Raw genomic sequence first — 54,607 nt, 5'->3', positions numbered from 1 at the left:
ACTCTTATAAGACTTTTCCAGTACAAAGCGACTTCACTAAAACCCGCTGAAAAATGGAAAACTTTCTAGAACTCACCCCTGAAAACATTGCTTCTGAACACATCTGCTGTGCTATCTCCGACAAGAAATGTGCAGACAGCTATCAAGCAAAAAAAAATTGGCTTCAAGAGGAGTTGAATAATGGATATACCTTTAGGAGAATTGATGAAAGAGCCAAAGTTTTTATAGAATATGGGCCTGCAGAAAATGCTTGGGTTCCCATTACTGCCCATAATTACATCAACATCAATTGCTTTTGGGTTTCAGGAAAGTATAAAAAAAGTGGCTATGGAAAAGCACTTCTAAAAAGCGTAATTGATGAAGCAAAAACTCAAGGCAAAAATGGACTTGTGACGGTGGTAGGCACCAAAAAATTCCATTTTATGAGTGATACAAAATGGTTACTGAGACAAGGTTTTGTTGAAGTAGAAAAAACATCCAGCGGTTTTAGCCTCCTCGCATTGCAACTTAAGGAAAATGTGACTATTCCAACATTCAATGAATCGGTTAAAATTGGGGAGTGCCCTGATAACGAAGGCATTGTGGTATACTATTCTAATAGGTGCCCTTTTGCTGGATTTCACGCCAATACATCCCTACAGGAAACCGCTCAAAATAGAAATCTCCCATTGAAAGTCATCAAATTAAAAACCATGGAAGAAGCACAAAATGCACCAACCCCTGCCACTATTTTCAGCTTATTTTTAGATGGTAAATTTATGACCACTGATATCAGCGTTTGTATGGACAGTCGCTTTGACAAAATAATGGCAAAATTGCTCCCTCAAATAAAATAAGAGTAGGAAGATTTGATTTCAAAACTAAAAAAATAGAAAACCAAAAGGCCTCCACATTTATGATATTTAAGTTTTGTAATTGCAAAATATCGATATCCCTTAAAACAGTAAATAGTATACAACTATCTGTAAATTGTATTTAGTCTTTCCTCCCCTTCTACTTTAATTTTGTGATTGTAGAAGGGGGGCTCTTTCACAGCAGTTATACTTCACTCTTGAATTTGCAAAATGTTGTAAAGTAATCCTCAAAAAAACAACTATTTAATAGTTCAATAATAGAGTACCTTTATACAACAAGACATTTAACCATAAGACTATGAATATATTACAATCACTAGAAGCCTATACATCAGCACAAAAATGGGTCGGTATTAATTTTATTATTTTAGGTGCTATCTTATTAGTACTGGCAGGAATCATTAGTTTTTTTGTCACTAAAACGCCCTTGGCTTCTGGCATGAAATGGGGCTCATTAGTTACAGGAATTCTGATTATTATAGGTGGAATAAGTTATGGTAATTTCAACAATAAAATTCAAATAGAAGGTAAGGCTCTATATGAAAAAGATAGTACTGAATTTATACAAACTGAGCATGAAAGAATGGAGAAAGTAGACCAAGGTTTTTTGACGTATCAATTGGTCTTTGCCACTTTTGCTGTTGGAGCGTTTGCCGTCATTTTATTTTTCAATGCCCCTTTCATCAAAGGTATTGCTTTTGCTGTTGCAATATTATTCACTGGATTGCTCATCATTGAAGGTTTTTCTCACCCCTCTATACAAGCTTATACTGAAGATTTAAGATTGGAATCACAAAAGTAAAAGTGCCATGGATGAAATTATAAGAATTGAAAACATTTCAATGCTATATGATATGCTTGGAGAAGAAAAGTCAAAACACCCATTGGTTGGGACACTTGATTTTTCGAAGACCAATCATTCAAGTTATAGTGATGTAAAGTTGTCTATGGATTTCTATGTAATTTTCTTGAAAAACCTATGCCCTGGAGCATTACGTTATGGAAGAAATTACTATGATTTTCAAGAAGGTACTTTGACTTTTATGGCGCCCAATCAGATCATCACTTTAGAGAATCCCGATCATACAAAAGATATTTTTGGATGGGCCCTATTATTTCATCCTGATTTCATTCGAGGTACATCACTCAATGAAAAAATGAAAGGTTATAATTTCTTTTCTTATGCTCTTTTTGAAGCACTACATCTTTCTGAGGCTGAAACAAACAAACTCACAGGCATTGTTCAGGATATAAAACTAGAGCTTGATCATAACATTGACAGGCACAGTAAAACGGTTATTGTCTCTTCAATAGAACTATTGCTAAATTATTGTAACCGCTATTACGACCGTCAATTTATAACACGAACCGAAACCAACAAGGATGTAATAGGAAAGTTTGATGACCTACTCCACAAATACTTCAATGCTGATGATTTATCTGAAAAAGGTATCCCTTCTATCAGGTGCTTCGCTGAGCAATTACATTTCTCTCCCAACTATCTCAGTGATCTATTGAAAAAGGAAACTGGAAAAAATGGCACCGAGCATATTCAATATCATATTATTAAGGTGGCAAAAGATAAACTGTTGGGCTCAACAGTTTCGGTGAGTGAAGTAGCTTATAGTTTGGGGTTTGAGTATTCTCAGTATTTCAGTAAAATGTTTAAGAAAAGAACGGGTATGACACCTGCTCAATATCGAAAGATGAATTGATAAAATCCTGCAATTGATTGGATTTAAGAACAATAAAGTAAAATGATCCACAATACTTCTTTATCTTTAATCTACTATGACAAGAAAAGAATTTATCAAAATTTGTGGATTATTGGGCATTTCATTGCCATTTCAATCAGTTTTGGCATCATGTACAAATGATAATTCCGTGCCACCTACTGATTTTTCTGGGCCTGTGGTTATCATTGGCGCAGGTGCTGCTGGCATGTCCTCTGCCTATTTATTGGCACAAAAAGGAATTGATTTTAAAATATTAGAAGCCGCTCCTACTTATGGAGGAAGAATAAAACACAACACTACTTTTGCTGATTTTCCAATTCCCTTGGGTGCAGAATGGTTACATGTTGATACTTCAATTTTCTCAGAAATTGTCAATGATTCCTCCGTGAACATCACTACTTCAACTCAAGGTTATCAAAAAGACGATGTAGTAGGCTATTATGATGGAACATATACCACTTACACTCTATCAAGACTGTTTGGGAATTTTGAAGATAAAAAATTTATTAATAGCAGTTGGCTGGACTTTTTTGAGACCTATATTGTTCCTCATATCCAATCTCACTTTACATTCAATTCACAGATTACCAGAATCAATTATGAAGGTGGCCAAGTGATGGTCACCGATAATAACAATCAAATCTATCAAGCATCAAAAGTGATTGTAACAGTTCCTCTCAAAATTTTACAAGAAAACACCATCACTTTCACGCCACCTCTGCCTTCATCAAAACAAGATATCATTCAAGATGCTCCTGTTTGGGGAGGGATAAAAGTGTTTCTAGAATTTAAAGAAAACTTCTACCCAACTTATTTGACATTTCCTGATTCCGAAACAAAAACAGGTCAAAGGCTTTATTATGATGCTGCATATGCTCAAAGTTCATCCAAAAATATATTGGGTCTATTTGCTGTAGGTCGACAGGCAACACCTTATCAAAATTTGTCAGGAACCGCTCAGTTAGACTATATTTTAAATGAATTGGATCTTATTTTCAATGGTAAAGCCTCGCAAAACTATGTCAAGCACATTGTTCAAAACTGGAATGATGAACCATATATTAAAGCTGCTTACCTTGCCGATAATGCACCATTAAAAACTTCAAGAACACTTTCCTCATCAGTACAAAACAAACTCTATTTTGCTGGTGATGCATATACACAAGAAAATGATTGGGGTGCAGTGCATAATGCCATCCAAAGTGCCATAGATGCTGTCACAGAAATGGTCTAATAACACAACCATTATTTGTAATACAACTAAATTTGATGAAAACTATTTGAAGACAAATTAGTAGTTATTACTTTTAAATGCTTAAAGTTAAAATTGTGAATGAGTTACGAAAAAGAAATTGTTTTATTTAAGAAGAAGCAAAATTCTGTTTTTTCAGCTATTGACCTTATAAAAATTCTTGAAGATCATTCGTGGAAGCCTACCTTGCTCACTATTGATTGTGGTAGTGATTTTAATTGGGTCAATGCAGAAGATAAGGCTGATCTTGAAAGAATTTTGAAACATAAAACGGTCATGGATGAGTATATTGGTTTTACTCTCCAAAATTCCATTAATGAAAAATTTGTAACGGTAAACATCTCTAAAGATATAATTATTTATACACTTGATATTGAAAAGAACGAATGTGAAAACACACTGTTTTTATGGTTTCATACTCAACTGGTAGATAATATAGACATAATTAAAGGTCTTATAGAAAAGGTAGAGTGGAGGTCAAACTACAACAATATAGTCATAAGCTTAATTGAATATTGATACTTATAAGTTGAATTCAAAAAAATGAACTTCACTACAATTATATCAGGTATATTATTTTATTTTAAAGTTTTGAGATAAAGTAGTCTGACAAAATATCATTCACTATGACTGAAGACTAGTGATACAGACTCCACCAATACTAAAGTGTTGCCTTCCTTTTCAATCTTCAAGACTTCAATCTTTATGAGGTTGAACTACTATCTGCTCATAGTTTTAATTATTATTGCTTTCAAAATATGAAACTAGGTGAATCAGTATTAATCATTTTTGCTATTGTAATGGGAATTATTCTACTTCCATTCACCTTGGTGGCGACCCCTTTTCTTTGGTTACAGAACAAAACCTCGAAAAAAGATTATGAAGATTACTTAAAAGAAATAGATGGCAAAAATTTCTTTTGTTATAATAATAGGGAAAAAGGAAAGGATTTTATAACGAACGAAGTTTTACCTTTTTTACCAGATAATATTGAAATTCTTTTTCTGAATGGTAGAAAAGTAGAAAGTGGGGTTTATAATCGTTTATTTATCTCTGAAGCCTTCTACCAATTCAAAAATTATAATAGATTTCCACAATTACTAAAAATCAGAAATGGAAAAGCTATTGATATTTCATTAAATCATGAGTTGTTTGAATGTATCAATCAGAAAAAAGATAAACAATTGATTTTTAATAAGATTGATATTTTTTTTTAGTTAAACTATTATTCATCAAAAATTGAGAAGTCTAGCAAAAGACATATTATTTGGAGTGGCGGTTGGGGATGCACTTGGCGTTCCTTTTGAGTTCTCTTCGCGTGAGCAAATGAAAAAAAATCCAGCAAAGGATATGACAGGTTATGGAACACATCATCAACCCACAGGAACTTGGTCTGATGATGCTTCACTTACTTTTTGTTTGGCAGAGGCATTGTGTGAAGGTTACTCATTGCTGACAATTGCTAAGAAATTTATTCAATGGAAAAATAATGCTTATTGGACAGCAAGAGGGAATGTTTTTGATATTGGAATGACAACTTCCAAAGCTATTTCAAAACTTCAAACATTAATCGAAAAAGGGGCAATTGATGATCTTGAACTATTAAAATACGATGCCCTAGAATCCGATAATGGCAATGGTTCTTTGATGAGAATATTACCTTTGATTTTTGAAATCAAGGATAAAAGTATTGATGAACAATTTGATATAATTTGGAAGAACTCAGCATTAACGCATCCTCACATTAGAGCTGCAATGAGTTGTTTTATTTATTTAAAATTTGCTGAATACCTCACAAAAGGGCTAGAGAAGTTTGATGCTTACAGAAACATGCAAAATGATATTGCTGAATTTTGGCAAAAGATGAATTTCTCTATACAAGAACAACATGCATTTCAGAAGGTTATTCAAAATGATATCCATACAATTCATGAGAGCGAAATCTTATCTGGAGGTTATGTCATTGAGAGTCTAGAGGCTAGCTTATGGTGTTTCTTAACTACAGATAACTATGAGTCATCCGTTTTAAAAGCCATTAATTTTGGCCATGATACGGATACAACCGCAGCGATAACAGGAGGTTTGTCTGGCATTTATTATGGTTATGAAAAAATACCAATGTTTTGGATGGCATCATTAGCCCAAATGGAGAAGATAGATGAACTAGGGGAAGCCTTAGAGCGAAAATACTTTGACTAAGTGCATATTTGAAACATCCCTCAACCAACAAAATAAATTCTATTAATTGTAATACTAAAAGATTACATTTATAACATTAAAGCACGTTTATGACAAATACAGGTATCATGTATTTGGTAAATTGTATTCTATATATTAACAACAGACTAAAAATGAAAAGATTTATTCTTCTAACTGGATTGGTACTAATTGGAATCTCTGGTTTCTGTCAAACAAAATCTGAAAAACAAGAAGCCTACAATAAAGCAAAGCAAGCTGTTGAATTAATGGACAATGGAAATTACGACATGTCTATTCAACTCTTAGAAGAAGCTACTAAACTGGATCCAACTAACTTCATTTATCCCTACGAAATCGGGTATGCCTTGATTTTAAAAAAGAAATATAAAAAAGCCACAAAGTACTTCGAAAAGGTAGTCAAAATGGAGGGCTCAGATGATCAATCCTATCAGATGTTGGGAAATGCTTACTCTATGGGAGGAAACAAAGAAAAAGCAATTGATGCTTACAATAGAGGTTTAAAGAAATACCCAAATTCTGGAAGGCTATATTTGGAGATCGGCAATGTACATCAAGATGATTGGAACAAAGCTTTAGAATATTATGAAAAAGGGGTTCAGGTTGACCCTACTTATCCTTCCAATTACTATTGGCTTGCTAAGATTTTTTGTAATTCTACAGAAGAAATCTGGGGCATGTTTTATGGAGAAATGTTCATGAATATTGAGAGGAATTCTAAAAGAACAGAGGAGATAAGTCAACTGTTATTTGACACTTATAAAAGTGAAATCCAATTTACATCGGATACTACTAAGAGTGTAAGCTTTAGTCAGAATAATGTGATTGATATTACTGCTAAAAAGCCCACTCTCCCCTACTCTATGATCTATGAAACAGGATTGATGATTGCTGTTAGTGATGTCAACTCTATTACATTAAAAACTTTACATAAAATTCGTTCACAACACACTAATTTCTATTTTGATCAAAAATTCAATGATTCATATCCAAATGTTGTTTTTGATTGGCATAAAACATTAATCCAAAAAGAAATGTTTGAGTGTTACAATTATTGGTTGATGATGAAAGGTGCTCCTGATGAATTTGACGAATGGATTGGTACAAACCAAGAGAAATTTGAAAGCTTCATCAACTGGTTCTCTGAGAACCCAATGCCCATTGATAATGAAAAGTCTTTCCATCGTTTAAATTTCTAACGAACTTCAAAAAAGAGGAGTTCTATAAGGTTTGAGCATAGCGAGTTGAATATAAATCAGGCGAGAAAAATCGAATTTAGCTTTTGACTTCAAAGCCTTGAATTTTTTGCTTCGTTTTTGTATTAAGACTAAAATAAAGAAGAAGGAAGATTGAAAGTAGATCATAAAAAGCTTGTAGAAATGTTGGTTAAAAGTTGACGATAATTTAGTTTACGGTGCAATAAACCTATAAATAGTGAAGAATATTAGAACATTTTTGATGATCATTTCTATAACTTTCAACATCCTTTTCCTCTTACTTGGATGTTATGTCATTTACAAAAAAGGAGGAGTTCATTTTTTAAAAAGAATATTGAGTTCTCAGGAAGAATATTCCAATAATTACCTTACAAAAAAGAGCATTTTTGAAGTAATGCCTAATGGTGAAGGTGAAATAATATTTTTAGGCAACAGCATCACCGATTTTTGTGATTGGAATGAACTTCTTGGGAAATCAAATATTAAAAACCGCGGAATTTCTGGAGATACCATCAATGGTGTGATTGATAGAATTGATGAGGTGGTAGAATCAAAACCAAAAAAGATTTTCCTGATGATTGGCACTAATGATTTAGGAAATGGCAAGAGTGTCAAAAATGTACTTTCAAGATATAAAAACCTTGTAGAGCTAATTCTCCAAAAATCTCCTGAAACGAAATTATACCTTCAAAGCATTCTGCCAACATCAAATAATCTTCATCGAAAAAATAGCGATATCATAGCCATCAATAAAGGTATACAACAATTTGCATTGGAGTATTCTCTAACATATATCAACCTTTTCGATTTAATGAAAACGGATGACAATGCATTAAAGACCGAACTTTCATTCGATGGTCTTCACATTAATGGCCAAGGTTATTTGATTTGGAAAGAGGAACTCTTAAAGCATTTAGAATAAATAACATCACTTGTTTGACACCAAAAGAGTTAATAGTAATTTAGAATTTTTAAACTAGAACTGTAGTATTACCCTCAATCAAAAATGAGCAATGAAAGTAGACAATTTAAGTAAGGTTTCTTTTGGTGAAATAATTGACTGTTTCTTGAAAGCATTTGAGAATTATTATGTCAAAATGCCAACCGATCAAGAGTATTATAGACAGCGCTGGAAAGCGGCAAAAGTAGATTTCAACCTCTCTTATGGGATGTTTGATGATGAAAAATTGGTTGGTTTTATTATTCATGCCGTAGACAAAAGATTGGGTTTGCAAACCGCTTTTAATACAGCCACAGGTGTAATTCCAGCCTATAGAGGAAAGAGAATAGTGCAATCTATCTATGATTTTGCTCTTCGTGATCTTCGAAAGAATGGTATAGAAAAAAGCGTACTTGAGGTCATCACTGACAATGAAAGAGCTGTGAGGGCTTATCAAAAAGTAGGTTTTAAGATTTGTAAAGACTATAGATGCTATTCAGGAAAAATTAATTCCAACAGTGATTCAACAATTGAAATGCAGAAGATCACGATGGAGGAGTATCACTGGGATCAATTACCTAATCAACAATTCTATTCATGGGACTTTCAAAAAGAGACAATTCTTGAAGGTCATTATACGCTTTATGAAGTTATATGGGAGGGAAAGTCAGAATCTTATTTTGCTATTGATATCAAGAAAAAATATTTAGGACAGTTTGATGTCTTTAGCCAAGATCAAAAAGCATGGGAAAGGTTATTTAATGCTATCGGAAAAGTGGTTGATGAAGTTAAAATCATTAATGTAGATCATAGACTTGAAGATAAATTAAACTATATCTCCTTTTTGAAATTAAATAATATCGTCAATCAGTTTGAGATGGAATTAATGCTCATTGATTGATAAAAAAGCATAGCAGATTCTAACATGTAAAAAGGTTAGAATTTTCTCTACTTTTTTATAGGTCTTCACTGTATTTCCCTTCAAAATCATTAATGATTGCCCTTTCCTTCTCAGTTAGAGGCCTTTCGTTAAGATACCAATAAACGCGACGAGCAATTATAAAATGATCATTCCTCAAAAGTTTAAAAAGATGATTTTTTGTTGTAGAAGAAACCTGTTTTTGCTGTTCTAAGAGCTTCAAGTACAAATCTACTTCTTGATAAACAAAATCATCCAACTTTAAGGCGAGAATCAGCTGTTGTTCCTCAGTTAAAATTACATTCTTTTGGAGAAGAGATTGTAGACAAATTACTCTTTGAAAGACCGGTAACTGCTGATGTAATTGGAGCATGGCATAAGTATAAATAGAAGCAGGCCCCTTTTCAAAATACTCAATGACTTCATCTATCAGTTCTGGACTTTCAATCATCACTTCCATCATCGTATTTACCGTCAAAGCATCATACTCCTTTTTCCGAACAAGCTGTTCTAGAGCAAAAACCGAATGCTCCTCCTTTAAATAAGCCAATAATTGATCAATTGTCAGCCGTTCACCTGTTGTATTTTTGATATAGTCGACAGCCTCACCATTTACCCAATGCCATAATGTATAACAGGTCCAGACTGCCCCTTCCACATAAGCATTTTTATGAATAGAAACAGTTGCTCCAGAAGTTCCATCTACACCGTCTCCACCACTATCTTTCACAATTTCTGAAGGCAATAAATCTTCCAGAGGAGAGGGTTTCATCTTTAATATTCGATCAAGTTTTTGATAATCATGATCAGAAAACAAAACGCCTTCGTTCTTTTCCAAAGTCACCCCTTGAGGTAAAATTAATTGTTCAAAACGACCAAAGCAGTCCCATTGAATCGTAATAGTATCTATTTTACAATGCTGATCTCCACATGCTACAGATAGGACATTTATATAATAATGAAGAGGCACATGTTGATCATTTTGTACTTCCACCAAAAGTGCTTCAACTTTATCATCAACCGATATTCCCGGATGATTGACAGAGATAGGGTGTTTGATTTCAATAGGGTAACTATTCCCAAAAAGGAGATAAATGATTGAAAATAAGAACAGTTTATTGATCATCATATCATGATTAGTATAGAAGGTACTGTGGAGTTTATGGTGATCCGCAAGGACATTGTAATACAACATCCCTACGGGAAATACATTTTACAAAACATCGATTTTATGATGTGCAATCAAGCTGTTCATTAAGATGAGCTTCCATTAAGAATAAGCCCTTACTTCAAATAATTTTGCATGCTCAGCACCATACGTTTCTTTAAGATGAATACGGATTGCAGTAGCTTCAACGGTATCAAAACGCAGCTTTACTAATCGTGTTTTATTTTTGTCTATTTCAGCTACTTTTATCCATTTTCCTTTCACTCTCACTTCTGCATCCAAGGCCTTCATTAGCTCTTGTGGAATTTTGGTCGTATAGGTTTTATTCTCCAAACTATCCCTTCTCAACATTATGTTCTTTTTGACATTTGTATCACACTTAATTTCAATTTTTGAAAGAGATTGCTTTTTCTCCCATTCAATCTGAACCGTTGCGGGAAGGCCTTTCGATTGCCAATGATGGATTTTCCCTTTAAAATCTCTAGACATTCCATCCTTCAGTGATGATGCTGTTCCAGCGTTAGTACTTGAAGCAAATAAAGTGGACGATTGGAGTACAAGGTTCATTTCATCTTTGGCAGGACGGTTGGGGATAAAAGCATCATCACGAAGCAACTGTTCCTGAAGGTCATTAATATGTTCTTTGCCCAAAGTACGGGGCATTACTTCTTTCTTTGTGCAAAGTGCCGCTGCAGTGCCTACTGCTTGTCCTTCTAGTGCACAAGTTGCCATAATTCTTGAGGAAGATAAAGCAATATGGGTTTGACTGATGTTCCTACCTGCAAACATCAAATTAGGTACATTGACAGAATACAAACTTCTAAATGGAATCTGATAAACCTCTTTAAATTTCTCGTGGAAATAACTCGGAGGCTCTTCTAGGTTGAGCATTCCTCCTGGATTATGTTCATCCAACGACCATCCTCCATAAGCCACTGCATCCTCAAAATCTACATTATTGAGCAGATCGGGCTCACTCAATATATGATCTCCAATAAATCTTCTTGACTCTCTCTTCCCTGGCAATGACGAAACCCAATCCAGTGCATAGTTCTCCGTTTCGGGGAACTTTCCAGAGTTTTTCAAGTAATCCCATACACCGTAAGCATATCCCATCAGCGTGTGCTTATTGTCTTCAAACTCACCAATAATATCCTCATCGCTTCCCAGTTCCACCCACCAGAAACCTAATTCAAATGGCATCAATTTACGTCCCTTATGCGACTTATCAGCCTCATATTTTATGGTAAAATGCGGTGCTTCAAAAGGCATAGGTTTACCCATATCTTTAGAGCCTAAAAGAATCGTAGATCCCATCTGCCAGCCATCGGCTTCCTTTGGTGCATATTTCTCGTTAAACTCTGAAGATGCTTCCCTGCCTGTTCTATAAAAAGCACCCGCAGTTGCTCCTAAAAGTCCATCTCCAGAACAATCAATAAATTGTTTTCCTTTAAAAGTATATTCTGTTTCGGTGGTGAGTTGCCAGCAATAAACCGCCTCGATCACATCACCTTTCATTTCCGCTCTCAATGCAGACGTATTTAAATACAGGTCGATGTTTTCTTCCTTCGTGACAAAATCATATAACACATGATCCCAAACGGGGTAGGAATCTTGAGGGTTATGAAACCGGTTATGCAACAGCATCTCTTCAATGATGCCCGTTTCACGTTCTGGTTCTCCATTTTTTAAGTGATTGACCCCATTAAGATGCACACGTATTTCACTGGAAGAGTTTCCTCCCAACACTGGCCGGTCCTGTATTAAGGCCACCTTTACGCCATTTCTAGCCGCACTTACCGCCGCGCACATTCCTGCCGCACCACCCCCTACTACAACCACATCATATTCTATTGTTTTTCTTCGACCAGGCCTCGCTTTTTTGCCCGTTCCCATTTGGTGCCATTGCTCTTTGGGGTTAAACTTTTTCTTTAAGGTTGAAGCTTCTTTGTTAGAAGAGGAAGAGGAATCAACAGCATCAGAGTTTCCCAGTAGTGGAAGTATACTAGCCCCCAATGCACCTTTGACAGTACTCTTAAAAAATTTCCTTCTTTTCATAGGTAAGTAATAATTTGTTATTGAAGCATAGGATCAAAAGCGAGGTGAATCTTTATCCTATCACTTGTTTTAGTAATCTCATTTCAGAAATGAAGAAGTTTTAAAAAACAGGGAATAACAAGGGGGGAAATCACAAAATGAGTACCTGTTCAGTTTATTTATAGTGTTAATCTGTCTTGTTTTAAGGACTAAGTACTAGGACAGAAGAAAAGGGATAATTTCAGATTAATATTTTTTATTCTAATCGAGGCAGATTTGCAGAGCATAGCCTTAGTTACGCGGTAAAAATCTAACGAAGAGTAGGATAAATATTGATGGAAATGAGATTGTACTTCTGTACTGCCTGTACACTATACACCGTACAGTGGGTACGGTGTATAGTGTACAGGCAGTACGGTGAACAGCGTACATTGGATACGGTGGGTAGTGTACGGATAGGGTGAGCTGAATAAAATGACTTCAATCGTAATGTTCAATACTTTCTCCATTTATTTTTGCCCCTCTTTTAATAAAAATAAATCTTCATTAGAAGAGGGAGTAAAATGAAGTAAAACAATGAATATGGGTATAGAATAGAATTTCAAGAATTGTACTGCAAATTCGTTTTTGTCATTTATATTAAGACCTCAAATCGCTAAAAACACCTTCAATAAAAAGAGATTTACAATGGAAGATTTAAACAAAATCATTTCAGCCTACAAAGAACAATTGCACCAAGGAGATATTGTACTTGCATACAACACACTTATCAAATTGATGATGAAAGTTAGAACAAGTTGTATTAAAAATCTTTCTGAACAATACTCTTTTGCGGGTATTTTCCGTGACTATCTAGACTACACCTATTTTTATTATTCTAATGACTTTTTAAAGGGTAAGAGATTGAAATTAGGGTTGGTTTTGAACCATATGGAGATGCGTTTTGAGATTTGGTTTTTAGGAAATACAAAACCTATTCAAAAGGAATATTGGGAATTACTGAAAACCTCAAAATGGAATGCAGGGAAAACCGAAATGCCTCAATATGCTATTATTGAAACGGTTATTGTTCAAAATCCAGATTTCAACAATCTTCAAAAATTAGCCAAAGAAATAGAAACGCAAATGGTAAAAGTTTCTGAGGAGTTATTGAAGGACTTAAATGAGATAAATTGATATTGGACCTTAATACCACTTTTTAATATAAATCAGTAATGAAAATTGTACTAAAACTTCTCGCTACTATTGTTTTTGTTTTAACTGTAAGTTTCTTCTATTTTTTCTATAACTATCAGTTTTGGACACACTATAAAACAGATAATTTCAAAGTACTCATTGAATATGATGGAGAGAATATCCGAGGTTTGAGAGGAAGACAGGTATTAATTCATAAAGATTTCAAGAAATACATGATGCAGATTGACCAATATGCCAATACTCATAATATTGAATTGATAATCAATCAAAGTTTTCGATCTGATCATCAAATCATAAGCAGAGCTGTTGTAAAACCTGGAAGACTGTCAAATCATTTAGCTGGGTTTGCAATAGATTTTAATATCATAAGTAATGGAAAAAAGTATTTGTCCAATGAGTTGCGACAAGGTAACCTAAAAGACTTACCTTCAGACATTCAGAATTTCATCAATGATATTCGCAAAAATAAAAGCTTAAGATGGGGTGGTGATTTCCAAAAAGAAGATCCAATACATATTGATCATCCATTAAATTTTAGAAGCAAAGAAAACTGGAATAAATTCAGTAAAGACTGTGCTGCCGACTATGAAAAAAGAATCCCAAAGTGGAAAATATGGAAATCATAATTCTATTAAAACTCTTTAAAAAGAATGATTCCCCAAAAAGAAAGCCTACTTTTACAACTTGTATATGATGTTATTGACTACAATAAAAAAACATCCTCTACACCATTTATTATCGATCATCATCAATTAAAATCAAAGTGAATAGAAGTATATTAGGGAATATTTTACTAGCTGTAGTTATTGTATTATCCATCTCTGGATTATTGTTATATTTCACGCCACACCAAAAAAGCGTGGCCTCCATTCATACTGTATTTGGCCTTGTTTTTCTTTGCAGTATGGCTTTCCATATCATGAATAATAAAGTTCCCATCAAAAATTATTTAAAGGGAAAAGGGAAAGGAAAATCGAAATTCAGACCTTTTCATGCTCCTTTGATTTTTGTGGTCGCCATAAGTCTTTCTTTTGGAATTTTATATCAGGTACCTGCTTTTAATACTTTGTATGATTGGGGAAATGAGTTCAGAAATCAACAATTAGGAAAAGAAGAACAGACGTTTGATTATGAAATCATTGAACTAGACCAAACAGTTGGGAAACATCAAATTAGTGTAGAGTTAAAAAAAGGGAAAACATTCCGACATCCTCTAATTGCGATATGGATTGAAGATACTGTCGGCAATTATATTGAGACTTTGTACATCTCTCAATCGATCTCATCAAGTACATTTCAGATTGGGAAAAAAGTAGGTGATGGTTATGCACCTGCTACTGTAAGAAGACCTGAGGCACTTCCTTACTGGTCACACAAAAGAGGTATTCAAGCTTCCGATGGACTTTATATTCCTTTGGATGGTGCTCCCGATTTAGACGGTGTGACAGGTGCTACGCCATTGAATAATTTCATTATTTCCTCCAAAACGGATTTAAAACAGCAAGGTCCTTTTAAAGTATTCGTTGAATTTAATCAGTCTTTTGACTGGAATGAATATTATTCTAAAGACCGTTTTCCTGATGACAAAATTTATTCAGGTTCAGGTGCTGTGGGGCAACCTTCTATGATCTTTTCTACGGAAATTCAACCCGATGACCTGCATTCAAAAACATACAAAATCATGAATTTGATTGGTCATGGACATCACTCTGGACAAAATGGAGAACTCTATACAGATTTGTCAAATATCACAACAGCCAAAGAAATTGCTGATCGAATTATTTTAAGTATAGAGTAATTTAATCCTATCATTCATCCATCATCAACTGAAAACGTTTGTGATGGATGAATAAAATATACCCTACACCAAATTTCATTACTATTTCCATTTCCTTCTTCTTCATTTTTGCCTTTAATCAACATATTTCATTAACTTCCAACTGAAAAAATCTGTTAGGAAGTCTTCATTGCTATTGGAAACAAAAACAGAAGAAAACACCACTACTAGACTATTAAATAAAAATGACCGTTCAAGAAAAGCTATTAGCTCTCGGCTACCAACTCCCTAGTGCTTCAACACCTGGAGGGAGTTATAAATCCGTAAATATCAGAGGTAATGTTGCCTACATTGCAATACAATTCCCAATCTGGAATGAGGAATTTCAATATCAAGGCAGGTTGGGAAAAGAAATCTCTACAGCAGAAGGATACAATGCGATGGAAATGTGTGCTTTGAATGTATTAGCACAAATACATGAAAAAGTTGGTTTTGATAACATTGTAGGACTCAATCATATTGATGCTTACTTTCAATCTGATGAAAATTGGGACGACGCTCCAAAAGTAGTGAATGGTGCCTCGGATCTTTTTGTGAAAATACTGGATCAAAAAGGGGAGCATTCCAGAGCCATATTTGGAGTACATAAGCTTCCTCGAAACTTTAGTGTAGGTCTAACAGCCAGTTTTACTATTTCTCAACTCAATCAAAATTAAGAGCATGTTCCAAACATACTCTAAGAAAGTGTGAAATGGAAAATGGTTTGCATTTCTACTTTAAATAAATTACTCTTGAAATCAACATGAAAATGATTGAAAACCTACCGCTTTGGATAGAATCCCTTTTTGTAGTCACCTACTTTGCTACTATCATCCTTTTTCATTTTTCTAATGGAAAATCAAATCAACTGACATTTGTTATTATTCTCTGGTCTGTTGTACAATCTGTTTTGGCATTCAGCGGATTTTATCAAGATCCCAAATCAATTCCTCCCCGATTTGCCTTAGTACTTATTCCTGCAACCGCCTTTATCATTTATGGAATAATGCCAAAACCATTACAACGTGTAGCCGAGCATCGAAATAGAACAATAAGTACATTTTCTCACACTATTCGCTTTCCTATAGAAATAGTATTATTTGGATTATACTTAAACAAAATGATACCTGAATTAATGACTTTTGAAGGTCGTAATTTTGATATTATCATGGGGATTACGGCACCAATAATGGGTATTTTAATAATGAGAGGAAAAGTGAACAAGCCTGTATTGTTGGTTTGGAATATCATTGGTTTATTCCTTGTACTTTTCATTCTGACCAACGGTATTCTCTCTACAGAGCTTCCATTCCAACAGTTTGGTTTTGAGCAACCCAACCGAGCTATCAACTTTTTTCCCTATGTCCTTCTCCCTGCTACTATTGTTCCAATTGTGGTATGGACCCATTTAACCGATATTTTAATTTTAATCAAGAAATAATGTTTTTGGAGGTCATAAGAGGCGACAATTTGCTCACTCTACAATATTGAATTATATTTCAGTTTTAAATAGTTCGCTCAAATCAGGTACTTAATAATAAAATGTTCAGCTCGAAGCCTTATCTAGACATTAATAAACTTATTAAATGGAATATCGAATTTGACTTAGGATTAACCAACAAATCCGTCAAAAAAGGAGAACTCTTCTTGAAAGAAGGGCAGAAATGCAATCACCAGTATTATATCCTTAAGGGGTTTGTAAGAGTGTATTATCTTGATCTTGAAGGCAACCAAATTACGCATTGGTTTTGTGGTAATGATGCCATTATAACTTCCCCATTTAGCTATGTGAAAGGAGAACGAAATATACTTTACTTTGAAGCTATGGAAGACACCGAACTCGTGCTTATCAGCATGCAACAGCTGAATACTTTGATTACTCATATTCCTGAAATTGGGGAAGGTATGAGACAAATGAATGCCGAATTTGCTATGGTTTTAAGCAGGAGGATCATGAGTATTCATACTCAAACTGCTGAAGAACGTTATTTAAATCTTATGGAACAGCACCCTTTACTTTTCCAAAAAGCCAAGTTATCACAGATTGCCTCCTTTCTTGGTATTACCCAACAGAGTTTGAGCAGGATTAGAAAAAATCTTTAGCATAAAAAAGGAGATGCCCTGCATTACAGAGCATCTCATCTACTGATCTTTTTTTCTTGTATTCCTTAACATCTACAAACTTAGATCAGGTGAACGTATGAGAAGTACGTTCAAGTTTTTTTTCAAGTTATTTTATTTCCATCACAGAGATATAGTAATTATCATTTACCTCCAGCGACTTAATTTCTTCATCAGCTCTTAGGGTCTGCCAACCATTTTTGGATGTAATTCTCTGATGTTTTCCATTGATTTCAATATCCAATTCCATCTCAAACTTTGGATTACAGTTTGTAAAACGATAAAAAACATATTCGGCATTTGTTCTGAATTCAAAAGTCGGAATAATAGTGGACCTTAAATATTGATCAAAAATAGGAGAGAGATTTTTTCCTAACTTTTCAATCATATAACCCTCTATTTCTTTAGTATCCACAGTTTTATGATAAAAAGTCTTGTTCATACCCCTCAACATTTCCAACCATAAAGTATCATTATTTACAATCTGTCGGATCATATTCAACATATTAGAACCCTTGTAATACATATCTCCCGATCCTTCAGAATTCACATAATAAATACCAATCACAGGAATGTCATTTTGGATGTTAGAGCGCGTTCCTCTTACATATTCTTGTCCTGCCTCTTTTCCATAAAAATAATCTAAGAACAATGATTCAGAATAAGCCGTAAAGCTTTCATGAATCCACATATCTGCAATGTCTTTGTCAGTGATATTATTGGCAAACCACTCATGTCCTGCTTCATGCACAATGATAAAATCAAACTTCAATCCCCATCCTGTTTGACTTAAATCTCTACCTAAATAACCGTTTTGGAACTTGTTGCCATACGTCACAGAACTTTGATGCTCCATACCTAAATAAGGTACTTCTACCAATTTGAAACCATCTTCATAAAAAGGATAAGGTCCGAACCAATGCTCAAAAGCTTCTAGCATTTTCTTCGTCTGCTGAAACTGTACTTTTGCTTTTTCCACATTTGGTTTCAACACATAATAGTCTAAAGTGAGTTCCCCTTTCTCTCCATCATAACTATCATCAAAGTGAGCATAATCTCCAATATTCACATTCACTCCATAGTTGTTGATAGGGTTATCCACATACCAATGGAATGTCTTTGTTTTCTTTTTTCTGTTTTTTTCAACTTTAATCAAACGACCATTAGAAACATCCATCAAGTGCTGTGGTACTTCTACAGAAATTTTCATTGAATCCACTTCATCATACATATGATCTTTCAAAGGCCACCAGACACTTGCGCCTAAACCTTGACAAGAAGTTGCTATAAAATCATTTCCATTTTCATCTTTAGACCATGTAAATCCTCCATCCCAAGGAGCTTTCACAGCCTCTTTTGGGTGACCTTCATAAAATACTTTGATACTGTTATAGTCACCCACTTTTTGTTTTTTCTTTAGATCGATAAAAAATGCATTTCCATTTCTCTCAAACTTCAGTTCATCATTCTCTTGCGTCACCTTTGTAATCTTCAAAGGTTCTTGCAAATCCACTTGTATCACTTGATGCTCTTTTATAACTGTATACTCAATGGTGTTAGATCCCTTGATAAACTTTTCGTTCGGTACTACCTCAATATCTAAATGATAGTATTTTAAATCCCACCAAGCTCTCTCTGGTGTGATACTTCCTCTCAGCGTATCTTGCTCCGTAAAATGTTGATGATTATGATGTAATAACTGTGCATATCCGCTATTGAATGCAAAAAGAAGTAGTATAAAAAAAGGTGTTTTCAATGTGTTGTAAGTAAATACTTTTTGATCGATCATTGCTGTTTTTAATGTAATTGAATTGATTTTAAGGTCTAAAATTACAAATCAAATTCATTAAAATCGGTTTTTTGATTTTTTATAACGAAAAACCTGATGTTTCAAACAAGCTCTAAATGACTTATCTTCCAATTCACTTCTATTCAAAACAGAAAAACACAAGTCACACCAATGGCTTCAGACTTGTGCTTTTTTATGGGTAAAAAATTAAGGTAGCCTAACGAATAGTCTAGGCCTTTATCATCTATTGTTTAATTTCTTTTAAAGTAATGATCTCAGAATTGAGATTATCTGAAGCATTTCCAACGAAAATTTCGAACTTCCCTTTTTCTAATAATACATTGCCATTTTTATCATAGAAAGACAATTGATCATCTCCAATTTCAAAAGTAACGGACTTCTTCTCTCCTGGTTTTAGATATACCTTCTCAAAACCTTTTAACTCTAATTTTGGTCGCATATAAGAGGCTACTTTATCACGGATATACAATTGAACAACCTCTGCTCCTTCTTGTTTTCCTGTATTTTTCACTTCTACAGTAACCGTAATTTTATCTCCCTTAGTCAATTCCAAATTAGAAAAATCAGGTTTTGAAATAGTGAATGTAGTATAAGATAAACCATAGCCAAACGCATAAGCTGGCGTTACAGATACATCTAAATAATTATTGGTCAAGCCCACCGGATCAAGTGGTGTTCCCGTAGGAATTCCTAACATATCTGGATTGGCCGGACGTCCTGATTCGATGGATGAATAATAAATAGGCACCTGACCTAAAGTTCTTGGGAAAGTAACAGGCAGTTTTCCCGAAGGAGAAACTTTACCAGACACAACATCTAAAATAGCAGGGCCACCCATAGTTCCTGGATGCCATGCATAAAGGATTGCTTTCACTTTATTTTCAACAGCACCCAATGTCAGCGGTCTACCCGCTTGCACAACCAAAATGATATTTTTATCCGCTTCTGCTAATGCCGTGATTAATTCTTCTTGTGCTCCCGGCAAGTCGATAAATGCTCTACTGTGCCCTTCACCTGATAAAACGGCATCTTCACCTGCAAAAACAATAACGTCTTTCACCCCTTTCAAGGCCTCAATCGTAGATGAGATTTGTGCTGTATCATTCGATCTTGCACTTTTTAGTCCTTGAGCAAAAACAATTTGATCACCATACGCTTTTTGGAAGGCGTTCAATGGTGTTTCCACTTGATCAATCACCGCATCCAATGACCACGTTCCTACTTGTTCGGCTGGAGCATCTGCCAAAGGCCCTACAATGCCGATTTTCTGATGGTCTATTTTTAGAGGAAGTACATTTTCATTTTTCAATAAAACTAAACTTTCAATAGCCATTTTTTTTGCTTCTGCTTTATGGGTATCACTTAAAATTGCGGTATTCTTCGGTACCCCCTTGTAGTCTTTATCAAATAAACCTAATGCTACTTTTACCTTTAAAATATTCTTGACTGCATTGTTGACCACCTCTATATCCACTTCTCCGCTTTCTATCAATTCTTTCAAATGCTTTTGATAAGAAGTTGAAACCATTTCCATATCCAATTGAGATGAAGCTGATTGTAATGCTACATCTCGAAGGTTTTCGCTGTATCCTTGATTGATCATTTGTGACATCGATTCCCAATCACTCACCACAAATCCATCAAATTTCCATTGCTCTCTCAGCACTTCTTTTAATAAAAACTGATTAGCTGAAGCGGGTATTCCGTTGATGTCATTGAAAGCGGTCATAAAAGTACCTACTCCTGCGTCAACTGCTGCTTTGAATGGAGGTAAATAGGTGTTCCACAATTGATAATCTGGAATTGAAACAGCATTATAATCTTTACCATTTTCTGTGGCACCATAACCTATAAAATGTTTGGCACATGCCGCTATTCTTCCTTCCTCATCTGAAAGTTCATTGCCCTGGAAACCAACAACCATTGCCGCTCCCAATTCTGCTGTTAAATAAGGATCTTCCCCTAAAGATTCTGCTATTCTTCCCCATCGTGGGTCTCTACTGATATCAATCATTGGTGCAAAAGTCCAATTGATACCTTCATCGTAAGCTTCTTTGCCTGCAATGTTTGCACCTTTTTCTACTAAATCTCTATTCCATGAAGCCGCTTGTCCTAATGGAATTGGAAAGATCGTTTTGTATCCATGAATAACGTCTCTTCCAATAATCAATGGTATTTTATTAGGACTTTCCTTGGCTACAATTTTTTGAATTTTTTCAATGGCTTTAGGTGTACCTGCATTGAGGATTGATCCCACTCGGCCTTCTTTTATGGCCTCAATGACATAATCCGGTACATCATCTCCATTGGTGGAGGCAATTTGAATCATCTGTCCAATTTTCTCCTCTAATGTCAGTTGATTGAAGATTTCTTCCACTTTTTTATCTAGTTCGTTTTTATTTTGGGCAAAAAGCTGACTGCTAAGTGCAAGCACTGGCATGATAACCAGTGCTGCTACATATTTATTCACTCTATTCATACTCGTAATGTTGTTTTATTTATATAGCAATGTTTGAATGGCGTGTGCTGGAATTTCTGCATGAACTTCCTTTTCTCCCACAATAAAGTTGTATTTGATCGGCTCATCTGTTTCGTTCATCACAATTGTTGCCACAGATCCATCTTCATTTTGGAATGATGTACTGATCAAAGTACTACGGCTTGTGGTAGTGCTTACTCTTTTCGCTCCAGGAGTGATATATTTTGAGAAGTGGCCGATATAATAGTAAGAAGGAGTGTAGATCAGTTCACCTTTTGTAACATCTGCATGGATTGGAGCAAAGCATAAGTTGTTGACATGGTTAGGACCGCCAGTTTGATCCAGCAAGATATTCCAGTCTGTCCAGCCTACTGTACCTTGGTTGAAATCATTGATCATATTACGTCCATAACGCTCACCATTACTCCATCTCTGATAGTGCTTGGCATCAAACCCTTCTTGGCAACCCTCTGTGAATAAGATATTTTTATCAGGGAATGATTCTCTGATGTTCCCTAAGTTTCTTTGCATTTCTTCACCGCCAGTCCAGTTTTCATACCAGTGCATACCAATACCCCAAGCATATTTTGAAGCTTCAGGATCTTCAAAAATTACATTGGCTCTTTGAGAAATCAAATCACGGTTATGATCCCAAACTACAATATTTTTATCTGACATTCCTGCCTTTTCAAATGTAGGTCCTAAGTAATTCTTTAGAAAATCTCTTTCCTGCTCAGCAGTATAAATACACGACTCCCATTTTTGAGTAGCCATAGGCTCATTTTGGATCGTCACACCCCACATTGGAATACCTTGTTTCTCATATTCCTCAATAAATTTCACATAATAATTGGCCCATGATTGATAGAATTCTGGTTGAAGAGTTCCCCCTTTCAACATGTCTTTTTTACCTTTCATAAATGCTGGAGGCGACCATGGTGAAGCATATGTAGTCAATTGACCACCACTTGAGGCAATGGCTCTTTTCATCATTGGGATTCTGAACTCCAAATCATGCTTGATCGAAAATGTCTTTAATTCCTTATCACCTTCTTCAATATAAGTGTAAGAATAAGGAGAGAAATCACTACTGTGAATTGTTGTTCTTAAAAGAGAATATTTAATACCATCTTCAGTATAATATGCTTTGATTAATTCATCTTGCTTGTCTTTTGGCAATTTGGCCCAAACTTCAGCTGATGCATCTGTTATGGCACCGCCGATACCCATAAAAGTTTGAAATGATTTATTGGGGTTTACAAAAACTGAAACTTCATCTTCTCTTGGTTGGTCCGCTTTCTTAAAAGTTTCTTTTCCTGTTTCAGAAAGCCTATGCTTAGTATTTGAAGCAGTAGTTACAATTTTCACTTCCTTAAGAGCTAAAGGAGCTTTTACTTCCTCCACTGTTTTAGTTTCCTCATTTACCGCATTGGATTGAACACATGCTGTAAATACTACAGGAGCTATAATAGCCTTTAGAATATTGCTTATTTGCTTTTTCATATTAGACTTGATTCGTTTGATTTCTATTTTTCATTTCGTCTACAAATGTATAGAGGCCACTTCTTAATCCTCTTAAAACAAAGGCATAAATGAAGTCTACAATCAAAATTCTATAGTTTACATCAAGTCTACATAATTTTATAACCAACTGATTATCATATTATTAAATACAATAATCAGTATAAAATTAAAAACACATTTTTCAACTCAACTCGAAAATGAATAGAAGAGCATTTTTCTTTTTTCATTTAAGAGATGAAATATTACGCATAAAAAAAAGGAGATAAACTCCTTTTTAAAATTCTTTTTCGGTTTTAGAGGAAGGGCAATACTTCAATTCCTTCTTCAGTCAATATTATTTTAATGTCATCTTTCTCTTCCTTGGCTTCAATGAGACCGTTTCTACATAAAGTATGAGTGATTCTTTTCAACTCATGTATTGAAGCTGTTAGTCCTAATGTTTTGGCTAATACTAGTATGGAATGATAAGCCCCTGGTTCAAGAGCTTTTACAATCTGTAGAGATTTATATTGTATACTCATCACCTTATTTAGTTTATTTATTACTGGTACTAAAAGGCCCAAATGCTTGTTCTGACCTAGTTCTCTAAGTACTTATCTAAATAAACGTGCATTAACAAAAAAAGGATACACTCTCACCCCAACTTTCTCTTTAAAAATGAAAATTTAATCTTAAATATGTTATACAGGATTTTCTCTGAAATACAATTCGTTCAAATTCATACCATTATAGTCCGGTTGAAATTATCTTTATTAAAACTCGTTTGAAAAACCCCAATAAATTGATAATTTTGAAGTGCAATTGTACATTCAAGCGACGAAATCAAAGATTTTTTTGGCGATTTTGTCGCTAATGTATTTCTCCTACCAGCATTTCCTCTTATAATTTCTTTACCATCTTTTTATCTTTATTGAAATAAATGGCTTCTTGTTCTAGGTGAGCGTTTTTCTTAATCAATAAATAGGAGTCATCTTCAAATAAATATCTAATCGTTAGGTGATAATCTACAGCATATATCTGCAACTCAAAAGCCTCTTCTTCTAAAGGGTGTTGCACCGTTTGAATTAGGAATCTATAAAACTCTTCTTGCTTGTTGAAATCATCTTGTGGGTTAACTTCTACCTGATAGTTCAAATAGACTTCTTCTTTGCTGATATAAGCACCATCTTTAATAAAAAGAATAGAGTCATCTTCTGCTACCTCATATGTATTATACGTCGCTACAAAGTAATCAAGATAGCCTGTTGCTTCTGCATGATCTGACTGTGCATCAGCATTGAATGTATGTATAAAAAATAAAACAGAGAGAATGCATCTAATTATCATATTTCCAAGGAATTAGCTAACCATTATAACTAATCAATTCCATTCTCACGCTTTTAGTTCCCAATCTGGGTATTTTTACTTTTCTAATATGAATTACTAGAATTTGATTCATTTTTTTCAAGTTCAACCTCTGTAGTCATCTTTGAGTTATCCGAAAAAAACCATTCTGAAAGCATCGTACTATGCTTATCAATGTTCCACCCTAAACTTTGTTTGAGGGTTTCTCCTTCAAAAAATATCAATAAAATAATACTTGACAGTATTAAAAGAAAACGGCTGTTATGTTTCATAAGATTGTCGTATTTAAAAATTGGTTTTAAAATATAAACGAGTCATTTCACGAGTACTTGTATTAACATTACAATCAGCAGGTTATAAATGTTACCTCTGAGCTAAACAATACAATCAGTTCAACTTTTAGTACAACTATTTTGATGAAATTTGCATTGCATTTGGTAAATATTTTAAAACAATACTGTTAAATCTCTTATTTATTAGCAAATTCTTTTAAAAGTGACTTAACTCATTTTCCTAATTAAATATTAATGAATATTATTGTGGACACACTATTTATTGAAATTACCAAGTAAAACATGTCAACTGAATCTAAAATTACTAAACTATTAGCAGGTATTTGCCTTAACTACGGGACATCCCTTCAGACAATTGTCCGTCAATTTGGAATCAAAGCATCAACACCGGAACTGGAACAAATGATTGATGAGTTGCATGACAGAGGTTATGTACACTCTATCGAGAAGAGCCCAAAAGGTATTTTTGCCCAGATCACTTCCCTAGGTAACGAAAAAGCAAAAGACTTATTAGAATATGCTACGGCATAGACTACTGACTGCGGAAAAGGCACTATTTATTTAGTGCCTTTTTTTGATTCTTTGCCCATACAATATTTAGTGTCACTCATAAATTGATTTGAAAATTTCTCCGATAAATCAGCAGAATCTTCCTTAAGCCAATCCCAATACTGAGATATTCAACCTAATAAAATGCTATTTCTAAGCTTTCTTCCTCTTTTCATTTTGCCTATCAAATTATTTAAAATACAAGAGGAGCATTAACAAGGTGAAGGGTACTGCAAATCACTCTTCTAATAAACCTCTCCTTCTTCCCTAGCAGGGCAAAACTCTTTATGAGCCGGCTCACTTGCACAGTCTCCTAATTCCTCTAAGCATTGAGAACATATTACTGACTCACACTGTGAACAAGACGTTAAACCTAAGGCAATCATTCCAACAACAATTAAGATCTTTTTCATATTCTATTTATAATTAGGTAGTTTATGTAACAATGTTGTGTTACTATTTTAAAAAAAAGGAGTATTTACTCCCAAGCATTTATTATTTATATATTCCTGAATAGGATATAACCATATATACAGACACTTCTATCGCTAATGTGTAACACTGTATTATATTTTTATAACAAAGTATTTATTGAGTTTATTTATAGGTAGCTAACATTCAGGTTGCTAATGCTATTTAGACCTGATTTTCTTAACTTCTTAATAACACATTTTTGGAAAATTAATTTAAATGAGAGGTTATTAGTGTTTTATGTTCTCATTTCAAGCTTCATTTTAGTTTAGGGCTGAAAAAACGAAGCTAGGCTTTGAAATCAAAAGTTAAATTTCATTCCTTTCGGCTCAAGGATTTTAAACTCGCTACGTTTGAACATTAAAATCGGTATTCATGTAATTTTACAGAAAAAAAGCACCGAGATTAATCCCGGTGCTTCTTCTATTTTTAATTCTGTGACCCTGATTGGTGTCGTCCTTATTTCAATATTTCATGGTCTGATGAAAAGAAACCTTTCCACCAAACCATGATATTTTGTTCACAGAATACTTATTTATTTTTTCAATACTTTACCTGATACTTGAGAAGTACCATTGCTTACTTTGATCAAATAGAAACCATTTGGCATAGTTGAAAGGTTTACTTCTACAACATTTCCAGTATTTTGAATCTCTGATGATGACATCATTTGTCCTGTCAAGTTGTATACTTCAACTACAGAAGCGTTGTTAGAGAAAGTTGCTGGCAATTTCACCCATACTTTCGCTTTTGTAGGGTTAGGGAAAACTACCTTATCCAACTTATCTACATTCACTGATAATGGTGCTCCAACAACAGTTACTTTAAGCAAGCTTTCCACTTTAAGACCTGATTCGTTTTCCGCCACTACAATGATTTCAGAATCACCTAAGCTTGAACCTAACACTGTCAATTCGTTGTCATTCACCCAAGCTGTAGTAAATTGATCTGTACTCTTCACGTAGAAGATCATCTCTTCATCATCCAATGTCTCAAAATACTCATCAAGTAATAATACTGTCTCAGCACTTGGGTTCAATGAAAGTGAATCAAATTCCTGTACAACAACTGGAGCTACTTTAGTATCTACCACTTCCACTGAGAAGTCAATTACTTTCTTAGCACCCAATTCATCTTCGATCTCGAATGTTGGGAAGTATTCTCCACTCATCAAGTAAGTCGGTGACATTGTTAAGTATAAAGTGTCGTTTGACATATCGTAAGTGAAATCATCTGCGTTTGTAGCTTCGCTTACTGAGATTGAATGTCCTTCTTTATCAAGCATTGGAAGTGCCCAAGTGATGCTATCTCCTTCGTTGATGCTCAAAGCTGTTGAATCTGCAAAGTAAGGAGCCGCATTGTATTTGATGGCCGTTGGTACTTTGATTGTTTCTTTCAGCTTTTGATTATGACCAATGTAAAGGTAGCCTTCGTAATCACCCGTTTCAAATCTGTTCATTGACGTTGTGATTGAGATCTCCGTTGTATCTTTTGATGCAATAGATCCTGCTTTTGGAGTAATGTCCACCCACTCTTGACCGTAAGCATCCATAGCTCTCAACTTAATCGCGTAAGTATAATAGAAGTAGTTGCTTGATGACATCACTTCCCAGTTGTTACCGCCGTCTAGAGTGACAAAGTATTTACCAATCACTGAAGGTACGTTATAATCTACCGGCAAACGGAATTCTACATCTTGAGGTGCCATTACACGGATCACGAAAGTTTCACCGTCTTCGAAGAAAATTGGTTGATCTAAAGTGATGTTTTCCATTTCACCTGTCAATGAACTTGGGTAATACATTTGTGTTGTTAGAACCTCTTCCGACGTTGGTGAATCACCTTTTAATACTTCGAATTTCCAAGCTGAATCCGACTGCTTTACAAAGTAGTTGCTGATGTGCGTCAATGTAAATCCTTGGATATTGTTTACTTCAAACTTCGCTGCATAATGAACATCAAAGTCTAATGACCCTAAGTAACTCATTGGTTCTTCCGTTGGGAAGTCATATGAAATTGAATCCGAGAATGCATGCTTTTCAACGTGAACTGTTCTCATTGAGCTTACGCTAAGATTTTGTGCATTGAAATCAAATGCATCTAGCATTGCTAAAGATTCAAGTGTATTGTTTTCCAAAACAGCAGACGGTTCAGGAGATTCCACTTCCTCTTCTGGCTCTACTTTCATTGATTTCTCAACACCCCAACCGTATTTCGCAATTCCTAAAGTAACTGCATAATCCAATTCTTGCTCTAATCCTGCATTTAATAATGAGAAATTATAGATCGTTTCAGCACCTTCATTTACTAAGATGTCCAATGTATCAGTTCTTACTGTTTCTGCTAAATCATACTCAATAATAGCAGGCAATAAAGCGTCACCTTGAAGTGGCAGCAACATTTGTTCTCCGTTATCAAAATCCAATACTAATGTATCAACTACCATATCATTTGTATTTGCACCAAAAGCTACTGGCAATGCCAACTCACTGAATGCACCTACTAAGGTATCAATATCAAAGCTGAAAGATTGATCATGCAGTAATGAAGCTGTAACATTTACTGGTAAACTTCCTTCGTTTTTCAATACAAAGTCTAAAGATTGTGTCATCACAGTATCTTCAAGATACACTAACTGATCAAACAATAACGAATCTGCTTCTAAGCTTAATGCAGCTTCTCCTGTCACTGTAAGATTTACATCAGTAATAATTCTTGAATTTGAAGCATCGTTGTTATGTACAATTACTTGTCCTTCGTGCTCACCTACTGCTGTTTTGTTACCTACATATTGTAATGAGATTTCTTTAGAAGCTAAAGCAGGAACTTTTATCAATTCCGGTGCTTTAATTCTTAATGTTTTACCAAGAATTCTCGCTCTGTAATCTGCATTTGTTTCCATGTATTGCCAAGCATAATCACCTTCAATATTCTTCATACCAATATTTTGGTAAACGAATACGTTAGGTAAAGTTTTGTAGGCCATCACAATATCACCATTCTCATGCAATACCATTTGTAATGTAGTCATTGTTTCTGCCCCTAAAGATCCAGCACCTACGGCTACGTTTTTCTCGAATTGAATAATCAATCGATCTTCCTTCTCATACATGAAAATACCGCTTCCCTCAAGACTTGATGGTGTCATATTCATCCAGAATGCTGAGATAATACCTAAGTCCAATCCATTGTAGATACTACCCTCTGCAATATTATATACTGGTGGCGGGTTGTAAGTGAAGTCGCTTGGAGTTGTTTCAGGGTTAAAGCTGATCAACGCTGCAATTGACATTTGGAAACGGTCATAGTATTGACCATAGAATGGGAACTTAAAGTTTTCAAACTCATAAGCATAAACAAACTCAGGGTAGAACATTTCATAAGAAACATCTTTACCAACTGCTGAGATATCTTCCCATACAAGGCTATCTTCAATTTTATATTCGTAACCAAAACCATCAACACCTTCAAAGTCGAAGAATTCTTCTCCTTCTTGCATCATCCATTTTGGAGTAGACAAGCTGTAATATAAATCAAGATCTTCTGACTCGTTTGTCACTGTCAATGAAGTGGTTTGTCCTTCTTCACCGTAAGCAATTTGATCTGAAGTCACAAAGTTGCCAGTGTTTACGTCAATCGTAGGCGATGGTAATGCAGTTGCTTTTAAATTGATCTCATAAGGCTCATCGTTCAATGTGAATGTCATCACACCAGACAATTCTTCTACACCAGCAAAAGTTGCTTTCATGTTTAAGTTTACTTTGCCATTAGGACTGATAGAAGTTGGTACATAACCACTTACTGTAAATCCTGCAGGAAGATCACCCATTGAGAAAGTACCTTTTACATTACCTTTGTTTTCAATCGTTACGTATTTTGAAAGTGTAGCACCGTCAGTATAAATGATACTTCCAAAATCAACATCAGCGTCATACTCTGCTACTACTTCTCCAAGAAGTTCTACTTCAAATCGAACACTTGTTTTTCCAGCATCGTGTGTAGCATAAAGTGTCGTTGACTTTGTATTAGAATAAGCAATTTCGCCTTCTGTATCAATTGACACTTCCAAAGTGATAGACTCACCTGCATCAAGAGTGGCTCTTGAAGGAACAATGTCACTTACAAAACTTGTATAACCATCGTTTTCAATGCTTTCAAAAACAAACTCAGTCGCTTGATCACCTTCATTTGTCAATGTAAATTCAGCTGTTCTTGACTCACCAATTGTTACCGCATTATCACCAGTCCAGTCGATTGTTGATATGTCTGCAACGATTCTTGGTCCTACCACATGATTTACTGATAAAGGAATAGAAACGCCATAACCTTCAATTGATAATTCACCCTCTACGTTGATTACTTCAGATTTTGCTTTTGCACTAACTACAACTTCTATCTGCTCCCCTGCCTTTAATAAAGGAATTGTAGAAGGCGACACAGAGAAATAATCCTCATTAGAAACCGTCAATTGAATGTCCTCCGCTTCTGCCTTACCTTCATTTTTTAAGATAAAAGTTTGGTTGTCAGATTTATTCTCGAACAATGTTCCGAATGCAAACTCTTCAACACTTGGTACCAATTCTGGCTTATTACCTGTAACTGTAACATAGATATCTTTTGCTAACGGATATTGATTTGGATTTTCATGCGTCGCTACAATTTGTAATTTGTAAGTACCGTTTTTCCAATCTGTATCTCTTAAAGTAACATCCGTTCTCGCTTCTTCACCGTTGTTGATATCATGATATCTTGCACTGAAAGAAACCATATCGTTTTTCTTCTGTGCTTCATATGCTCTAATTTTAAATAACGATTTATGAGCGGAAGCATAATCAGTGTAATATCCGTGAGTACCTTTTCTTGCATACGATTTACCTCTGTCGCTGTATGATGCTTCATCTGCACCAAGCGGGAAGTAAATACCTTGAGGTGCTCCAATTGCAATCCAGAAAATTTCACCTGCTTTTACCTCTTTAGGCCAGAATGAAGTTTCTACCCATCCACCTCTTTGCTGATCTGTAACATAGAAGCTACTTGTTGCAACTGGCTGACCGAAAGGTTGATCTTCACCACCAATATACATGGCTACTGTAAATGGAACAGAAGCATACATTTCGTTGGAAAGTACAGCTCTTACAACACTAATTTCCATGTCTCTTTCCGCCACAAACTTGTTGGCATATTCCATTGCCGCACCCGTATGTCCTACCATGTAAGTAGGCAGAGGTTCTTGTTCATGATAAACAGAATCCATCTTTTTTGTACCTGGCAAGATGGTAATCTCATCTTCTATATCAATGCTTCCTCCATCACCTGGGATATCAGAAAAAGGCATTCTTGAAAATTCTTCAGAAGAAACAAATGGTAAATTATTTTCTACTGAAGCCGATGTTGATGCTACTCTTTGAGAGGATTGTCCGTCTTGTGAATAATCGAAATCATTGATCGTATACACAATTCTACTTGGCATTGTACCTGAATTGGTAATGGCTAAACTTGTAGAAGGGAATTCACCTGAAGCTACATCATATTGTAAATGAGGAACATCTTCAGTCACCCAAGACAATAGTGGAGTTTCTAATGTAGTCACTGTAAATACTTCAGACAACGGTGACTTATTTCCAAATTGATCAACCGCTTTAATAGCAATTGAATAAGTATTTGCTGGTGCTAAGCCTTCAATGATGTAATTGGCAAACGAATTAGCAGTGATTGCTTGGTATGAAATTACTTCAGCATTCGCTTCAAAATCTGCATTGTTAGTGAATTCACCTGTTGCTTTTAGGATCTCATAGTTCTTGATTGTTAAACCAAAATCATCTTTCACAAACATCCAACCAATTCTTGCAGTCGTAGAGTAAACATATTGGAAACCCCAATCTGATACTACCGGAGGCAATGCTCCTTTATCTTTTACCAATGAAGCATAAGCATCTAAACGGCCTTTACCCATTTTACCAACAAAAGTTGGATTAAGGTGATCAATATTTTCTGAATGATTAATTAATCTATCTCTAACTTGATCCGCTGTAATACTATAAGCATTATTGGAAGCGATCAATGCCGCTACACCTGCTACATGAGGTGCCGCCATTGAAGTACCTGAAATGACTTCATACTGTCCGTCAGGGAAAGTAGAGTAAATATCTGTACCTGGAGCTGCAATATCTACAGTTTCATTCCAATAAGATGAGTAGGCTTTCTTATCTGTATTATCTGTATTGGCCACACAAATTACCTCATCCATTGTGGATGGGAAAGATGACGCTGGACGTGTATAAATACCATTATGAGCACCATAGTTACCTGCTGCAAAAATAGCAACACCACCATCTACTGGACCTACAACATTACCATCTGCATCTTTACCTGCGTTTTCAATAAAGTAACGGATTGTCTCTTTTTGCAATTCAGATTCCATGCCACCACCCCATGAGTTATTGGTGATAACGGAACCCATATCTGCCGCATAAATAAAAGCTTCTTCAAAACCACCTACTGTAGTTGAGTTCAAGTAATTTGAGAATACCTGTAATGACATCATTCTTACACCATCTTCTGGCTTAGAACCACCGGCTACACCTGACACACCGATACCATTATTGTTTTCTGCGGCAATAGTACCCGCAACGTGTGTACCGTGGTAATGAGGAATAATTGTAGGCATATTATCAGCATAGTTCCAGCCATAATAATCATCCACATAACCGTTGCCATCATCATCAATACCGTTACCTGGGATTTCTCCCGTGTTGATCCATAATCTGTTGATCAAATCAGGATGGTTTACATCAATACCACCATCAATTACACCAACAACCACGTCTGGAGTACCTGTTTCGATCTCCCACGCTTTCAATAAGTTGATATCAGCACCGGGCGTTCCCCATGACTGTCCAAAATTGTGATAATGCCATTGGTTGTTGAAGAATGGATCATTAGGAGCTTCGCTCATTGTATCAAAAAGACTGTATTCTCTTTTTGGTTCAGCAAATTCCACCATTTCCAAAGCTTCATAAGCAGACAATAACTCTTGAATTTCGTTTAATGAGTCCGTTTGGATTTCGTACCATTGGTGAAATCCATAAGCTTGGTGTCTTGCTTCAAATTTTCCTGCGTCACGGAAAACTCTTTTGATGTTTGTAGTATGAAACTTATCATTTAATTGGTCAAAATTTCTAAAGCCAGTAGCATTAATTGGCAATTCGTTTTTTGTAATCTTGGCTACTTGCTCTTCTAAAAAGTTAACATTGCCTTGTTTCACCTTAATTCTAATTACCCCCTTGGTAATTACATTGTTGTCCTGTGCGTGTATTGAAGTTTGAAAAAATAGGCAACACACTGCCATCAAACTCAACCACAGTTTAGTTCGAGTAACTAAGTTCATCATGTTCAAATAATAATCAGAAATGAATTGGTTGAAAAAAATTTAAAAACCTATTATAATTTTGACAATATGTCTCCACTATAAATGAGTTCATTTATATATAAAGCATAAAAAATTGCGTAAGTCAGCAAGAGAACAATATAGTTCTTTACTATGAGATGAAGATGTTGTAGTTCAACAATACTAGCACACTTTTGTATTGTTGAGTGAAATCTAAACTACGTCTGCTTTTTCCCAATAAAGATTGAATAAATCATACATAGATGTTGCGAAATCCTTGTCATCAACACTTAATGCCATATTTAATGACATTCCAGCTCCTCCATGCAGTAGAATAAGCACATATTGAAAATCCACCATCAACATTTTAAAAGGCAAGGATTCAACCATTTTCACGTCTTCTCCTTTTGATTTAAAATAATTGGCCAGCTTCTTTATCGATGCTTGATCCTCACCAGGAGGCAGTTCGTAAATCCCCTTAAACTCTACTCCACTGTTAATAGAATCCTCCTCTGATGGATTTACATTTTCAAGTTCATTGATGTCCACCGTATACGGTGCTTTTGAAAAACCAACACCCATCTTTTTAGCTAATCGAAATAAACGATAATATTCTTCGAGTATTTCAGTCTTATTGGTTATAGTTTTAAAAACAGTAGCGGTATTAGACTGAGTTTGTAAAAATTTGTCTTCTAGTTCTGTACTTAACTTTTGTAATGCTTTTTCTTTTTGTAAATATTCGTCCCTAACTCTTGCAAATGCAGAATTAGGAGAGTTTAGTGCGTAAATCTTTGGACGGTCTTTTATTAATCTACAAAATCCTTTATCGGTCAGTGCATCCATAAAGGCATAAAGTTTTGATGTAGGGATTGAAGTTGCCCTAGAAATTTCTGTAACAGACAATTCCCCTTTCTCTAATAAGAGCTTGTAAATCTTCAGTTCTTGATGAGAAAATCCTATGTTTAATAATAAGCTATCCATAACTACTACCAAAAGTAGTACCTTTTGAAAAAGTATGCAAGAATTCGTGAAATTATTTTAAAAACAAAATATACAATTGCATATTATCTTAATATCAGTTCTTTATTTTAAAGAAATCATTCATTATTGATCTAAAAAAATGTGCTTTAGTACTTCAATCTTTCTACTACTTATTTTAGTAGAAGGTCTTTTTTACTTATTAATCTTAATAAAAGTTTACGTTTTTCTTTAAATTCAAGAATAAAAAAACTCAACCTGAACTAACTGTCAGATTGAGTTTTGCTATTGCATTGATTTTATGATTCGAAAACTTTACGTTTTCTAATTATAATTCCCTTGCTTCTTTAAGGTTTTGATTTCACTCAAATCATCATAAACGGACTGAGTGATTTCATCACAGAATTTTTTCTCTTTGGCTTCCCTCTTCGCAATTGATTCAATTTTCTCTTTTCTAAACTCAGATTTAATCTTCAGAATATCTCTGATGATTTTTTTCTGTCTTAGCAACTCTTCATTCTCATCTTGCATCGCTTCATTATTCCAAACCATCATTTTGTAATCCTCACGTTTCTCTAGTGTTTGATTGTAAAATACTTCGCGGAGGGCTTCGTTGATTTTATCATACTCCTTTTTATAGGTCACATCTGCGTTAGACATAATATAAAGACCGCGATAAAGGTTCAATTTAGTATTCAATTGCTTTTTAAGTTCTGAAGTATTTTTAGAAAGTTCTGTATTATTTAATACAATCTCTTTTTCAATCGTTTTTAAAGATTTCACCAATACATCAATACTATTGTCTACTCTTGTAATCTGACTTGATTGATGCCCTAATACTTGCAATGTCACATCTACTTGCAATAACAATTTGAATTGCTGTAAGTAACTTGTCTGAGAATAATTCAATGATTTTTTGACAAGAATCTGTTCTCTCCTCTTATCCTGTAGGATTTTGTTGATAGATTCTAGATTGGCAATTTTCAATTCAATTTCCTGAATAATAGAATCTGCTTCTTCAATTTGCTGTTTTGTAACTTTAAAATAAAGAGGATCTTCAGCTACTTTTCTTCTTGGCTTTTTAAGTGAACTATAATGTTTCTTGGATACTTTTTCTTCAAAGTGATTCAGGTTGGCCTGCAGGTTTTTTAACTGCAATTCCTTTTTCGCAATGTTATTTTTATCCAAAGAAAAACGTTCTATATATTTTGCTCTTTTGGCAATCGGCACACCGATATTATGTCTTATCCACAGGCTTAATGCTTCTTTTTCAATTTTAGAATATAATGAAACATTACTGCTGTAAGACAAGGCCGAAGAAGCCGCCTCATGATAATAGATCTGTTTTTTCTGGAAGAATAAGTTCTTTTCTTTTTGAGTCGCCTTGACATCAAAAACTAAGCTTTTTCCTTTTTCTAAACTCGATACCGCCAACTGTCTGTGATTTTTGGTATTGTGTGCGAAGGCATTTTTTGAACTTTCGTACAAATAATCTGAGCAATGTAATTTTACATACTCATCCAAAATCTCATTCTGAAGCTTGGCTTTATCCACTTTTGAGAAGTCATTCTGAATGAACTCCTTCGAGGTAATGCTATTTTCCAGCAATTGCCAATTAGGATCAGCAGGAAAATGTGTTTTTATCAAATCCTGAGGTAACGGACAAAAATACGTCTCTGCTTCTTTGCCGTTTTTAATTTCATAGTTCACAGAATTGCCGTCAATATCAAAAGTCAACTTCTTCAGACGCCCATAGTTACTGCCCCACAAACAATCCACCAGATACCAATTGTTGTCAATCAATATGGCATTCCAATAATGATTAGGCTGATAGAGTACTTTAATAATAGGTTTATTCTCTGTGAAAGTATACCCTACAATCTGCTTGCTGACCACGCCAGACCTATGACATAGAGAATCAAATAAGTTAGAAAACTCCTGTGAAGTACCTCTTTTTCGCTTGAGTACCTGCTGTAAAGTATAACTTTTTGATTTATACCTTTCTTCTAGAATAAAGTTGTTCGTTATCCAATCATAAATATTTTTTGCTTTTTTATAATCAGACTTAGCGTTGGATGTTAAGAATTTACTTAACTGATTTACGGATTGTTCAGCATATTTCGGTACATAAATAGAAGTTGTTTTATTATCCTGTGCAAATACTCTAATACTGCTTGACGATAATATTAATGCTAATAGTAATAAAATTTTGATGATAGATCGAGAGTAGTTCATAAATAGACAATAGTTGCCCAAATGCTAATTGTTAAAGCATGGACATTTTTAATTTAATTAATAGTTCAAAAAGTAATTACTTGATAATTTCAGAAGAGTACACTCCGCTGTTTTTCATTTCATTAATTTAACGATAATTTATATAAAATATTTTATATAGTGTTAACTTTTATAAAAAAAGGAATGAAACTACTTCATCCCTTTCTTTGTTTATATCTGTATTTATGATTTAAGTCACGAATTAAAACACTGGTGACAAACCTGTTGTCCAATTTAATTCAGCAATTGACTTCGCATATTCTGCCTTCATTTTGAAAAGCTTTGTTTGTGCTTCCAACAGCTTGCCTTCACGAACGTTCATATAAAATACTGAACTTTCACCAGCATCAAACTTTTCAGTTTCACCTTGAAGTAAGATCTCATAATTATCAGACATTTCACTTTGCATATCAGTTAGCTCTACATAATTCTGTACTGCTAAAAATGCCTTTCTGATATTGTTTTCCACCTCTCTCCTAGTCATAATCAGTTGCAGGTCATTGTCTTGAATCTTCAATTTAGTCATCTGTAACTTTGCTCTTTCCTTTCTTAAGAAAATAGGCATAGAGAAAGAGGCTCCAAACTTATAGTTTTCATCCAAACCATACTCCCAACCTCCTACAGGTGTAGTTCCAAGGTAATTGTATTTCAAGTTTAATTCAGGCTTAACAGCTTCTTTTGCCAAACGCTGATCAACACTCAAAATTGTACCTTTAGTTTGCACCTTAACAATGTCTGGGTGCTTCAAAGACGCTTCACTGAGCAAATTTTCTAACGTTGGCAATACTTCCACTCCTAATTCCTCCGGCAAAACATCATCTAAGAGTTCTAAAGGTTTGCCCTCCTCATTCCATAAATGATTTGACAAAACAAGCTTTGCTTTTTGTAATTCCAATTTGGCTAATTTCAAGTTGATTTCTCTGTCCTGAATTGTGATTAACGCCTCGACGCCATCTACATTTGCCAAATCACCCTGACGAATTCTTTCATCCACCGCTTCCTTTCTGAATATTGCTAAATCATAACCTTCCTCTGCCAAACGGTATTGGTGATAAGAGAAATACCACGTCCAATAATCTTTGGCTATCTGCAAGATCAACTTGTTGATTTGTTTGATTTGATCGGCCTCTGTCATCTGTTGCATCGCATAACCTTTTTTCAACATGGCTCTACGTTCATCCATCAGAAGACCTTTCAACACAGGTAATTCAACACCTATATACATCAGACCTTTACCACTGTTGGTGTCATTCTCTGGGTTGAGATTGATACCATCATTTCTTTCATATCCTACATTAATGGAACCTGCCCAAACCGGAATTTTGGCATAACTATTCCATTTTGTATAATAGTCTTTTGTCTTGAATACTTTTTGGTCGTATTTAGAATACAACTTTGGGTCTGAGTATCCTTTACCCAATCGCACTTGCATTAAACCCTGTTCTGAGAGTAAAGCAATCTGCTGGGCCACGGGGTGGTTTACCATCACAATCTCATATAAATCATCTAAAGAAAGAATACTTTCTGTAGAATCATTTTCTGAAATATCTTGAGCACTCAACATATTCCAGCAACTGAGATTCAATAGTACTGCAATCACAGCTACTCTCATATTATTTTTTTGATTTAGATTTTGAAGAAGAGTCATAATTGTTCAAACTAGGAGGGAATCCATTGATCTGACGCCAAAGCTCGTACCAAATTGGCACTTCTTCAAGCATCACCCACCCAAATACTCCTGTTCCCATTCTTAATTCCATTGGCCACTCGTCATCCTTCTCTTTAAGATCTTGTGTGATGAGTACTCTAAATGTACCATCTGCTTGATTGACAAAGTCTACAACCTCTACTTTACCACCAAACGTACCAACTGAAACGCTTGGCCAGCCTGAAAACTGAATAGAAGGCCACCCGTCAAATCTCAAACGAACATGTCTCCCTTCTTCAATTAGAGGTACATCCATTGTTTTTACATAAATAGCGGCCGCTAAGTGTGGGTTTTCAGGAACAAGCGTCATCAATACCTGACCGCTCTTTACGTTTTCACCAATACCACTGCTCAAGGCTTGCACCACGATACCTTTTTGAGGAGCACGAATTACTCTCATACCTGCACGAACTTCCATACTAGAAAGCTCATTTCGAGCCTTCGCTAAAGCCCCTTCGCTATCTGCAATATCAGATAAAGTAGTACTCAACTCTGAATCCGTTTTTGCAATCTTGTCCAACATCTCATTACGAGTAACGTTCTTTCCAAGAATAGCATTCTGATATTCGTTGATGGCCATTTCAAATTTTGTTCTAGCCCCTACTTCTTTTGATACAGACTGTTGGTACTTACTTCTAACCCCTTCTAATTTTGTTAAAGAGATAAGACCTTTATTGTAAAGTTCTTGATTGGCGTTGTATTGTCTGTCGGCGTTTTTCAAATCAACCTTTGCCGCTTGCCAAGCAATACTGTCGCTTTCTACTTTCAATAAAGTTTGCTCAATTTTATTATCAAATTGTTGCAACTTAATCACAAGACCATCTTTCAAAGCTCTTAACTGACGTTCTTTGGCAGATACCTTATCTTTCTTTGCATCAATGGCTTCACCTTTTGCCATAATACCTTCTTCTAAACGAAGAATCATATCAGGATCAATATACTTATCCTTTACCTCGGCAATGGTCAACAACACCTGTCCAGAATCCACATGCTGACCTTCCGCAACATTCCACTTGGCAATGGTACCGTCAATTGGACATTGAATTTTCTGAGGTCTGTCCTGTGGCATTAAAGCCGTCATCTCTCCTCTTGCTCTGATGTTCTGTTGCCACGGTAAAAACATTACTACAAAAAATATTGCAATAATTGCCATGATCCACTTTGCTATTTTTTTAGCTTCAGAGGGAGTATTTAATGTATTTAGAGAACCATATCTTCTGTCAAATTCTTGCTGATCAGAAGAGTTTTTTGGAGTGATATTTAACATTACTTTCTGATTTAAGCGTTATTTGTTGGAGGTAAAAAACATTTCTGGAAACTAGGGTGCTGTTTTACTTCATCTAAAGTACCTACAACTTCCACTTTACCTTGTGACATGATTGCCACTCGGTCAGATAAATTCGAAAGAATTGGATCGTTTCCAACAAATACCAGTGTCCAAGGGTTTTCCTTATCGATCAAGAAAGAAAGTACTTTTAATCTCACATGACTATCCAACTCGCGGAATGTCTTATTCAAGATCAATAACTTAGGATGATCAACAATACATCTTGCTAACAAGAAACGCATTGTCACACTTTCAGGGAAAACTTTTCCTCCTGCAGTGATCAATGTATTTAATCCTTGAGGCTGTTTATTTACGAAATCAAGCAATTCTAAACTCTTCAATGCCCAGATTACATCATCATAAGAAACGTTTTCTTTCCCCATTGTGATGTTTTCCATAATTGTACCATCAAAAAGCTCTTCTTCAGAAAGGTTCTTTGAAATTTGATTTCTAATACTGTTGAGATCCACATCTTTCAATGAATAATCATCATATGTAATCGATCCTTGGTAATCGTTCAACATACTTGACAAAGCAAGCATCATCGCATCTTTTCCAGAAAAGTTATATCCTAATAGACATATTCTTTCTCCTTCTTTAATATGTAAATTAACACCATTCAGTGCTTTTCTTCCATTTGGATATGTAAAGTGTAAATCCGAGACTTTTACTTCAAAACCTTTACTTTGTTTGTATGGAACCAATACACCGCTTTTCTTCTCTAATGGCAAATCTGTAACGTGAGCAATTTTATCTACCGCCGTCAACATATCATAAGCCACTTCCATTGACAAGACTAATTTTTCAGACGCTGAAAGTACTAATACAATCACGATTTCAGAGGCTACGAATTGACCAAGGTTGATTTCTCTGTTGATAACCAACCAAGAACCAATAATCAAAAGACCACCTGTTACTAACGTCTTGAAAATATATACATAGAGGAACTGATTGATCACAACGTTGAATTGTTTCTCTCTGTAGTGTAAATAATGGTTTGTAAGATTTTCGGTTCTTTCTAAAGGTAGAGAGGTTCCACCCGCAATTTTAAATGAAAGTAATGTTCTGGCCATTTCTTCTAACCAATGCACTACTTTGTATTTGTATTTAGACTCAACCATATTGGCTTCCAAAGCCTTAGGACCTGTATAGTAAAAGAGGATTACCAATAAAGAAATCAACACTATACCAAACACAATGAAAAGTGGGTGATAGAAGGAAAGCAACACCATACCGAATAAAATCTGCAAGATAGCACCTGAAAGGTCAATCAAGAATTTCGGTAAACTTTTTTGGATGGTCAATACATCAAAGAAACGGTTCATTAACTCGGGGGCATAGCTTCCCATTAACGACTCGAGCTTGATTTTTGGTAAACGAAAAGCAAATTCAAAGGCGGCTTTGACAAAAACCCTTCGTTGCAAGGTCTCCACCAGTTTCAGCTGCATGATCTGTAATCCACCCGTAAACATGGTCACTACAATCACCAAACCGATCATCACCGTGATAGAGTCAATCACCACTCCACCTGCAATAAGTTCGATCACTGTCTGTACCCCAAGTGGAAGTACTAAACCAAAGAGTGAAATAAGTAATGCGTAAATATATATGTATCCAATATCCTTCTTCTCAACAGAAAGTAATCTGTACAAACGGGAAACGGAACTACTCTTATCTTTTGTGGTATAATCAGAAATAATAGAGTTATTGGAAACAGGTATGGCATACTCAATTTCACCTGATTCCAATCTGATTAAGTTTTCTAATGCAATGGTCAAATTAACCTCTGTTTCTTGCCCCAAAACATCTATCACAGACGCTAACGTTTTTCCACTTTCATTTACATAAAAAATAACAGGCAAAGTGGATCCTTCTAGCTTACAAAGAGCTACAAAAGGGGTGATACTTTTCTCAAGATGCTGTGCAAGAGAAGTTATTGTACCTTTATTTTTTATAATAGCCAGATTCATACCATCCGCATACCTCATCAGATTACCCCAGAAATCTTTGTCCTGATTTGGGTCTAGAATTGGCTCAATTACATCTCCTTCAATTTGATGTCGTATATGTTTAGATAGTAAATGACTAAGTTTTTTATATCCTTTATTTGTCATAAAAACAGAAGTTGTTTCGTAGTGTTAAGTCTTGAACACAAAACTACATTAATTGTTTATAGAATTGACAAGTCGAAAAGCAAATATTTCAAAATTTAAGATTTATAAAACTTTCCCCCTTCAAGTCCTAATAAATGTAAAGTTAAGTAACATTCCAAAAACAAGTAGGGTAAACTATGTTACGGGTGTAATATATAAGAGAATATAACAATAACACCGTTACAAAATGACGGTATTTATATAAAATACACATTTAATCCACCAACTATTTTAAAAACTGTTTACTTGAAAAAGACACTCTACTTGGGGTGTTAAATAGGGAATCAAATTGATTCCTTATTTTTTAAACAATGAATGAGTTGTTATTCACAATAAATAAGAATAATTTTGTAAAAAAGATATATCAATGAAACCACTCATCAAATTACTTTCAACTACAGCTCCTAATGTTGTGGTAAATATTGCCTATAAAAAGATCCTTAAACCTCAAGTTTTCAAATTACGCCCACATGAAATTGAAGTTTTAGATAAAGCAGACCAAGAAAAAGTTATTATCAATTCAATTGGCATTCAAACGTATAAATGGGGAAATGGCCCTAAAAAAGTATTGCTTGTACATGGTTGGGAAGGACAGGCAGGCAACTTCTCCGACATTATTCCAAGTTTGATTCAAAACGGGTATACAGTACACGCATTTGATGCACCTTCACATGGATATAGTGAACAAGGTAGAACTACTATGTTTGACTTTAGTGACATTGTAAAATACATGCTGGATCAATATCAAATGGACAAGATTATCTCTCATTCATTTGGCAGTGTTGGCACTACGCATTGTTTGGCTAATCATGAAAATATCCAAATTTCGAAATATGTGATGCTTACCACTCCTGACCGCTTTGAACAGCGATTAGATGATGTTGCTGAATTTGTAGGGATCACCAACAAAGTCAAAACAAGGCTTGTGAATAGATTGGAAACAGAATTCAATTTGAAAGTAAAAGATCAAAATGTATCTGATTTCATCAAAAAATCCAATGTAAAAGAAGCTTTGATTTTGCATGATATTAATGATAGAGTTGTCAATATTGAGCAGTCTGAAAGTGTAGCAAAAGCATGGGGTGATGTCTGTAAGCTTGTAAAAGTTGAAAATACAGGCCATTTCCGCATCTTAAGAACCGAATCTATTACTAATCAGATAGTTAAGTTTTTAGATTAGAATACAAAAAACCCGAATAATATACTAATAATACTATTCGGGCCACTTAATTCTTAATAGAAATTATATTCAAAATTAAGAAATTTTTATGACAATTGGGTTGTCTTTTTTAGTCTTGACAACAAGAATTTTTCAGAATCTTCGATTCAAGAACGTTAGCCAAGATTTTTATTAAGAAAAAATTAAAATTATTTTCATTTCATTGAAAATTTAGATTTAATTTCTCCGAAAAATCGATTTCTATTTTCGATTCTAACTGATTTAATGTCAAAACCTAAGAGCAAAAACAAGTGAATCAGTCAACTCTCTGTTAATCAATGATCTTAGTTAGATCTAAAAAAAAGGTTAAGTAATTTACTCAACCTTTCAATTTATTGGAATAATTATTTATTCAAGACAATTAATCACAACGACAATCGTGTTTGGATATCCTTTTTCAAACACTTCTTCCTTATAGATACCCAATCACTTTTGCCATTGTTTATATCGCATCACAATTTATTTTCTTTTTAAAAAGTGCTTTTCAGGGCCTTAAAGTGAGCTAATAACTCAGCTTCTTTCCCTTCAGCCAGCAAGTCCTTCGGAAACAAAGAACCTCCCATACCTACACCATATGCTCCAGCTTTGAAAAAGGATTGAATATTATCACTATCTACTCCTCCTGTTGGCAATACTTTGATTTCATTAAGTGGCGCTTTTATATCCTTGATATAGCCAGCACCAAACTTTGAACATGGAAAAATCTTCACTGCCGTTGCTCCTGCTTTCCAAGCGGTATAGATTTCAGTAGGCGTCAAAGCCCCTGAAAAGATTGGAATATCTAAGCTTTTGCATTTAGCAATAACTTCTTGATCTACAATTGGTGTCACAATAAACTGAGATCCAGCTTCTAATGCTTTGTCCAAATCTGACATATCACAGACCGTACCTGCCCCAACATTGAGTTCAGGATAAGCTTCTGATAATTTAGAGATAAACGCTAATGCATTAGGAGTGTTAAGCGTTACTTCAATAGTACTTAACCCAGCCTCAATATAGATGGGAATTACACGATTTATGGTCGCTTCATCAATCCCTCTAAGAATACCAACGATTGGAGCCTCATGGAATTTTGTCCATGAAAACTCCTTTATCTTACACACACTCATATTGTTTTTCTAATATTTTTTTCTGTCCGATCAACAACGCTTTTTCAAGAATATCTTCTTTAAAGAAGACCAATCTATCTTTATCTTCAATAACCTCTGCAAGTGCTAGCTGATAAAGCTGATTCAACATTCCTGAGGCTGCAATACAGACTTTGTCTTGTTTTTCTTTGAGATAGGAAAGCTCATCACCAATCAATAAGCCACTGAGGTAATAGAAACTTTCAGTACTATCTCTATTGTCTAAAAGTGCTTTTGCCCTCACTTTAAATAAGTTTTTACTTAACCCTTCAGCTACTGCTTTTCGCACTCCTTCTTTGAAGGCTGATCTGTTGTTTTCATCAAACGGCCCTTTCTTTACTGAATTTGAAAGAATGCTATGTTTGGTCAACATATCAAACATTTCCCCAGTCATGAAAGTATCAAACTGATGAAAAATATTTGCCTCAAATTGAAGATGCTTACTGTGAGTGCCAGGCAGTAATAATACTCCTTTATCAACATCTTGGAGATATTTTGCTAAACCTAACGCTTGTACCTCCTCTCCTCTCATCACATCATCTCCTTGTTTTACTCCGGAAGTGATCAGCATTTGTACATTGTTCGATATGGAGATTCTTTTGCTCAAAATGTCATTCCCTTCCGCAGAAAAAGGGGTAGAAGTATAGTCCAATTCATACATACCCATTGAAGAAGAAACCATACCGGAAGCCACTACAATATGGGGTTGATTAAGATCTACAATGGACATCAGTTTTTCTTCTAAAAATTTAGCGTAGTAACTAGATTTGTCCAGCTGGTCTTGATCAGTGTAATTTTGATATACTTCCTTCACTCCTTGACTAGAAGAGTATTCTTTGATTACACTTAATGTATCCGTATGAATTACTCTCAGTCTAAAGTTAGAGGTACCCCAGTCACAACTTATAAATGTTTCGGGTAAGCTCATGATTATATTTTTTTACTGATACGTTTTAAAACCAGGTAATCATCCAAGGCAAATTTTGAACAATCCATACTGATACCACTATTTTTTACACCTAAGTGTGGCAAATTAATATCGTATTTTACACCATTCTGCTGTACTTCACCAAATTCAAGAGCCATAGCAACTGTTTCTAAGATTTCCTCATTTTCAGAGAAAACATAAGAAGCTAATCCTGCTGTAGAGTCGTTGGCATATTCCAATACTTCTTCTAAAGTAGAGAATTTCATGATCACACATACAGGCCCAAACACCTCATGCTGAAGTATATCTGCATTGTAATCCGTCATTTCAATAACTGTTGGTTCAAAATAGCAACCTTCTCCTTTTACCTTTTTACCACCTGCCAAGATTTTACCACCTTGCTCTACACATTGGTTCACAAAACTAGAAACAGACTCGATTTGAGATGCATTGGCCAAAGGTCCCATATTGATACCTTCTTGCTTAAAGAAGCCTAATTTTGTATCTTTTGCCGCTTCTACTAACTGTTGAAGGAACTGATCATATACGTTTTCATGGATATAAAAACGATTTGGAGCCACACAAACCTGCCCTGCATTACCTCCAAATTTGATAGCTTTTGTAATGCCTAATGCATCTTCCATATTACCATCTTCAAACAGAATAAACGGTGCATTACCACCACATTCCATTGAATATCTTTTAATAGAAGTTTTTACAGATTGTTCGATTAGTTTCTGTGCTGTGAAAGTAGAACCAATCATGGTAACCAATTTTGGAATAGTACTTTCACATAGTGGAATACCTACATTTTGTCTGTTGCCACATAAAACCGTTATTACTCCTTTCGGGAAATTAATTTGATCTGCAAACTCTGCAATCATTAAAGAAGAAATACATGATGACTCTGACGCTTTAATGATAATAGAGCAACCTGCCGCTAATGCAGGACCAAGTTTGAAACCAAGGTTCAGTAATGGGAAATTCCATGCTAAAAATGCGGTCACTACTCCTAATGGCTGATAGACCATTCGGTGAGTGTGCGTTCCTTGACGATCCTCGATAGCGAACTCCGACTTCACTCTCATTTCATCAGCATAAAATGCTAATGAATCCGTAATACTTGAAAGGTCTTCCGCTGAAGCTTCCCAAGTTTTACCCATTTCGTGACAAACTGCTTCCCTTAAAAGGTCTCCGTTCTCAATTAGTTTATCACGAAGTTTTTTCATCCAGTCTAGTCTTTCTTCTAATGGCAATTTTGACCATTTCAAGAAACCTTCCTGAGCAGATTGCAAAGCAAACTCTGTATCTTCTTTTGTAGCCTGTGCTACTTCACAAATTGGCTGCTGATCATGAGGACAAGTTGCAAAAGTAGTTGCGTTAGTAGCTCCATTTACAAATTCTCCGTTGATATATAACTTTTTACTGCCAAACTTCAAGGCTTTGTTTTGAACTATTGTCTCCATATTTATTTAGATATTTTTGGTTTACTTCAATTCCAAGTCCTGGTAATTCAGGTACTTTTATTTCTCCATTTTTCACTTCAATATGATGCTCAATCACATCATCTCTCAGTGGGTTTTCTGTTCTGTCCAATTCAATCATTGGAGCATCTCTAAACATTCTCCCCGGGTTTTGATCCAAATTGGCTACAAAATGAATGGCAGCACTAATGGCAATCCATGTTCCCCAAGAGTGAGGTACTATATCTTTATGATAGCTTTGGGCTAGTGTGGCTATTCTTTTCACTTCCGTGAGACCACCTGTAGCACAAATATCTGGCTGTGCAATATCTACACTATCGTTTTCAAAAAGTCTTTTAAAACCGTGCTTCAAGTATTCACATTCACCGCCAGCAATTGGAATAGTTGTATTTTCACGAAGTGATTTATACCCATTAAAATCCTCTGGGTGAACTGGCTCTTCAAACCAACCTATATTGAGATGCTCTATTCTTTTACACAATTCCAATGCTTCTCTATAGTTGTAAGCGTGATTGGAATCAATCATCAATTTGACATCATCACCTAGAGCTTCTTTTAGTAAATTGACATAATGAACATCTTTTTCAATGCCTAAACCTACTTTCATTTTAGCGGCTTTGAATCCATGTTCTTTATAATACTTGGCTTCTTTGATAAGGTCTTCTTCCAATGTTGGTGAATCTGTAAAGTAGAAACCTGTTGCATAAGGATGGATGATTGGGTTTTTCACCCCGCCTAATAATACAGATACAGGCTGTTGCAACACTTTACCTTTACAATCCCAACACGCTACATCAATGGCACTAATGGCAGCATTAAAAATACCGCTTCTACCAAAGTCCAGCGTTCTTAAATACATGATCTGCCAGATCTTCTCGTTTTCTAAAACATTCTCTCCAATGACAAAACCTTTTAGAAAATCGATTCCTGTCTTGATCATATCTGCAGGACCATATCCTTCTCCCCATCCATAAGTACCATCCTCCAAAGTCACTTTTACCAAACAAATTTTTCTTGACGCATAATGCCATTGAGAAAAATAAAATGGTGTTTCTAATTCTTGAGATAATACGTAGGGTTCTATATCTACAATTTTCATTTTCAATTCTTTTTAAGCGTTTGCAAAACCTAATAGGCAGATTGCAAATATTAATACCACTAAGCCTCCTAATAATATTTTGAACGATGATGAAGCACCTTTCCACTCTCCTGATCTATATCCCCACACATTACTCACTATCAATGAAATGCCTAACATCATTGGCCAGCCTAATACAGGACCTAAATCGCCCATTAGTGCTGCACCTTGTCCATATATACCGAGTGCTCCAAACCAAAAAACACCTGCCAAGACAGACCATAAATACGCCTTTGAACTTCCTTGAACTGCAAAGCCTCCCCATGAATTGTTTTTCACCATTTTGAAAAGAGCAAAACCGAAGTTCATTAGATAAGCACCCATTAAAACTACTACCCATGCTACAAGACTTGCATCTGTTGGGTTAGTACCGTAATTTTTCACAGCGTTGTCTGCTACTGGCAATGCATTGGTAAAACCTACATTGAGCAATGCCGAAAGTACACCACTTGTAACGGCGATTAATACGCCTGTTTGGATTGATTTTTTAGGTTGAACAGCCACAGTTGGCGAAGCTACTAAAACATCCCCATCCTCTTCCATCTCTTGATCATTGCTCAACACATTATTTTGAGCTTTATCTCTTTTCACTCCTGCCACTGCAGTGATAGCAACACCAACTAAAAGTAAAGCAACACCACTCAGTACTAATGACATATTTTCTGGAAGGGTTTCCATCTGGAATAAAGGCACTAAAGACCCCATAGAAGCGGCCAATCCCATTACAATTCCATATGTGATACTAACTCCAGTATATTCTACACTCACGCCAAAAAGGATTCCTCCTATTCCCCACAAAAAGCCAAATAACATGGCCATAAAAAGTACTGATGAATCAATTTCTCCTATGATTGAAAATGTATTCGGTTCAACGAGCAATGCCCATCCAATTGGCAACACAATCATAGCAGTAGTGGCATGTACCAACCACCAATTCTCCCATTTTAAAGGAGCAATGTGCTTCATTCCAAGACCAAATGTCCCTTGAAAAAAACTAGCACACAGTATTAAAAAAATTGCAAAAATGTCCATTTGATTATTAGTTAATAGAAGGGTCGCCACTAAGGACGACCCGTACATTTTTATAAGTTGTTCCAGATTACTGGCATAAATACTGTCATTTCAGCCTTGCCTCTGTTGTTCCAAGTGAAATAAGGCACAAGTTGAATCGATGATTCTTCAAACTTTGGCACATCCACTGTTGAATACATGTCCTTCGTTGCTTGATCTTTTCTGATTAAGATTGGCGCTTCAACTGTTGCAACACCTCCTAATAAATCTTTGTTATAAGTTACTTTTAATGGCGCTCCACCTTTGAAATACACATCTAAGATGTTCGTATCTTTTGGAAGATCCGGAGTTTCAACACAATATACGATTGGCCCTCTCTTCACTGCCACTTGATTTCTTGCTTCCTCAACTAATGGATTTGCTTCCACTAATTGCACTTCCATTGGCATATCTAAAGTGATGATATCACCTTTCTTCCATTTTCTATTGATTGTTGCAAACTCTCCTTCTACCACTTTTACATCTACTGCTTCATTGTTAACTTTCAATGAAGAACCTACTGCCCATTTTGGAATTCTAAGCATCACATCAAACGGTTGTTTTTTTGCTTTTTCAACAGTGATATTCACGGTACCTTCCCAAGGGTAGTTTGTCACTTGGTTCAAAATAATTTGAGAACCATCTGTCAATTTTGTATCTAATCTGTTACTACCGTAAAGGTTAACAGCAACACCATCTTTTGATAAACTATACGCCCAGTTTGCTGATTTTGCAATAGTACGAACAATGTTTGGAGGACAGCAGAAGCACTCTAAGTAAGGTTCTCTTTCTGGAGTTTCTGTATTATGTTTAGAGTAATCTCTTGAACCGTGAACCATTCTTAAAGGATTTGAATAGAAATAATCTTTTCCTTCTAAAGAAATACCTGAAAGACCACTGTTGTACAATACCAATTCCATGATATCAGCGTATTTTGACTCACCATGTAATCCTAACATTCTGTAAGAGAACATTGAGTTACAAACATTCGCACAAGTTTCATTGTAAGCAGTCATGTTTGGCATCATGTAAGCATCAATAAAACCTTCTTCAATCTTATCACGGTTTGTTGATGCTCCATAATGCGCTTGTCCAACTGCTCCAGTAACATACATTTTCTTGTTCGTTACGTTATCCCAAAGTCTGTCCAATGCATCAACTAAAGCCTTTTCACCTGTTTCAGCTGCTACATCCGCTGCACCTGCATAGTAGTACAATGCCAACACTGCATGTCCAACTGCCTCATCAGACTCTCTCAATGGCACTCTTTCCTGCACCATATCACCGATAGGATAACCTTGTGTTTCTGGAGTCTCCTCTACTTCATATTTGCCTCTATTATTAATAAATCGCTCTGCGAGATCTAAATAATTCTTATTTCCTGTAGTTCTGTACATCTCTACTAATCCCATGATCTGCGTTTGGTTGAAACCAAAACGACCATATCTTGGATCATCCGTATTGAATGTTTTGTATAAGAAGTCAGCGTGCTTAACCGCAATATCCAAGAAATTAGACTGACCAGTAACTCTATGATGTATACATGCTGAAGTCAACAAGTGACCCGTGTTATACATCTCATGATACTTACGGTTTTCATAACGGTCCACATTTGATCTCAACTGTACTTGTGTCTGGATGTAACCGTCTTCCTCTTGAGCATCTCCAATGATTTTGATGTAACCATCAATTTCTTCTAAAAGTGCTTTATCTCCATTTTGAGCATACACATACATAGATGCTTCAATCCACTTATAGAAATCACCATCATGCCAGTGCATTCCTTGGTGCTTTCCTTCTTTCAATCCTGCCGCAATTTTGAAGTTATTCAAAGCATGTCCCACATCACCAGTCAACACTTCACCCATATAAGGCACCATCGATGTTTCTGCCACTTCAAATTTATCTGCCCAGAAACCTTCTGTCCACTTACAGTCACCTAAATTGATACTCTTCAATTCTACATTAGGGGTATTTGCCTGCCCTAATACGCCTCTATCCTGTGCTACACCAACCTGAGTCATCAGGGCAGCACAAGCCATTACAAATAATTTTTTCATTTAATATATAGTCTTAAACCTTTTTTTGAGTAATTAGCTTGATTGATCAGCACCTGTACTGTTCTCAAATACAAGTCTTTGATCATATTGTAAAATTAGAGACTATGGATCTGAATGAATTCTTAAAAATTATCCATTCTCGGTAAAAAATTAGCATAAGCCCTTGCTGAAGAAAGGCAGGGAGGAAAGGGTAAAGTAGAAATTCATAATCACAGTTTTATATTAAAACAGGCTATAAAACGTTATCGAAAAGTTAGCTCACAAAATCTTTATTATATCATTTTTTCTACACAAAAAAGGCTGGCCATACAGCCAGCCCCTGGGCAAGTATAAAACACCATCTCATAGTTAATTCGTTCTACACATGCCCCACTAAAGTGTGTTAATTACAAATCGTCCGTGTTGTAGTTGTGCCATCTTTTGTGACAATCTGGAAAATTAATAAACCATTGTGATTCATCAATTCATCTTGTTTAAGAACTATTTGATTTACCTCATTGAATTTCTTGTTGATGAACTCTCTTCCCCCTACATCAAAAATTCGAAGTGTACCGCTTTTCACTTCGTTAAGTTGAATGTATAAATTACCAAACTTGTAAGGGTTAGGATAGACTTTTATTTCTTTTTCAAGGTTCAATTGTTCAACTGTACTCCTTCTTGCAGAAGAAGAACCTCCCCATATAAATTTCGTTGCGTTTGAAGCATTAGATTGATTGGCTTCTAATGCATTGGAAGCATTTACGCTGATGTATTGACCATTGATTTTCCCTTTAAGAATAAGGTAATCGTCAGAAGTTAATTCAAAAGTGAATTTCTGTCTTTCAAAAATACCCGTTGCTCCACATTTCACCGTATTGTTTGAAGCCACAGTCACATATTTTCCTGTTGCCACTGACTTCAAGGCATAATACCCATTTGCATCTAATACTGTAAACTCTTCAAGACTTGAAACAGATGATTTTGTAGCTTGCAATGCTGTTCCTTGACCAGTATTGACTGTCACATAATCATCTGATAATGTCTGTAACCAGATAGTGTTTCCTGCTGAAGGTAAGTCTCCACTTCCTCCGCTACTACCTGAAGTAACTGTGATGTTGCATTCAGCCTTAAAATTGCCATCTCTTGTAGTTACAGTAATTTTTGTAGTACCAGCACCTACACCAGAAACTATTCCATTGGATACGGTAGCTACTGATGCATTGGCAGTAGACCAAGTTACCGTTTTATCTGTTGCATTAGAAGGTGAAACTGATGCAGTTAATTGAACCGTTTCTCCAATGCCAATTGATGAAGAGTTTTTATTTAAAGAAACTCCATTCACAGGTGTATCTGTTGGCGGGTTGCTTCCTGTTCCAATCGTGAAATTGTCACAAAATGCTTCTCCTGAGGAGTAATACCATACTCTATATTTTTGCTCTGAAGCACCTGTAGTTACCGTAATGCTCTTATTTTCAAACGAAGTAGATGAAAATTCCTGATTTGTAATAAAATCTCCAGTCACTGCATTCGTCAGTCCTAAAAAGGCAGTTGTACCATTTGAACCCACTTTACCATCTACAGCAATTGTATAAGTAGTATTAGCAGCCAAAGTGATCACTTGAGCTACATTACCATTGCTGATTCTTGCTCCGTATGAACCTGAAGATTTTGTATTTGTAACCACCTCATTGATTCCAATACTTGCTGTCCAGTAGGATAAATCACCTTCTTCAAAACTTGGGTTTCCGATTTCTCCTACTCCGATAGAGGGAGGCGGTGTAGTCGTTGATTTTTCCCAAACTCTCACATATTCAACATACATTGTAGTTGGCATTCCTGGCAATTTTGCTTTTGCATCAGGGTCTGTTTCTGGATTCACTGCATTATTTCTATTGTTATAGAACTCCACAAATGGCTTTCTTAATCCCAATGACAACGTTACGTTCATTGGTCTATACCAGTAGGTATTAGGTTTTCTTGCTACTTCATTACCATCAACATACCATATAATTTCTGTTTCGTTGACCTCACAACCATAGATATGATAATCCTTTGTAGGGTCCCATGGTGCTCTGAATTTGTTCAACTGCTCTTCAGGGTGTTGTTTTGGTCTTCTCCAGACACCTGTTCCATTTTGCATAACGACTGCATGAAGATTGTGGTCCATATCATAGATATCGTCTTGGTGACCTTCATACCAGTCAAATTGTTGTAGTTCTACTACATCAATTTCACTGTAAACCGTTTTACCATTTCCAACAGAATAATCAAAGTTGGAAAAAAGCCAGAAAGATGGGCAAACCCCTTCTCCAATATCAGCTCCTTTGATTTTTGCTTCATAGTAACCATAAGTAAAAGTTTGGTAGGATTTCAAAATTCCTGATTTGAAATAAGTTCCACCATCTGAAGCATTGTTTGGGTTCTGGCGCATAGTCAATGCCGCTACACCATTTTCAATTTTTACGTTGCTGTCGTTGTCCCATTTCCACGCAGTGGTATTAGGTAGATTGCCGGTTTTGATCCATTTTGACCAGTCGGGGTTGTCTCCATTAAATTCATCAGATGCACTCCATCTGATTTCCCATACATCTGAAGGGTCGGAAGTTTTGGTAGGCTGCTGTGCAAATGTTCGACCAGAAATCAGCACAAAAACCACCAATGAGAGTAGTAGTTTCATAGCTCTGGAATAGTCCAAATTTAAGTGTTTCATTATTTTAATCAAGAGTTAATAATGCATAACGATACGCTGGTACTATCTTAAGTTTGTTGGAAATACTTTTTCAGAGAAAAAATCTTCCTTCAAAATATGTGTTGTTAGAAAAGATAAAAGAGAGTAATTCCACTCTTTCAATAATTTATCAAAAAAACTTTTTCACCTTCAATAGTAATGTTCCAACCTAACTCTTATGCATCAAGTAAATAATTTATTTCGTTGACAATTTAGAAGTTAGAATGATGTTCAACTTCTTAATATTTACCACCTTATAGCAGGTTTTTAACTTATTTTTAATAGTGAAAAAGAAGCTATAATATTTATTATAAAGTGCCTTATGTCAATCTATATCCACATGTTAAGTCAAACATTAAGAGCATGTTTACAATACCTCTTTGGGTTTAAAGTACCCTTTCAGAATATGAGTTTATTAATTTCATCACAACCTAAAATGGAAAATTTTGACGCCTCATATACTAAAATTACAAATGTAATACACAAAATGAGGTTAGAAACTTAAAGAAGTACCTTAAGCTTCTAACCTCTTGACTTTTATCTTAAGAGAAGAAATCGTTTTTCTTCCCTTTTAATTTATCCCTTTACATTAACCTATGGTCTAGGATAGAATCTTTTCAATCTTAAATTATCAATGTATAAAACAGCTGGCTCGCTACCTGTGTTTACAATTTTCATAATCAAGTTGTATTCATTGATTACGTTTTTCACATCGATTACATTTGTGAATGTCAACCACTTTCCTTCATCTGAATTTGCAAAACCATGTGCAATTTCTTGCCAATCAGAACCCTTATTACTTAAGTGGAAACGGATGTTCGAATCGAATGTAGCGTTAGGATGTCTAGCACCTCCATTGTTTTCGATATAAATATCAAACTGTAATCTTAGTTTGTTATTTTCATTTTCTGTGAAAGAGAACTTGTGTAATACTCCATTCAGATAAGTCTGAATTGCTGATGGCATCACTGCTCTAGAATCAGTTGCTGCAGGAATAGATACTTTCAAACTATGGCTGCCTTCTGACATTTGCTCAGTAGATTGCTCCAATACATCAGGAACAACATTACCTAACCATGCTGGATCTGCACCTTTGTATTCCATAGAAGAGTTCTCATAACCA

At 35.3% G+C, this 54,607-nt stretch carries 40 protein-coding genes (1 of these 40 running past the window's edge); 18 read left to right on the top strand and 22 right to left on the bottom strand.

Annotated elements, in window-relative coordinates:
* The first annotated feature begins 53 nt into the window (after nucleotides 1-53).
* From AVL50_RS32125 to AVL50_RS32080, 10 genes are all read left to right on the top strand, one after another.
* Nucleotides 54-836 carry an N-acetyltransferase gene (locus AVL50_RS32125; protein WP_062622097.1) on the top strand — a complete coding sequence of 261 codons (783 nt, stop codon included), beginning with the start codon at nucleotides 54-56 and terminating at the stop codon, nucleotides 834-836.
* A gap of 316 nt (nucleotides 837-1,152) precedes the next feature.
* Entirely contained in the window at nucleotides 1,153-1,656 is a 504-nt protein-coding gene (locus tag AVL50_RS32120) for a hypothetical protein (RefSeq protein ID WP_062622095.1), read from the top strand.
* A gap of 7 nt (nucleotides 1,657-1,663) precedes the next feature.
* Nucleotides 1,664-2,569, top strand: coding sequence for an AraC family transcriptional regulator (locus tag AVL50_RS32115; protein WP_062622093.1), 906 nt, complete (start codon nucleotides 1,664-1,666; stop codon nucleotides 2,567-2,569).
* A 76-nt stretch (nucleotides 2,570-2,645) separates the two neighbouring features.
* Nucleotides 2,646-3,824, top strand: coding sequence for an FAD-dependent oxidoreductase (locus tag AVL50_RS32110; protein WP_063851041.1), 1,179 nt, complete (start codon nucleotides 2,646-2,648; stop codon nucleotides 3,822-3,824).
* Nucleotides 3,825-3,923: 99 nt separating this feature from the next.
* Nucleotides 3,924-4,361, top strand: coding sequence for a hypothetical protein (locus AVL50_RS32105; RefSeq protein WP_062622091.1), 438 nt, complete (start codon nucleotides 3,924-3,926; stop codon nucleotides 4,359-4,361).
* Between the two features lie 239 nt (nucleotides 4,362-4,600).
* The gene (locus AVL50_RS32100) at nucleotides 4,601-5,059 is read left to right on the top strand and encodes a hypothetical protein (protein ID WP_062622089.1); all 459 of its coding nucleotides are present in this window, start codon (nucleotides 4,601-4,603) and stop codon (nucleotides 5,057-5,059) included.
* A 22-nt stretch (nucleotides 5,060-5,081) separates the two neighbouring features.
* Nucleotides 5,082-6,041 (top strand): ADP-ribosylglycohydrolase family protein, encoded by a 960-nt coding sequence (locus AVL50_RS32095; RefSeq protein ID WP_062622086.1) that lies wholly within the window; start codon nucleotides 5,082-5,084, stop codon nucleotides 6,039-6,041.
* A 152-nt stretch (nucleotides 6,042-6,193) separates the two neighbouring features.
* Entirely contained in the window at nucleotides 6,194-7,258 is a 1,065-nt protein-coding gene (locus AVL50_RS32090) for a tetratricopeptide repeat protein (RefSeq protein WP_172826964.1), read from the top strand.
* Between the two features lie 259 nt (nucleotides 7,259-7,517).
* Nucleotides 7,518-8,198, top strand: coding sequence for a GDSL-type esterase/lipase family protein (locus tag AVL50_RS32085; RefSeq protein ID WP_062622082.1), 681 nt, complete (start codon nucleotides 7,518-7,520; stop codon nucleotides 8,196-8,198).
* Between the two features lie 91 nt (nucleotides 8,199-8,289).
* Complete coding sequence (locus AVL50_RS32080) at nucleotides 8,290-9,117, top strand: GNAT family N-acetyltransferase (RefSeq protein ID WP_062622080.1); 828 nt, start codon at nucleotides 8,290-8,292, stop codon at nucleotides 9,115-9,117.
* A gap of 55 nt (nucleotides 9,118-9,172) precedes the next feature.
* Here the strand turns inward: AVL50_RS32080 and AVL50_RS32075 are convergent, their stop codons facing one another.
* Both AVL50_RS32075 and AVL50_RS32070 read right to left on the bottom strand, forming a co-directional pair.
* Nucleotides 9,173-10,264, bottom strand: coding sequence for a hypothetical protein (locus AVL50_RS32075; protein WP_157491777.1), 1,092 nt, complete (start codon nucleotides 10,262-10,264; stop codon nucleotides 9,173-9,175).
* Between the two features lie 141 nt (nucleotides 10,265-10,405).
* Nucleotides 10,406-12,361: an FAD-dependent oxidoreductase gene (locus AVL50_RS32070; protein WP_062622077.1), complete on the bottom strand. Its 1,956-nt coding sequence runs from the start codon at nucleotides 12,359-12,361 to the stop codon at nucleotides 10,406-10,408.
* Between the two features lie 666 nt (nucleotides 12,362-13,027).
* Here AVL50_RS32070 and AVL50_RS32065 point away from each other — a divergent pair.
* From AVL50_RS32065 to AVL50_RS32040, 6 genes are all read left to right on the top strand, one after another.
* Nucleotides 13,028-13,516, top strand: a complete 489-nt coding sequence (locus AVL50_RS32065) for a hypothetical protein (protein WP_062622074.1) — start codon at nucleotides 13,028-13,030, stop codon at nucleotides 13,514-13,516.
* Nucleotides 13,517-13,554: 38 nt separating this feature from the next.
* Complete coding sequence (locus AVL50_RS32060) at nucleotides 13,555-14,163, top strand: M15 family metallopeptidase (protein WP_062622071.1); 609 nt, start codon at nucleotides 13,555-13,557, stop codon at nucleotides 14,161-14,163.
* Between the two features lie 137 nt (nucleotides 14,164-14,300).
* Complete coding sequence (locus AVL50_RS32055; protein WP_172826963.1) at nucleotides 14,301-15,335, top strand: DUF4405 domain-containing protein; 1,035 nt, start codon at nucleotides 14,301-14,303, stop codon at nucleotides 15,333-15,335.
* 224 nt (nucleotides 15,336-15,559) lie between these two features.
* Nucleotides 15,560-16,030, top strand: coding sequence for a RidA family protein (locus AVL50_RS32050; RefSeq protein WP_062622065.1), 471 nt, complete (start codon nucleotides 15,560-15,562; stop codon nucleotides 16,028-16,030).
* Between the two features lie 86 nt (nucleotides 16,031-16,116).
* Nucleotides 16,117-16,794, top strand: a complete 678-nt coding sequence (locus AVL50_RS32045) for a hypothetical protein (protein ID WP_062622063.1) — start codon at nucleotides 16,117-16,119, stop codon at nucleotides 16,792-16,794.
* A 101-nt stretch (nucleotides 16,795-16,895) separates the two neighbouring features.
* A complete protein-coding gene (locus AVL50_RS32040; protein ID WP_062622061.1) occupies nucleotides 16,896-17,456 on the top strand; it encodes a Crp/Fnr family transcriptional regulator in 561 nt (186 codons plus the stop codon).
* A 127-nt stretch (nucleotides 17,457-17,583) separates the two neighbouring features.
* Here AVL50_RS32040 and AVL50_RS32035 read toward each other — a convergent pair whose 3' ends face one another.
* The 5 genes from AVL50_RS32035 to AVL50_RS32015 all read right to left on the bottom strand — a co-directional run bounded on the left by AVL50_RS32035 (nucleotide 17,584) and on the right by AVL50_RS32015 (nucleotide 24,613).
* The gene (locus tag AVL50_RS32035) at nucleotides 17,584-19,263 is read right to left on the bottom strand and encodes a M1 family metallopeptidase (RefSeq protein ID WP_062622059.1); all 1,680 of its coding nucleotides are present in this window, start codon (nucleotides 19,261-19,263) and stop codon (nucleotides 17,584-17,586) included.
* A 244-nt stretch (nucleotides 19,264-19,507) separates the two neighbouring features.
* The gene (bglX, locus tag AVL50_RS32030) at nucleotides 19,508-21,763 is read right to left on the bottom strand and encodes a beta-glucosidase BglX (RefSeq protein ID WP_063851039.1); all 2,256 of its coding nucleotides are present in this window, start codon (nucleotides 21,761-21,763) and stop codon (nucleotides 19,508-19,510) included.
* A gap of 15 nt (nucleotides 21,764-21,778) precedes the next feature.
* Entirely contained in the window at nucleotides 21,779-23,266 is a 1,488-nt protein-coding gene (locus tag AVL50_RS32025) for a glycoside hydrolase family 30 beta sandwich domain-containing protein (protein WP_062622057.1), read from the bottom strand.
* Between the two features lie 314 nt (nucleotides 23,267-23,580).
* Nucleotides 23,581-23,808 (bottom strand): hypothetical protein, encoded by a 228-nt coding sequence (locus AVL50_RS32020; protein WP_062622055.1) that lies wholly within the window; start codon nucleotides 23,806-23,808, stop codon nucleotides 23,581-23,583.
* Between the two features lie 358 nt (nucleotides 23,809-24,166).
* On the bottom strand, nucleotides 24,167-24,613 hold the full coding sequence (locus AVL50_RS32015; RefSeq protein ID WP_062622053.1) for a hypothetical protein: 447 nt from the start codon (nucleotides 24,611-24,613) through the stop codon (nucleotides 24,167-24,169).
* A gap of 593 nt (nucleotides 24,614-25,206) precedes the next feature.
* On the opposite strand from AVL50_RS32015, the gene AVL50_RS32005 reads away from it, so the two are divergent.
* Nucleotides 25,207-25,455: a hypothetical protein gene (locus AVL50_RS32005; RefSeq protein ID WP_062622050.1), complete on the top strand. Its 249-nt coding sequence runs from the start codon at nucleotides 25,207-25,209 to the stop codon at nucleotides 25,453-25,455.
* A 263-nt stretch (nucleotides 25,456-25,718) separates the two neighbouring features.
* Here the strand turns inward: AVL50_RS32005 and AVL50_RS33245 are convergent, their stop codons facing one another.
* The 7 genes from AVL50_RS33245 to AVL50_RS31975 all read right to left on the bottom strand — a co-directional run bounded on the left by AVL50_RS33245 (nucleotide 25,719) and on the right by AVL50_RS31975 (nucleotide 41,732).
* Complete coding sequence (locus AVL50_RS33245; protein WP_157491775.1) at nucleotides 25,719-25,886, bottom strand: hypothetical protein; 168 nt, start codon at nucleotides 25,884-25,886, stop codon at nucleotides 25,719-25,721.
* Between the two features lie 593 nt (nucleotides 25,887-26,479).
* On the bottom strand, nucleotides 26,480-33,334 hold the full coding sequence (locus AVL50_RS32000; RefSeq protein ID WP_062622048.1) for a S8 family serine peptidase: 6,855 nt from the start codon (nucleotides 33,332-33,334) through the stop codon (nucleotides 26,480-26,482).
* A 210-nt stretch (nucleotides 33,335-33,544) separates the two neighbouring features.
* On the bottom strand, nucleotides 33,545-34,312 hold the full coding sequence (locus tag AVL50_RS31995) for a TrmB family transcriptional regulator (protein ID WP_062622046.1): 768 nt from the start codon (nucleotides 34,310-34,312) through the stop codon (nucleotides 33,545-33,547).
* A 321-nt stretch (nucleotides 34,313-34,633) separates the two neighbouring features.
* Nucleotides 34,634-36,544 (bottom strand): transglutaminase domain-containing protein, encoded by a 1,911-nt coding sequence (locus AVL50_RS31990; RefSeq protein WP_062622044.1) that lies wholly within the window; start codon nucleotides 36,542-36,544, stop codon nucleotides 34,634-34,636.
* 241 nt (nucleotides 36,545-36,785) lie between these two features.
* Entirely contained in the window at nucleotides 36,786-38,231 is a 1,446-nt protein-coding gene (locus tag AVL50_RS31985) for a TolC family protein (RefSeq protein WP_062622042.1), read from the bottom strand.
* Nucleotides 38,197-39,558 (bottom strand): HlyD family secretion protein, encoded by a 1,362-nt coding sequence (locus AVL50_RS31980; protein WP_062622040.1) that lies wholly within the window; start codon nucleotides 39,556-39,558, stop codon nucleotides 38,197-38,199. The genes AVL50_RS31985 and AVL50_RS31980 overlap by 35 nt, the downstream gene beginning before the upstream one ends.
* Before the next feature lie 11 nt (nucleotides 39,559-39,569).
* Nucleotides 39,570-41,732: a peptidase domain-containing ABC transporter gene (locus AVL50_RS31975; protein WP_062622038.1), complete on the bottom strand. Its 2,163-nt coding sequence runs from the start codon at nucleotides 41,730-41,732 to the stop codon at nucleotides 39,570-39,572.
* A 406-nt stretch (nucleotides 41,733-42,138) separates the two neighbouring features.
* Here AVL50_RS31975 and AVL50_RS31970 point away from each other — a divergent pair, with 406 nt between their 5' ends.
* Nucleotides 42,139-42,951, top strand: coding sequence for an alpha/beta fold hydrolase (locus AVL50_RS31970; protein ID WP_062622036.1), 813 nt, complete (start codon nucleotides 42,139-42,141; stop codon nucleotides 42,949-42,951).
* Nucleotides 42,952-43,460: 509 nt separating this feature from the next.
* On the opposite strand, the gene AVL50_RS31965 is transcribed toward AVL50_RS31970, so the two are convergent.
* The 8 genes from AVL50_RS31965 to AVL50_RS31930 all read right to left on the bottom strand — a co-directional run.
* A complete protein-coding gene (locus AVL50_RS31965; protein ID WP_253764347.1) occupies nucleotides 43,461-44,093 on the bottom strand; it encodes a bifunctional 4-hydroxy-2-oxoglutarate aldolase/2-dehydro-3-deoxy-phosphogluconate aldolase in 633 nt (210 codons plus the stop codon).
* Nucleotides 44,086-45,045 (bottom strand): 2-dehydro-3-deoxygalactonokinase, encoded by a 960-nt coding sequence (locus tag AVL50_RS31960; protein ID WP_062622032.1) that lies wholly within the window; start codon nucleotides 45,043-45,045, stop codon nucleotides 44,086-44,088. Before AVL50_RS31960 ends, AVL50_RS31965 begins: the two co-directional genes overlap by 8 nt.
* Nucleotides 45,046-45,047: 2 nt before the next feature.
* Nucleotides 45,048-46,511: an aldehyde dehydrogenase family protein gene (locus AVL50_RS31955; RefSeq protein WP_062622030.1), complete on the bottom strand. Its 1,464-nt coding sequence runs from the start codon at nucleotides 46,509-46,511 to the stop codon at nucleotides 45,048-45,050.
* Nucleotides 46,468-47,628 (bottom strand): mandelate racemase/muconate lactonizing enzyme family protein, encoded by a 1,161-nt coding sequence (locus AVL50_RS31950; protein ID WP_062622028.1) that lies wholly within the window; start codon nucleotides 47,626-47,628, stop codon nucleotides 46,468-46,470. The genes AVL50_RS31955 and AVL50_RS31950 overlap by 44 nt, the downstream gene beginning before the upstream one ends.
* Before the next feature lie 12 nt (nucleotides 47,629-47,640).
* Entirely contained in the window at nucleotides 47,641-48,699 is a 1,059-nt protein-coding gene (locus AVL50_RS31945) for an L-rhamnose/proton symporter RhaT (RefSeq protein WP_062622026.1), read from the bottom strand.
* 50 nt (nucleotides 48,700-48,749) lie between these two features.
* Complete coding sequence (locus tag AVL50_RS31940; protein WP_062622024.1) at nucleotides 48,750-50,777, bottom strand: glycoside hydrolase family 127 protein; 2,028 nt, start codon at nucleotides 50,775-50,777, stop codon at nucleotides 48,750-48,752.
* A 382-nt stretch (nucleotides 50,778-51,159) separates the two neighbouring features.
* Complete coding sequence (locus AVL50_RS31935) at nucleotides 51,160-53,466, bottom strand: family 16 glycosylhydrolase (RefSeq protein WP_062622022.1); 2,307 nt, start codon at nucleotides 53,464-53,466, stop codon at nucleotides 51,160-51,162.
* A 612-nt stretch (nucleotides 53,467-54,078) separates the two neighbouring features.
* On the bottom strand, nucleotides 54,079-54,607 hold the final stretch of the coding sequence (locus AVL50_RS31930; RefSeq protein WP_062622020.1) for a hypothetical protein. 1,085 nt of this gene lie beyond the right edge of the window; the window shows 529 of its 1,614 coding nt (coding positions 1,086-1,614); its start codon lies beyond the right edge, outside the window; the stop codon is at nucleotides 54,079-54,081.

The sequence above is a fragment of the Flammeovirga sp. SJP92 genome, from assembly GCF_001583495.1.
GTDB lineage: Bacteria > Bacteroidota > Bacteroidia > Cytophagales > Flammeovirgaceae > Flammeovirga.
The sequence above is the reverse complement of the archived record's forward strand: the minus strand, read 5'-3'. Positions and strand labels throughout refer to the sequence as shown.

Excerpts from the sequence above, each read along its gene's own strand:
- AVL50_RS32125 (WP_062622097.1), top strand. The coding sequence starts at position 54 with ATGGAAAACTTTCTAGAACTCACCCCTGAAAACATTGCTTCTGAACAC.
- AVL50_RS32120 (WP_062622095.1), top strand. The coding sequence starts at position 1,153 with ATGAATATATTACAATCACTAGAAGCCTATACATCAGCACAAAAATGG.
- AVL50_RS32115 (WP_062622093.1), top strand. The coding sequence starts at position 1,664 with ATGGATGAAATTATAAGAATTGAAAACATTTCAATGCTATATGATATG.
- AVL50_RS32110 (WP_063851041.1), top strand. The coding sequence starts at position 2,646 with ATGACAAGAAAAGAATTTATCAAAATTTGTGGATTATTGGGCATTTCA.
- AVL50_RS32105 (WP_062622091.1), top strand. The coding sequence starts at position 3,924 with ATGAGTTACGAAAAAGAAATTGTTTTATTTAAGAAGAAGCAAAATTCT.
- AVL50_RS32100 (WP_062622089.1), top strand. The coding sequence starts at position 4,601 with ATGAAACTAGGTGAATCAGTATTAATCATTTTTGCTATTGTAATGGGA.
- AVL50_RS32090 (WP_172826964.1), top strand. The coding sequence starts at position 6,194 with ATGAAAAGATTTATTCTTCTAACTGGATTGGTACTAATTGGAATCTCT.
- AVL50_RS32085 (WP_062622082.1), top strand. The coding sequence starts at position 7,518 with ATGATCATTTCTATAACTTTCAACATCCTTTTCCTCTTACTTGGATGT.
- AVL50_RS32080 (WP_062622080.1), top strand. The coding sequence starts at position 8,290 with ATGAAAGTAGACAATTTAAGTAAGGTTTCTTTTGGTGAAATAATTGAC.
- AVL50_RS32075 (WP_157491777.1), bottom strand. The coding sequence starts at position 10,264 with ATGATGATCAATAAACTGTTCTTATTTTCAATCATTTATCTCCTTTTT.
- AVL50_RS32070 (WP_062622077.1), bottom strand. The coding sequence starts at position 12,361 with ATGAAAAGAAGGAAATTTTTTAAGAGTACTGTCAAAGGTGCATTGGGG.
- AVL50_RS32065 (WP_062622074.1), top strand. The coding sequence starts at position 13,028 with ATGGAAGATTTAAACAAAATCATTTCAGCCTACAAAGAACAATTGCAC.
- AVL50_RS32060 (WP_062622071.1), top strand. The coding sequence starts at position 13,555 with ATGAAAATTGTACTAAAACTTCTCGCTACTATTGTTTTTGTTTTAACT.
- AVL50_RS32050 (WP_062622065.1), top strand. The coding sequence starts at position 15,560 with ATGACCGTTCAAGAAAAGCTATTAGCTCTCGGCTACCAACTCCCTAGT.
- AVL50_RS32045 (WP_062622063.1), top strand. The coding sequence starts at position 16,117 with ATGAAAATGATTGAAAACCTACCGCTTTGGATAGAATCCCTTTTTGTA.
- AVL50_RS32040 (WP_062622061.1), top strand. The coding sequence starts at position 16,896 with ATGTTCAGCTCGAAGCCTTATCTAGACATTAATAAACTTATTAAATGG.
- AVL50_RS32035 (WP_062622059.1), bottom strand. The coding sequence starts at position 19,263 with ATGATCGATCAAAAAGTATTTACTTACAACACATTGAAAACACCTTTT.
- bglX (WP_063851039.1), bottom strand. The coding sequence starts at position 21,763 with ATGAATAGAGTGAATAAATATGTAGCAGCACTGGTTATCATGCCAGTG.
- AVL50_RS32025 (WP_062622057.1), bottom strand. The coding sequence starts at position 23,266 with ATGAAAAAGCAAATAAGCAATATTCTAAAGGCTATTATAGCTCCTGTA.
- AVL50_RS32020 (WP_062622055.1), bottom strand. The coding sequence starts at position 23,808 with ATGAGTATACAATATAAATCTCTACAGATTGTAAAAGCTCTTGAACCA.
- AVL50_RS32015 (WP_062622053.1), bottom strand. The coding sequence starts at position 24,613 with ATGATAATTAGATGCATTCTCTCTGTTTTATTTTTTATACATACATTC.
- AVL50_RS32005 (WP_062622050.1), top strand. The coding sequence starts at position 25,207 with ATGTCAACTGAATCTAAAATTACTAAACTATTAGCAGGTATTTGCCTT.
- AVL50_RS33245 (WP_157491775.1), bottom strand. The coding sequence starts at position 25,886 with ATGAAAAAGATCTTAATTGTTGTTGGAATGATTGCCTTAGGTTTAACG.
- AVL50_RS32000 (WP_062622048.1), bottom strand. The coding sequence starts at position 33,334 with ATGATGAACTTAGTTACTCGAACTAAACTGTGGTTGAGTTTGATGGCA.
- AVL50_RS31995 (WP_062622046.1), bottom strand. The coding sequence starts at position 34,312 with ATGGATAGCTTATTATTAAACATAGGATTTTCTCATCAAGAACTGAAG.
- AVL50_RS31990 (WP_062622044.1), bottom strand. The coding sequence starts at position 36,544 with ATGAACTACTCTCGATCTATCATCAAAATTTTATTACTATTAGCATTA.
- AVL50_RS31985 (WP_062622042.1), bottom strand. The coding sequence starts at position 38,231 with ATGACTCTTCTTCAAAATCTAAATCAAAAAAATAATATGAGAGTAGCT.
- AVL50_RS31980 (WP_062622040.1), bottom strand. The coding sequence starts at position 39,558 with ATGTTAAATATCACTCCAAAAAACTCTTCTGATCAGCAAGAATTTGAC.
- AVL50_RS31975 (WP_062622038.1), bottom strand. The coding sequence starts at position 41,732 with ATGACAAATAAAGGATATAAAAAACTTAGTCATTTACTATCTAAACAT.
- AVL50_RS31970 (WP_062622036.1), top strand. The coding sequence starts at position 42,139 with ATGAAACCACTCATCAAATTACTTTCAACTACAGCTCCTAATGTTGTG.
- AVL50_RS31960 (WP_062622032.1), bottom strand. The coding sequence starts at position 45,045 with ATGAGCTTACCCGAAACATTTATAAGTTGTGACTGGGGTACCTCTAAC.
- AVL50_RS31955 (WP_062622030.1), bottom strand. The coding sequence starts at position 46,511 with ATGGAGACAATAGTTCAAAACAAAGCCTTGAAGTTTGGCAGTAAAAAG.
- AVL50_RS31950 (WP_062622028.1), bottom strand. The coding sequence starts at position 47,628 with ATGAAAATTGTAGATATAGAACCCTACGTATTATCTCAAGAATTAGAA.
- AVL50_RS31945 (WP_062622026.1), bottom strand. The coding sequence starts at position 48,699 with ATGGACATTTTTGCAATTTTTTTAATACTGTGTGCTAGTTTTTTTCAA.
- AVL50_RS31940 (WP_062622024.1), bottom strand. The coding sequence starts at position 50,777 with ATGAAAAAATTATTTGTAATGGCTTGTGCTGCCCTGATGACTCAGGTT.
- AVL50_RS31935 (WP_062622022.1), bottom strand. The coding sequence starts at position 53,466 with ATGAAACACTTAAATTTGGACTATTCCAGAGCTATGAAACTACTACTC.